General features: G+C 64.7%; 56 protein-coding genes and 2 pseudogenes (2 of these 58 only partly in view). 30 read left to right on the top strand and 28 right to left on the bottom strand.

Translation table 11 applies throughout. The annotated features are described in order from the left end of the window. Window positions 1–718 (bottom strand): annotated as a pseudogene (locus tag ALC15_RS00535) (putative bifunctional diguanylate cyclase/phosphodiesterase); it reaches 1,765 nt to the left of the window's first position. A 237-nt stretch (window positions 719–955) separates the two neighbouring features. After that, window positions 956–2,026: a hypothetical protein gene (locus tag ALC15_RS00530; RefSeq protein WP_050625822.1), complete on the bottom strand. Its 1,071-nt coding sequence runs from the start codon at window positions 2,024–2,026 to the stop codon at window positions 956–958. A gap of 256 nt (window positions 2,027–2,282) precedes the next feature. On the opposite strand from ALC15_RS00530, the gene ALC15_RS00525 reads away from it, so the two are divergent. Further along, entirely contained in the window at window positions 2,283–3,329 is a 1,047-nt protein-coding gene (locus ALC15_RS00525; protein WP_050625603.1) for a patatin-like phospholipase family protein, read from the top strand. A gap of 3 nt (window positions 3,330–3,332) precedes the next feature. On the opposite strand, the gene ALC15_RS00520 is transcribed toward ALC15_RS00525, so the two are convergent. Together ALC15_RS00520 and ALC15_RS00515 are read right to left on the bottom strand one after the other, a co-directional pair. Continuing rightward, window positions 3,333–3,761 (bottom strand): CBS domain-containing protein, encoded by a 429-nt coding sequence (locus ALC15_RS00520; RefSeq protein WP_050625602.1) that lies wholly within the window; start codon window positions 3,759–3,761, stop codon window positions 3,333–3,335. Window positions 3,762–3,951: 190 nt separating this feature from the next. Next, on the bottom strand, window positions 3,952–4,749 hold the full coding sequence (locus ALC15_RS00515; protein ID WP_050625601.1) for a rhomboid family intramembrane serine protease: 798 nt from the start codon (window positions 4,747–4,749) through the stop codon (window positions 3,952–3,954). A gap of 489 nt (window positions 4,750–5,238) precedes the next feature. Between ALC15_RS00515 and ALC15_RS00510 the strand changes: the two genes are divergently transcribed. The 7 genes from ALC15_RS00510 to ALC15_RS00480 all read left to right on the top strand — a co-directional run bounded on the left by ALC15_RS00510 (window position 5,239) and on the right by ALC15_RS00480 (window position 13,472). Further along, complete coding sequence (locus ALC15_RS00510) at window positions 5,239–5,793, top strand: PAS domain-containing protein (protein WP_050625600.1); 555 nt, start codon at window positions 5,239–5,241, stop codon at window positions 5,791–5,793. A 129-nt stretch (window positions 5,794–5,922) separates the two neighbouring features. Continuing rightward, on the top strand, window positions 5,923–7,656 hold the full coding sequence (locus ALC15_RS00505) for an adenylate/guanylate cyclase domain-containing protein (RefSeq protein ID WP_050625599.1): 1,734 nt from the start codon (window positions 5,923–5,925) through the stop codon (window positions 7,654–7,656). An 84-nt stretch (window positions 7,657–7,740) separates the two neighbouring features. Next, a complete protein-coding gene (locus tag ALC15_RS00500) occupies window positions 7,741–8,163 on the top strand; it encodes a cupin domain-containing protein (protein ID WP_050625821.1) in 423 nt (140 codons plus the stop codon). Window positions 8,164–8,489: 326 nt separating this feature from the next. Next, entirely contained in the window at window positions 8,490–9,104 is a 615-nt protein-coding gene (locus ALC15_RS00495) for a tetratricopeptide repeat protein (protein ID WP_050625598.1), read from the top strand. 179 nt (window positions 9,105–9,283) lie between these two features. Continuing rightward, entirely contained in the window at window positions 9,284–10,432 is a 1,149-nt protein-coding gene (locus ALC15_RS00490) for a DJ-1/PfpI family protein (RefSeq protein WP_050625597.1), read from the top strand. A gap of 103 nt (window positions 10,433–10,535) precedes the next feature. After that, on the top strand, window positions 10,536–12,893 hold the full coding sequence (locus ALC15_RS00485) for an Orn/Lys/Arg family decarboxylase (protein WP_050625596.1): 2,358 nt from the start codon (window positions 10,536–10,538) through the stop codon (window positions 12,891–12,893). A gap of 18 nt (window positions 12,894–12,911) precedes the next feature. Beyond that, window positions 12,912–13,472 carry a GNAT family N-acetyltransferase gene (locus tag ALC15_RS00480; protein WP_050625595.1) on the top strand — a complete coding sequence of 187 codons (561 nt, stop codon included), beginning with the start codon at window positions 12,912–12,914 and terminating at the stop codon, window positions 13,470–13,472. 354 nt (window positions 13,473–13,826) lie between these two features. Here the strand turns inward: ALC15_RS00480 and ALC15_RS00475 are convergent, their stop codons facing one another. Continuing rightward, on the bottom strand, window positions 13,827–14,048 hold the full coding sequence (locus ALC15_RS00475; protein WP_021077690.1) for a dodecin: 222 nt from the start codon (window positions 14,046–14,048) through the stop codon (window positions 13,827–13,829). A gap of 235 nt (window positions 14,049–14,283) precedes the next feature. Between ALC15_RS00475 and ALC15_RS00470 the strand changes: the two genes are divergently transcribed. After that, complete coding sequence (locus tag ALC15_RS00470) at window positions 14,284–14,865, top strand: HdeD family acid-resistance protein (RefSeq protein ID WP_050625594.1); 582 nt, start codon at window positions 14,284–14,286, stop codon at window positions 14,863–14,865. Between the two features lie 192 nt (window positions 14,866–15,057). Beyond that, the gene (locus ALC15_RS00465; RefSeq protein ID WP_244485857.1) at window positions 15,058–15,393 is read left to right on the top strand and encodes a hypothetical protein; all 336 of its coding nucleotides are present in this window, start codon (window positions 15,058–15,060) and stop codon (window positions 15,391–15,393) included. An 83-nt stretch (window positions 15,394–15,476) separates the two neighbouring features. Here ALC15_RS00465 and ALC15_RS00460 read toward each other — a convergent pair whose 3' ends face one another. Next, window positions 15,477–15,863, bottom strand: coding sequence for a COG4315 family predicted lipoprotein (locus ALC15_RS00460; RefSeq protein WP_050625593.1), 387 nt, complete (start codon window positions 15,861–15,863; stop codon window positions 15,477–15,479). 145 nt (window positions 15,864–16,008) lie between these two features. Beyond that, a complete protein-coding gene (locus tag ALC15_RS00455) occupies window positions 16,009–16,749 on the bottom strand; it encodes a bestrophin-like domain (RefSeq protein WP_050625592.1) in 741 nt (246 codons plus the stop codon). 156 nt (window positions 16,750–16,905) lie between these two features. On the opposite strand from ALC15_RS00455, the gene ALC15_RS00450 reads away from it, so the two are divergent. Next, complete coding sequence (locus ALC15_RS00450) at window positions 16,906–17,850, top strand: ornithine cyclodeaminase family protein (RefSeq protein ID WP_050625591.1); 945 nt, start codon at window positions 16,906–16,908, stop codon at window positions 17,848–17,850. Window positions 17,851–17,899: 49 nt separating this feature from the next. Here the strand turns inward: ALC15_RS00450 and coaA are convergent, their stop codons facing one another. The 4 genes from coaA to ALC15_RS00430 form a co-directional block, all read right to left on the bottom strand. Further along, the gene (gene coaA / locus ALC15_RS00445) at window positions 17,900–18,838 is read right to left on the bottom strand and encodes a type I pantothenate kinase (RefSeq protein WP_050625590.1); all 939 of its coding nucleotides are present in this window, start codon (window positions 18,836–18,838) and stop codon (window positions 17,900–17,902) included. A gap of 122 nt (window positions 18,839–18,960) precedes the next feature. Beyond that, window positions 18,961–21,219, bottom strand: coding sequence for a xanthine dehydrogenase family protein molybdopterin-binding subunit (locus ALC15_RS00440; protein ID WP_050625589.1), 2,259 nt, complete (start codon window positions 21,217–21,219; stop codon window positions 18,961–18,963). Next, window positions 21,216–21,698, bottom strand: a complete 483-nt coding sequence (locus tag ALC15_RS00435) for a (2Fe-2S)-binding protein (protein ID WP_050625588.1) — start codon at window positions 21,696–21,698, stop codon at window positions 21,216–21,218. Before ALC15_RS00435 ends, ALC15_RS00440 begins: the two co-directional genes overlap by 4 nt. Window positions 21,699–21,702: 4 nt before the next feature. Further along, window positions 21,703–22,563 carry an FAD binding domain-containing protein gene (locus ALC15_RS00430; protein WP_050625819.1) on the bottom strand — a complete coding sequence of 287 codons (861 nt, stop codon included), beginning with the start codon at window positions 22,561–22,563 and terminating at the stop codon, window positions 21,703–21,705. A gap of 356 nt (window positions 22,564–22,919) precedes the next feature. Between ALC15_RS00430 and ALC15_RS00425 the strand changes: the two genes are divergently transcribed. The 5 genes from ALC15_RS00425 to ALC15_RS45355 all read left to right on the top strand — a co-directional run bounded on the left by ALC15_RS00425 (window position 22,920) and on the right by ALC15_RS45355 (window position 28,476). Beyond that, entirely contained in the window at window positions 22,920–24,530 is a 1,611-nt protein-coding gene (locus ALC15_RS00425) for an ABC transporter substrate-binding protein (protein ID WP_050625587.1), read from the top strand. Window positions 24,531–24,937: 407 nt separating this feature from the next. Then, a complete protein-coding gene (locus ALC15_RS00420; protein ID WP_094193579.1) occupies window positions 24,938–25,408 on the top strand; it encodes a lysozyme inhibitor LprI family protein in 471 nt (156 codons plus the stop codon). Window positions 25,409–25,950: 542 nt separating this feature from the next. Next, window positions 25,951–27,081 (top strand): hypothetical protein, encoded by a 1,131-nt coding sequence (locus tag ALC15_RS00415; RefSeq protein ID WP_050625585.1) that lies wholly within the window; start codon window positions 25,951–25,953, stop codon window positions 27,079–27,081. 611 nt (window positions 27,082–27,692) lie between these two features. After that, the gene (locus tag ALC15_RS41270; protein WP_244485856.1) at window positions 27,693–27,953 is read left to right on the top strand and encodes a hypothetical protein; all 261 of its coding nucleotides are present in this window, start codon (window positions 27,693–27,695) and stop codon (window positions 27,951–27,953) included. Window positions 27,954–28,179: 226 nt separating this feature from the next. Continuing rightward, a complete protein-coding gene (locus ALC15_RS45355) occupies window positions 28,180–28,476 on the top strand; it encodes a hypothetical protein (protein WP_094193576.1) in 297 nt (98 codons plus the stop codon). 955 nt (window positions 28,477–29,431) lie between these two features. On the opposite strand, the gene ALC15_RS00410 is transcribed toward ALC15_RS45355, so the two are convergent. Beyond that, window positions 29,432–31,441, bottom strand: coding sequence for an SPFH domain-containing protein (locus ALC15_RS00410; protein WP_050625584.1), 2,010 nt, complete (start codon window positions 31,439–31,441; stop codon window positions 29,432–29,434). A gap of 233 nt (window positions 31,442–31,674) precedes the next feature. Beyond that, a complete protein-coding gene (locus ALC15_RS00405; RefSeq protein WP_244485885.1) occupies window positions 31,675–32,529 on the bottom strand; it encodes an SDR family NAD(P)-dependent oxidoreductase in 855 nt (284 codons plus the stop codon). A gap of 55 nt (window positions 32,530–32,584) precedes the next feature. On the opposite strand from ALC15_RS00405, the gene ALC15_RS45070 reads away from it, so the two are divergent. Both ALC15_RS45070 and ALC15_RS00400 read left to right on the top strand, forming a co-directional pair. Beyond that, window positions 32,585–32,794 carry a hypothetical protein gene (locus ALC15_RS45070; protein ID WP_200914627.1) on the top strand — a complete coding sequence of 70 codons (210 nt, stop codon included), beginning with the start codon at window positions 32,585–32,587 and terminating at the stop codon, window positions 32,792–32,794. A 226-nt stretch (window positions 32,795–33,020) separates the two neighbouring features. After that, complete coding sequence (locus tag ALC15_RS00400; RefSeq protein ID WP_063781751.1) at window positions 33,021–33,398, top strand: hypothetical protein; 378 nt, start codon at window positions 33,021–33,023, stop codon at window positions 33,396–33,398. An 84-nt stretch (window positions 33,399–33,482) separates the two neighbouring features. On the opposite strand, the gene ALC15_RS00395 is transcribed toward ALC15_RS00400, so the two are convergent. The 3 genes from ALC15_RS00395 to ALC15_RS00385 form a co-directional block, all read right to left on the bottom strand. Then, window positions 33,483–34,664, bottom strand: coding sequence for an amidohydrolase/deacetylase family metallohydrolase (locus tag ALC15_RS00395; protein WP_050625816.1), 1,182 nt, complete (start codon window positions 34,662–34,664; stop codon window positions 33,483–33,485). A gap of 58 nt (window positions 34,665–34,722) precedes the next feature. After that, on the bottom strand, window positions 34,723–36,666 hold the full coding sequence (locus ALC15_RS00390; RefSeq protein ID WP_050625583.1) for a patatin-like phospholipase family protein: 1,944 nt from the start codon (window positions 36,664–36,666) through the stop codon (window positions 34,723–34,725). Window positions 36,667–36,786: 120 nt separating this feature from the next. Further along, the gene (locus tag ALC15_RS00385) at window positions 36,787–37,938 is read right to left on the bottom strand and encodes a zinc-binding dehydrogenase (RefSeq protein ID WP_050625582.1); all 1,152 of its coding nucleotides are present in this window, start codon (window positions 37,936–37,938) and stop codon (window positions 36,787–36,789) included. Between ALC15_RS00385 and ALC15_RS00380 the strand changes: the two genes are divergently transcribed. Beyond that, entirely contained in the window at window positions 37,912–38,688 is a 777-nt protein-coding gene (locus tag ALC15_RS00380) for a hypothetical protein (protein ID WP_128089385.1), read from the top strand. The two genes, ALC15_RS00385 and ALC15_RS00380, sit on opposite strands and share 27 nt — an antisense overlap. Window positions 38,689–38,705: 17 nt before the next feature. Here ALC15_RS00380 and ALC15_RS00375 read toward each other — a convergent pair whose 3' ends face one another. Continuing rightward, window positions 38,706–39,668 (bottom strand): MBL fold metallo-hydrolase, encoded by a 963-nt coding sequence (locus ALC15_RS00375; protein ID WP_050625580.1) that lies wholly within the window; start codon window positions 39,666–39,668, stop codon window positions 38,706–38,708. A 155-nt stretch (window positions 39,669–39,823) separates the two neighbouring features. Here ALC15_RS00375 and ALC15_RS00370 point away from each other — a divergent pair, with 155 nt between their 5' ends. From ALC15_RS00370 to ALC15_RS00355, 4 genes and pseudogenes are all read left to right on the top strand, one after another. After that, complete coding sequence (locus ALC15_RS00370; protein WP_050625579.1) at window positions 39,824–40,759, top strand: acyl-CoA desaturase; 936 nt, start codon at window positions 39,824–39,826, stop codon at window positions 40,757–40,759. A 271-nt stretch (window positions 40,760–41,030) separates the two neighbouring features. Further along, complete coding sequence (locus tag ALC15_RS00365; protein ID WP_050625815.1) at window positions 41,031–42,593, top strand: FAD-dependent monooxygenase; 1,563 nt, start codon at window positions 41,031–41,033, stop codon at window positions 42,591–42,593. A gap of 143 nt (window positions 42,594–42,736) precedes the next feature. Further along, a pseudogene (locus ALC15_RS00360) lies at window positions 42,737–43,354 on the top strand (PilZ domain-containing protein). Window positions 43,355–43,687: 333 nt separating this feature from the next. Next, window positions 43,688–44,302, top strand: coding sequence for a transglutaminase-like cysteine peptidase (locus tag ALC15_RS00355; RefSeq protein WP_050625578.1), 615 nt, complete (start codon window positions 43,688–43,690; stop codon window positions 44,300–44,302). Window positions 44,303–44,432: 130 nt separating this feature from the next. Here ALC15_RS00355 and ALC15_RS00350 read toward each other — a convergent pair whose 3' ends face one another. Next, window positions 44,433–44,843 (bottom strand): hypothetical protein, encoded by a 411-nt coding sequence (locus ALC15_RS00350; protein WP_050625814.1) that lies wholly within the window; start codon window positions 44,841–44,843, stop codon window positions 44,433–44,435. 103 nt (window positions 44,844–44,946) lie between these two features. On the opposite strand from ALC15_RS00350, the gene ALC15_RS41255 reads away from it, so the two are divergent. The 4 genes from ALC15_RS41255 (at window position 44,947) to ALC15_RS00330 (ending at window position 46,775) form a co-directional block, all read left to right on the top strand. After that, the gene (locus ALC15_RS41255) at window positions 44,947–45,258 is read left to right on the top strand and encodes a TetR/AcrR family transcriptional regulator (protein WP_050625577.1); all 312 of its coding nucleotides are present in this window, start codon (window positions 44,947–44,949) and stop codon (window positions 45,256–45,258) included. After that, complete coding sequence (locus tag ALC15_RS41250) at window positions 45,255–45,575, top strand: hypothetical protein (RefSeq protein WP_050625576.1); 321 nt, start codon at window positions 45,255–45,257, stop codon at window positions 45,573–45,575. Before ALC15_RS41255 ends, ALC15_RS41250 begins: the two co-directional genes overlap by 4 nt. A gap of 33 nt (window positions 45,576–45,608) precedes the next feature. Continuing rightward, window positions 45,609–46,139 (top strand): bifunctional 3-hydroxydecanoyl-ACP dehydratase/trans-2-decenoyl-ACP isomerase, encoded by a 531-nt coding sequence (gene fabA / locus ALC15_RS00335; protein ID WP_050625813.1) that lies wholly within the window; start codon window positions 45,609–45,611, stop codon window positions 46,137–46,139. A gap of 144 nt (window positions 46,140–46,283) precedes the next feature. Continuing rightward, a complete protein-coding gene (locus ALC15_RS00330; RefSeq protein ID WP_050625575.1) occupies window positions 46,284–46,775 on the top strand; it encodes a hypothetical protein in 492 nt (163 codons plus the stop codon). 427 nt (window positions 46,776–47,202) lie between these two features. On the opposite strand, the gene ALC15_RS44680 is transcribed toward ALC15_RS00330, so the two are convergent. From ALC15_RS44680 to ALC15_RS00320, 3 genes are all read right to left on the bottom strand, one after another. Then, window positions 47,203–47,352, bottom strand: coding sequence for a hypothetical protein (locus ALC15_RS44680; RefSeq protein ID WP_167350123.1), 150 nt, complete (start codon window positions 47,350–47,352; stop codon window positions 47,203–47,205). Window positions 47,353–47,552: 200 nt separating this feature from the next. Next, entirely contained in the window at window positions 47,553–48,023 is a 471-nt protein-coding gene (locus ALC15_RS00325; protein WP_050625574.1) for a hypothetical protein, read from the bottom strand. A 145-nt stretch (window positions 48,024–48,168) separates the two neighbouring features. Further along, window positions 48,169–48,480: a hypothetical protein gene (locus tag ALC15_RS00320; RefSeq protein ID WP_050625573.1), complete on the bottom strand. Its 312-nt coding sequence runs from the start codon at window positions 48,478–48,480 to the stop codon at window positions 48,169–48,171. Window positions 48,481–48,567: 87 nt separating this feature from the next. Here ALC15_RS00320 and ALC15_RS00315 point away from each other — a divergent pair, with 87 nt between their 5' ends. Continuing rightward, complete coding sequence (locus tag ALC15_RS00315; protein ID WP_050625572.1) at window positions 48,568–48,804, top strand: hypothetical protein; 237 nt, start codon at window positions 48,568–48,570, stop codon at window positions 48,802–48,804. 4 nt (window positions 48,805–48,808) lie between these two features. On the opposite strand, the gene ALC15_RS00310 is transcribed toward ALC15_RS00315, so the two are convergent. Together ALC15_RS00310 and ALC15_RS00305 are read right to left on the bottom strand one after the other, a co-directional pair. Further along, on the bottom strand, window positions 48,809–49,339 hold the full coding sequence (locus ALC15_RS00310) for a gamma carbonic anhydrase family protein (protein WP_050625571.1): 531 nt from the start codon (window positions 49,337–49,339) through the stop codon (window positions 48,809–48,811). A gap of 92 nt (window positions 49,340–49,431) precedes the next feature. Beyond that, window positions 49,432–49,761, bottom strand: a complete 330-nt coding sequence (locus ALC15_RS00305) for a DUF6949 family protein (protein WP_050625570.1) — start codon at window positions 49,759–49,761, stop codon at window positions 49,432–49,434. A gap of 221 nt (window positions 49,762–49,982) precedes the next feature. On the opposite strand from ALC15_RS00305, the gene ALC15_RS00300 reads away from it, so the two are divergent. Continuing rightward, a complete protein-coding gene (locus tag ALC15_RS00300; protein ID WP_050625812.1) occupies window positions 49,983–50,693 on the top strand; it encodes a hypothetical protein in 711 nt (236 codons plus the stop codon). A gap of 57 nt (window positions 50,694–50,750) precedes the next feature. Here the strand turns inward: ALC15_RS00300 and ALC15_RS00295 are convergent, their stop codons facing one another. Beyond that, a complete protein-coding gene (locus ALC15_RS00295) occupies window positions 50,751–50,963 on the bottom strand; it encodes a DUF3126 family protein (RefSeq protein ID WP_021077729.1) in 213 nt (70 codons plus the stop codon). A 138-nt stretch (window positions 50,964–51,101) separates the two neighbouring features. After that, window positions 51,102–51,929 (bottom strand): serine O-acetyltransferase, encoded by an 828-nt coding sequence (gene cysE / locus ALC15_RS00290; protein WP_021077730.1) that lies wholly within the window; start codon window positions 51,927–51,929, stop codon window positions 51,102–51,104. Window positions 51,930–52,110: 181 nt separating this feature from the next. Between cysE and ALC15_RS00285 the strand changes: the two genes are divergently transcribed. Further along, window positions 52,111–53,628, top strand: a complete 1,518-nt coding sequence (locus ALC15_RS00285) for a hypothetical protein (protein ID WP_050625569.1) — start codon at window positions 52,111–52,113, stop codon at window positions 53,626–53,628. An 11-nt stretch (window positions 53,629–53,639) separates the two neighbouring features. On the opposite strand, the gene ALC15_RS00280 is transcribed toward ALC15_RS00285, so the two are convergent. From ALC15_RS00280 to ALC15_RS00270, 3 genes are all read right to left on the bottom strand, one after another. After that, complete coding sequence (locus ALC15_RS00280) at window positions 53,640–54,650, bottom strand: phosphotransferase enzyme family protein (RefSeq protein WP_050625568.1); 1,011 nt, start codon at window positions 54,648–54,650, stop codon at window positions 53,640–53,642. A gap of 200 nt (window positions 54,651–54,850) precedes the next feature. Beyond that, window positions 54,851–55,603, bottom strand: a complete 753-nt coding sequence (locus tag ALC15_RS00275; protein WP_050625811.1) for an alpha/beta fold hydrolase — start codon at window positions 55,601–55,603, stop codon at window positions 54,851–54,853. 78 nt (window positions 55,604–55,681) lie between these two features. Next, a protein-coding gene (locus ALC15_RS00270) for a hypothetical protein (protein WP_050625567.1) crosses the window boundary here: on the bottom strand, window positions 55,682–55,780 show its end. The gene runs 1,035 nt beyond the window's last position; the window shows 99 of its 1,134 coding nt (coding positions 1,036–1,134); its start codon lies off the right edge, out of view; it ends in the stop codon at window positions 55,682–55,684.

The following is a 55,780-nucleotide window of genomic DNA, read 5'->3' as shown; positions in this document are numbered from 1 at the left end:
ACTGGCCGACGGGACCGCTGCCGACGAACCCGCGCAGGCGGTTCATCACCGTTTCAGCCGCAAGCGGATTGCCGCCGGCGCTGAGTCGGCGCCACAGCAACTCGGTCGCGGGCTGCATCAGGAGCTTGGCTGCGCCCTGGTTGAGATGCACGATCTGGAAATCAGCCGCCTCGCCCCGCGCATCGCGGATCGCAGCAAGCGACAGCACGCCCTCGTCGGTGGCCGAGAAGATCGTGTCGAGCAGATTGTACTGCGCGTTGCGCTCGTTGACGTAGACGCCGACCAGGATACCGCCCCAGCGCGACCGCGTCGGCAGCGCCAGCACGTCGAAGGTCCGCACCAGACCATCGCGCACGCAATGCGCCGACGCCAGATAGGGCCGGCAGTTCTCGCGTGCGTTCGCGGCGGCTTCGGTCAACGCCGTCGCGCAGTCCGGCGGCAGCGCGCTGAGCGGAATGTCCCAGCGCTCGTCGTTCAGCCAGGTCTGCACATAGCGGCCGGTATGCGAGACACACAGCACGCCATCGACGTCGCGCAGCAGCACGATATGGTCCGCAAGCCGGCCCAGGCTGCCGAGCATCACGTCTTCATAGTGCGGCAGCCTTTCGCCGGGACGGACCGCCGCCTGCCATTTGCGTTGCAGAACCGGAACGTCGGCGAACATCTCGGAATTGAACTTGGCCGATGTCTTTGCTGATTTCTTGTTGGCCATGACCATGGCACGCCCCGTTGACGCAAGCGCCAGGCATGATCCGGAAAAGTGTGAAGCGAATTTCCGAAAGGATCATGCCCAGGCAAAAATCCCCGTGGCATCCAAGTCATGCCGCGGCTTAACGTCATGTAAAAATGGCGACGCCGTGCGTCATCGCCAGCGATTATGACAGCACAAATTCGCGCGATGGTTAGTTCGCGTTAGAGACCATGACAGTTGCATGAAATGCAGTTCGATCGGGCGTCAGCGCGCCACGACCTCGACTTCGCCGTCGACCCCGTTGACGACGTTGAACGGACGCTCGAACACCTTGCCCTCGTTCTTGGCGATCGCGCGATACTCGCCTTCGGAGAGCACGACGCGCGGGAACGCGCCGATCGATTCCTTGATCACGTCGCCGCCCGGCGTGATCACCGACCATGCGGTGTTGGCGAGCGCCTCGCCGCCCTTCTCGCTGACCAGCTTGAGGGTAATGACGGCCGCGCGATGGGTCACGGTGACGTCGGTCAGCTTGCCCGCCGCGACACGAATGTCGGAACGCACCACCGAGTTGGCGTCGCCATAGTTGGAGACGATGTAGTAGGTGCCCTCCGGCAGCAGCGCGACGTCGCCGGCGGCGACGTTCGGCACCAACGGACCACGGTCCGAGCCGTCGAACTGGCTGCCCTTGTAGATCGCAAACGCGATCTGGTTGGCCGGGATCTTGCTCGATCCGACCTTGCCCTCGATCCGCAGGCCACCGGCCGGCAGCACGAAGGATTCGCGGTCGGTCTCCGACTTCAGGCTGACGGCGCGCACCGCGCTGACGAGGCCAAGCGCGACATGGACGACGTAGTTGCCGGGCGGCAGCACCACGTTGGGCGTCGCCCCCCGCTCCTCGCGGATCAGCTTGTAGGTGCCGTTGTCATCCGGCTTGTCGGCGAACACCCGCCACACCAGCCCGGCATTGATGACCGGCAGATCCTTGCCGTACCGCGCCGTCAGCGACAGCACCGCCTGCCCCGCGGTCGGCGAGCCGGCCGGCGGCGTCACCGGAGGCACGGTCGCAATCGATGGCTGGACGATGGTCGGCTGGTTCAGCGGGCCGGGCAGCACGGGCCCCGATCCGGCACCGGATGGCGGCGCCAGATTGAGCGCCGGGCCGGTCTGCACGTCCGGCACCGATGCCGGCGGGATCGGCGGCGGCCGGTCGCTGAAGAACTGCGCGGAGGCGGAACCGGGGATCAGGGCGAGCAAAAATGCCGCAAGCGTCAATAGCGGAAGGAGCCGCATGCCCCGTCCGCATCCGCCGATGCCGTTGCCCCTCGTAGTCATGTTCATGCTTTTCAACGAAAACGCGGCAAATTCAAGCCTTCGTCGAAGCTTCGTCACAGTCCTGGCGGGCTCTCTCCCCATTTGGAACCGCTCGATCAAGCCGATGTTAGCCCTACCGTCGCGGTCCAGTCACATTCCCTGCCTACCGCGGTCGACCCGAGGCATGAATCGTGCCTGTAGGGAATAACCATGAACACGGACGACGCTGGCGCAGTCATGTCGCGCGGCCTAGTCTCGCGCTGGCAGGAGATTTGTCGTGTTGGATAGCTGGATGGGCCGCGGCCACAAGAGCTCCGACGGCCCCGACAAGGTCGGACTGGGAACGGTTCGCCGGCCGGTGATCGGGCTTGCGCTCGGCGGCGGCGCCGCGCGCGGCTTCGCCCATATCGGCATCATCAAGACCCTGCTTGCCCATGGCATCGTCCCCAACGTCGTGGTCGGCACCTCGATCGGATCCGTGGTCGGCGGCGCCTATGCGGCCGGCCATATCGACACGCTGGAGCAATGGGCCCGCAGCCTGCAGCCGCGCAGCGTGCTGGGCTACCTCGACATCCGCCTCAACGGCTCGGGCCTGATCGGCGGCTCCAAGCTTGCCGCCGAGATCGAAGGCGCGCTCGGCCAGGTCATGATCGAGGACCTCGCGGTCAAGTTCGCCAGCGTCGCGACCGAAGTCCGCACCGGGCACGAGATTTGGCTGACCCAGGGCCGGGTCGTCGACGCCATGCGGGCCTCCTACGCCCTGCCCGGCATCTTCGCGCCGGTGCTGATCGGCGACCGCTGGCTGGTTGACGGCGCGCTGGTCAACCCGGTGCCGGTCTCCGCCGCCCGCGCGCTCGGCGCCGAGATCGTGATTGCGGCCAACCTCTCCAGCGACGTGTTCGCGCACTCGACCACGATCTACAATCACGGGCCGTCGGCCGCGCCCGAGGTGACGGTCGCGGTGACCGCCGACGCCGAAATCGAGCCGGATCCCCCGAAGCGCAGGTTTGGCCGCTTCTTCTCCGCCGAACGCACCGTGAAGCGGGAGTTTTTCGGCAGCGCCAGCCGGCCCGGCATCTCGAGCGTCATGGTCGACGCCTTCAACATCATGCAGGACCGCATCACCCGTGCGCGGCTTGCCGGCGACCCGCCGGACATGCTGATCTCGCCGCGGGTCGGCCAGATCGGCTGGTTCGACTTCCACCGCGCCGACGACCTGATCGCACACGGCATCCGCGCGGCCGAACGCGCCATCGGGGCGATCGAGGAAGCCATCGAGATCCTGGTGCCGCCGTCGACCGGCGGGGGCACCACCGGAAAATAGCGCTCAGGCGGTCTTGATGTAGTCGCGCAGCGCTTCCTGCTCGCGCTCATATTCCTGCACGCGGCTCTTGACGATGTCGCCGATCGAGATCAGCCCGACCACCTTGCCGTCCTCGACGACGGGCAGATGGCGGAATTTTCCGGTCGTCATCATTTCCATCAGCGCGCTGACCGTATCGGACTGCCGGCAGCTCACGACCTTTTTGGTCATGACCGCGCTCACCGGCTCGTCCAGCGCGCCCGCGCCGCGCTCCGAGAGCACGCGGACGATGTCGCGCTCCGACAGGATGCCTTCCATCCGGCCCTGCTCCATCACCAGCACCGCGCCGATCTTGCGCTCGCCGAGCAGCTTCACCGCAGCCGAGAGCTTCGCGCCGGGCGCGACGCTCATGACCTGATGGCCCTTTGCATCGAGAATGGAACGTACCGTCATTGTCGCCTCCCTGAATCCGTCCGCGCCTCGCTTGAGCGGGGCCGCGCCTGTTCGCCAGAGTCTTCAATCAACAGTTCCGCGCCGATTTCGGTTCCGGGGCGCGGTCAGTAGCTGGGCTCGATTTGCCGGCCCGCTTTGTTTCTGCGTCGCAAAGATGATGGAGGAATTCGAACCGAGCCGCAAGCGGGGATCAGATGCGGCTCGACTGATCCGCCGATGACGCATCTGCAGCATCGTCTCGCGCGCGCGGGATCGGATCGAACAGCGAGAACAGCAACAGTCCGGCGAGGAAGCCGCCGATGTGAGCCTGCCAGGCGACACTCGCCTCCTCGCCGCCGAGCGACAGCGAGGTGGCGCCGAACAGGATATTGACGCCGAACCAGATCGCCAGGAAGGCGAGCACCCGTCCGTTGCGCAGCGCCCGCCACAGCGACAGCGCGGGCACCTTGGCGGCCGCATCGGCATCGCCGCGGCTGAACGACAGGAAGCTGCCCTTGACGAAAGCGAAGCGGATCGCCGCCGCCATCGTTCCCGACACCGAGGCCGATGCGCCGATCATCGGCGCGATCGCGTGCTCATGGGTCAACAGATGCGCGAGCGCACCGGCGGCCGCCGTCACCGCCATGAAGACGAAGAAGCGCACCGCGCCGAAGCGCCGCGCCAGCGCGCTGCCGAACGGCAACAGCCACAGCACGTTGAAGCCGATATGGGTGAGGTTGGCGTGCAGCAGCGAATAGGTGACGAAGGTCCAGACCTTGGCGCCCTCTCCGCCCGGGAAGGTGATGTCGAGCAGCGTCGAATCGTAGCGCTTCGGGATGAAGCCGAAGACGTCGACGGTCCAGTTCTCCATCTCCGGCGGCAGCAGCACCCGCAGATGGATCACCGCGATCAGGAGGATGTAGGCGGTGAGCGCCGGCGGCAAGGTCAGGATCGGCTCGCGCGGCGCCTCCGGCGGCGGGGCGAGCGGGGATTCGGGATGGGAGTCCAAGGGGTCGGCGACCTCAAAAGCGGCTGTGAATCAGAGATAGGCGGCTTTCACACCCCTGTGCAAGTGCACAATCCCGTAATCGGACACCGGGTGTCGCGCGGCGCCGCAATCGAGGCAAAAGAAAAGGGAGGGCGCTGAGAACACCCTCCCTGATCGGCTGGTCTTCTCGTGCCCCAGAGGGATCGGGAGAACATCCCCACCCCTCCCCGCACGGTGACCAAACTGTTTGACGCCGCCTGTGTACCAACCACGCCGGCGCTTGGGGCAGCCGGCGAACGGGAACGCACGGACCCTACGTGCAGGTTCCGCCGGCGCCAAGGACATAGTTAAATTTACGTTAACAACACAAAGCTGCCGATAAGCCGCCCAAACCGCGGCCGCGGCATGGACGCTGCACAGGCTTCCCTGCACAACAGAGAAGGGAAGGCTCCTGAGCAAAACCGGGACAGATGTGTCCCGCCGAGACAGGCGCCGGGCAAGGTTCTTTAGATGAAACACAGCTCCAGCCGCGAATTCTTCGCCTATTGGAACGCGAAGCGCGGCACCGCACGTGCCCCCGACCGGAGTGAGTTCGAACCGTCCGCGGTGCGTGAGCTGCTGTCCGACATCTTCGTGCTGGCCTACGACGGCGAGACCCGTTTCCCCTTCCGCGTCGCCGGCACCCGCACCTCCGCCCTGCTCGGCTGCGACCTCAAGAACCAGAGTTTTTCGGCCCTGTTCACCGACGAGAGCCGCGGCGAGATCGAGGACATCATCACCTGCGTCGTCGAAGAGACCCTGCCGGCCATCGCCGGCATCACCGCGACGACCGAGACCGGGTCCAAGGCGCATCTGGAATTGCTGCTGCTGCCCTTCACCGCCCGCGTCCACATGCCGGCGAGCCTGACCGGCCTGCTCGCCCCGTTCGAGGACGACGTCACCCGGCTGCACGGTCTGGTGCTGACCTCGTGGCGTTACCTGCATCCCCAGGAGCGCTTCGTGCCGCGGACCCTGCGCAAGCTCGCGATCGCGCGCGGCCTGATGGTTTATGAGGGGCTGCGCTAGCCCCTGACGCCTGTCTGGCGACGGGATAGCGGGCACCGGTCGCTTGCACCGCGGGCCCTGGAACTCTATTAGCTGGTTCGCCGCCACGGCGGGGGCAACCCGCTTATTGCAGCTGCGGCCGGGCTGGGCATGTTTCGAAATTCGATCAGGCAGAAGATCGTCGGCATTGCCGCGGGACTGATCGTCCTCGCGGTGATCACCTCGCTGCTGTCCATGGTGATGGCGGGCCAGGTCGGCCATCTCCTGGACGAGCTCACCAACCGCTACATCCCCGCCTACGGCCATCTCGCCCGCGTCAACATCCGCGCGCTGGAGCGCTCGCTCGCGATGCGCCGGATGATGATGGCGAAGATGCAGGCGCCCGGCGAAGACGCCGGCTACGAAAACGCGCGCAAGGCCTTCAACGAGATCGAGCCCCTGATCAAGCGCGAGGCCGATGCGGCGCGCGCGCTGATCGATGCGATCATCGCCGATCCCTCGACGCCGTCGGACAATGCCGCGCTCGGGCGTCTCGATGACCGCATCGACAATGCCGTCAATGACCTCCTGATGCGCCTGAACGCGGAGAACAAGGCGCTGCTCGAGCAGATCGACGCCAAGGATTTTGCCGCCGCGCGCCAGACCACGCTCCGCGCCGACGCCCTGCGCGACGACTTCAACACCAGGGTCGAAAGCATCCGCGCCGATATGCTGGCTCAAGTCTCTTCGGCCGCCGCGAAGGTCATGAGTGCCCAGCAGCGGGCGATCATCATCTCCGGCGTCGTGACCGCGATTGCCGCGATCCTCGGCTTCGTGTTCGCGATGCTGGTTGGCAGCGGCATCACGCGGCCCGTGATGCGCCTCCTCGAGGGCACCCGCGAGGTCGAGGCGGGCCGCCTCGACGGCGCCATCGCCATCACGACCCAGGACGAGATCGGCCAGCTCTCAGCCGCCTTCAACCGCATGATCGAGACGCTGCGCCACAACCAGCGGATCCGCGAGACCTTTGGCCGCTACATCAACCCGCGGATCGCCGAGGGCCTGCTCGAGCAACCGGCAATCGCCGCCACGGAAGGACAGCGCCGTGTCATGACGGTGATGTTCTGCGACATGAAGGGTTTTACGCGCCTGAGCGAAGGCGTGACGCCGAGCGGCCTCGTCAAGATCATGAACCTCTATCTGTCGACGATGTCGGCACCGGTCCATGCCCATCGCGGCATCATCGACAAATATATCGGCGACGCCATCATGGCCTATTGGGGCGCCCCCTTCGTCGAGGAGGCCGAGCAGACCCACCTCGCCGCACTTGCCGCCATCGACATGGTCGGCCAGGTCGACAAGCTGCGCAAGGATCTGCCCGAGCTGCTCGGCGTGCGCACGATCCCGGCCGACTGCGATATCAGGATCGGGATCGCCACCGGCGAAGCGCTGGTCGGCAGCATCGGCTCCGAGTTTATGATGAGCTACACCGTGCTCGGCGACACCGTGAACCTCGCCTCGCGGCTGGAAGGCGCCAACAAGTTCTACGGCAGCCGCAGCCTGATCTCGGAGGCGACCGCCGCGGCCTGTGCCGCCACCATCGAGCTGCGCGAGATCGACCGGCTCGTCGCGGTTGGCCAGACCCAGCCGGTCGCCGTGTTCGAGATCATCGGCAAGAAGGACGAGCTGACGCCGGCGCAGACCGAGCTGCGGCAGCACTATGCGGATGGTCTCGCCGCCTATCGCGAGCGCCGCTGGGACGATGCCGAGCAGGCTTTCGCTGCGGCGCTGGCTGCCGCGCCGGGCGACGGACCGTCGATCGCGATGAAGGCGCGCGTCGCGACGTTCAGGCAAAATCCACCGGCGGCGGATTGGGACGGCGCCTGGCACCTGGAGTCCAAGTAGCGGCCCACTCCACCGGGGAGCGCCGGCCGTTGGCGTCACATCGCGCCGTCGCCTATCCTGCACACAACCATGCACGAGACCATCATGCCCGAACTGATCAATCTCGGCGCCTTGCAACTGAAATTCCTGCAGAGCAAGGAGACCACCGGCGGGAGCGTCGACCTGTTCGAGATGACGCTGCAGCCGAACGCGCGGATGCCGATCCCGCATTATCACGAGAGCTGGGACGAGACCATCTACGGGCTATCGGGCGTTTCGACCTGGCGGGTCGACGGCAAGGACATCGACCTCGGCGCCGGCGACACGGTGTTCATCAAGCGCGGCATCGTGCACGGCTTCATCAACCGCTCGAACGATCCCGCGAGCTGTCTCTGCATGCTGAGCCCCGGCGTACTCGGCCCGCTATACTTCAAGGAGATGGCAGCGCTGCTGACTGGCGGCGCGCCTGATCCGGCGAAGATGAAGGAAACCATGCTGCGCTACGGCTTGGTGCCCGTGGCGCCTTGAGGCGATCCCGACGGGTTCAGGACTGGCACGCGCATTCACAACTGAGCCTCGATCGTTCTCGGTGAAGCCTGCCGTTGATGTCGAGATCGAGAAATCTTCTCTTCGGCGAACAGTCGAACGCCAGCCGGCTCGTCACTGCGCGTCAGATTCTAACACCGATGTTAGTTTCGGCTCCGCCGTCCGATCGCACGCGCAAGCGCTACGTCCGGAAGCGACAGTGCGATTGCCGCATCGACAGATATTTTTCAGAACGGACGGAATGTCTCCTGCGATTGGGAGTTGATGCTTCAGACCAATGACGGTCCACATCGAATCGGGAGGTGCGCATGATCAAGTCACAGACGAAGCTCGCAATGCTTGCGGCAGTTCTGACGGCGCCGATCATTCTGTTCCCGCAGCAGACCGCCCGCGCTGCCGGCGGCGGCGGTGGCGGCGGAGGAGGAGCCGGCAGCGGCGAGCTCTACGGGTCGAGCTACAGCACGCCCGCGCCGGCCTATCCCCAGGAGAAGGACAGAAAGACCACGCACAGGGTCAAGAAGCCGGCCAAGCAATCCAGCTTCGACGATCCGGCATTCCGCGACGGTTACCGCGCGGCCTATGCAACAATCTACGAGCGTAACGACTACACCGCCGCCATCGAGCAGTTGCACGCGCTCGGCCGTGACGATCAGCCCAACGTCGCCAATCTGATCGGCTACTCATACCGCAAGCTCGGCGACTACAAGCAGTCGCAGGTCTGGTACGAGCGTGCGCTGAAGGCCGATCCGAACCACGTGCTGACGTGGAACTACTACGGCTTGTGGCAGATCGAACAGGGCAACCGCGATGCCGCCCAGTATCATCTGAGCCGGATCGCCGAAATCTGCGGCACGTCTTGCGACGAATATCGCTCGCTGGCGGCCGCGCTCGAGAAGCCACCAGGGACAAGCCTCGTCTATTGAACGAGCTGGTCGCCCGCATGCGCGACAGCGATGTGCGGGAAAGCGCGGCCCCCGAGTCGCTCGCACTCATCCGGGGCTGCGCGCGTGTCCGTTTTTGCGGGAATTTCGCCATTCCGATCCGAGTGCGCACCAACTAGTTTCCGCGCCGTGCGACGGAAGCGGATACGAGATCGATCATCATGACCTGGCGGCTTCTCGCGTGGAGCGGCATTGCCGTCGCCGTGCTGGTTCTAATTGTTGGCGGGGTCTGGCTCTTCACTCTGCCCGCCGCATCGGTCTTCAAACTTCAGCCGCCGATCACGCAACAGGAACAAGACGCCACGCTCGCGGCGCTCAAGCCGAAGCGCACCCGCCCGTTGATCGCGATCATCGGCATCAACGACATGACCGAGACCACCGACTATCTGATGCCATACGGCATCCTCAAGCGTGCCGATATCGCCGATGTCGTCACGCTGGCGACGGGCCCCGGTCCGGTCACACTGTTTCCGGTGCTGAAGGTCGAGCCTGATGCCACGATTGCCGCGTTCGATGCTGCGCACCCCGACGGAGCCGACTACGTCATCGTGCCCGCGATGAGCCGCGACGACGACCCTGTCGTCATGCAATGGATCAGGCGCCAGGCCGAGCGAGGCGCCGTGATCGTCGGCATATGCGCCGGCGGCAAGGTCGTGGCCTCGACCGGCCTGCTCGACGGCAAGCGCGCAACCACGCATTGGTTCTACCTGAAGCACTGGCGCGACAATCATCCCGATATCCGATACGTCGCCGACCGCCGTATCGTGGTCGACCGTGGCGTGGCGACCACGACGGGGATTTCGGCGTCGATGCCGATGTCGCTCACCCTGATCGAGGCGATCGCCGGCCGCGCCAGGGCCGAGGCCGTCGCCCACGAGATCGGCCTGCCCGGCTGGGACGCGCGCCATGACAGCGACGCCTTCAGGTTCACTCGCCCCTTCGCGCTGACCGCGATCCGGAACACGCTGGCGTTCTGGAACCACGAGCAGCTTGGTCTGGCGCTCATGCCCGGTGTCGACGAGGTCTCGCTGGCGCTGGTCGCGGACGCCTGGTCGCGAACCTTGCGCTCGAATGCTGCGACTTTCGCCGCGAATGGCGACGCCGTGACGACCCGAAACGGTCTGCGCATCTATCCGCAAGCGGTGGCAACCGGCTGGCCCGCGGACCGCCTGCTCCCCGCGCTCGGAGCGGTATCGCCCGCGCAGGCGCTCGACCAGGCTCTCGCCGGGATCGAGACGCGCTACGGCCGAGCGACGGCCGACTTCGTCGCCATGCAGCTGGAATACCCCCGGGCTCAGGCCGCGCCGTGAGGCGCGGTGCACCGGAGAACCAATTCGACATCCCGCCCCAATTGTCATCTGTTTGTCATGAATAGTGCCGACACGTCAGCGCCAGCACAGTTCGGGGACACGCATGGACTATTTCAAACGCTTCAACTTCCTGTTCGCCGCGCCGGTTTTCGAGGCCGACGACCTCGAGGGCATCCGCTTCAACCAGATCATCACCGAGATCGAGCGCTCCGGCTTCGAGGTGGTCCGCGCCCGCAAGCTGGAAGATGCCGAGATCGCGGTGCAGACCGATGCCGCGATCGGCTGCATGGTGGTCGACTGGGGCAAGAAGGGACTCGAGGGCAAGACCGCCGCGCTGATCAACCTGATGCGCCGCCGCGGCCTCGACTTCCCGATCATCCTCTTGATCCGCCGCAAGCGGTTCGAGGACCTGCCGGTCGAGGTGCTCGACTTCATCGACGGCTACGTCTTCTTGTCCGAGGAGACCCCGCCCTTCATCGCCAAGAATTTGATCTCCAGGCTCAAGCAATATGCCGAGAACCTGAAGACGCCGTTCTTCGGCGCGCTGGTCGACTACGCCGAGGAAGGCAACCAGCTCTGGACCTGCCCGGGCCACAATGGCGGCGTGTTCTACAGCCGCAGCCCGATCGGCCGGGTGTTCGTCGAGCATCTCGGCGAAGCCGTGTTCCGCGACGACCTCGACAATTCCGTGCTCGACCTCGGCGACCTCCTCACCCATGAGGGGCCGGCGCTGAAGGCGCAGAAGGAAGCCGCGCGGATCTTCGGCGCCGAGAAGACCTATTTCGTGCTCAACGGCACCTCGACCTCGAACAAGGTCGCGCTCGGCTCGCTGGTCACCGACGGCGACCTCGTGCTGTTCGACCGCAACAACCACAAGGCCGCCCATCACGGCGCGCTCTTGATCGGCGGCGGCATCCCGGTCTACGTGCCGACCGTGCGCAACGCCTGGGGCCTGATCGGCCCGATGCGCTGGGACCTGCTCGACGAAGGCACGCTGCGCGACCACATCCGCAAGCACCCGCTGGTCAAGGACGAGAACGCCTGGAAGAAGGAGCGCCCGTTCCGCGTCGCGGTGATCGAGCAGTGCACCTATGATGGCACCATCCACTCGGCCGAGATGATCCTGAAGCGGATCGGCCATCTCTGCGACTACATCCTGTTCGACGAGGCCTGGGCCGGCTTCATGAAATTCCACCCGATCTATGCCGGGCGGTTCGCGATGGGGCTCGCCAATCTCGGCCCCGAGGCGCCCGGCATCATCGCCACCCAATCGACCCACAAGCAGCTCGCGAGCTTCTCGCAGGCCTCGCAGATCCACATCCGCGACCGCCACATCAAGGGCCAGAAGCGCCGGGTCGAGCACCGCCGCTTCAACGAAAGCTTCATGCAACACGCCTCGACCTCGCCGTTCTATCCGATCTTCGCCTCGCTCGACGTCGGCGCGCAGATGATGAAGGGCCGCTCCGGCGAGGTGCTGTGGGACGACACGATCCGGCTCGGCATCGAGCTGCGCAAGAAGATCCGCGCGGTGAAGCGCGAGTTCGAGGAGAAGGAGACGCGCGCCGAGCGGCGCTGGTTCTTCGAGCCGTTCGTGCCGGATCGCGTGATGATCCCGGACGTCGCGCGCGAGAACGGCGTGCACAATGTCGCCTGGGAGACCATCTCGACCGACCAGCTTGCGACCACGCCGTCCTACTGGCAGCTCAGTCCGGGCGAGGCCTGGCACGGCTTCCCCGAGCTGACCGCGGGCTTTGCCATGACCGACCCGAACAAGCTCACCTTGCTGACGCCGGGCTTCGACCACGCCACCGGCGCCTATACCGATCATGGCATCCCCGCTCCGGTCGTGGCGCAATATCTGCGCGAGAACCAGATCGTCGCCGAGAAGAACGACCTCAACTCCCTGCTCTTCCTGCTGACGCCGGGCGTCGAGGCCAGCAAGGCCGGTACGCTGGTCTCCGGGCTCGTCGCCTTCAAGAAACTGCACGACGACAACGCGCTGATCGAGGACGTCATCCCCGAATTCTTCCGCCGCCGCCCGCAACGCTACAGCGGGGTGCGGCTGCGCGACCTCTGCGGCGACATGCACCGCTTCTTCCGCGACGGCGGCGTCAGCACGCTGCAGGCCAGGCAGTTCCTGCCCGAACATCTGCCGGAGATCGCGATGTCGCCGCGCCAGGCCGCGCAATACCTGATCCGCAACGACGTCGACTATCTGCCGATCGACCAGATCTTCGGCCGCGTCGCCGCGACACCGTTCGTGGTCTACCCGCCCGGCATCGCCACCATCGTGCCGGGCGAGCGGCTGTCGGAACGAAGCAAGCCGATGATCGATTATCTCAAGATGTTCGAGGCGAGCTTCAACGCGTTCCCGGGCTTCGAGGTCGAGGTGCAGGGCATCTACAAGGAGATCGACGAGGCCGGCCGGGTCCGCTTCTACACCTATGTCGTGTCCGAATAGGCCGGCGGACGCAGCACAATGGAGAATGATCACAAGATCACCGTCCGCGCCTCGCGCGACAGCGACGTCGACGCGATGCTGTCGATCTACCGCCATCACATCCGCCACGGCATCGAGGAGAGCGTCGACGACTCCGGCACGCCCGAGCCGGACGATCTGCGCGACCGCCGCAAGAACCTGCGCAGCACCCGCCTGCCGCACCTCGTCGCGGTGTGCGACGGCGAGGTGGTGGGCTATGCCTATGTGGTCCAGTTCCGCAAGCGCCCGGCCTATCGCTACACGGTGAAGCACTCGATCTACATTCACCACCGTTTCACCGGCAAGGGCGTCGGCGGCAAGCTGCTGCAGGAATTGGTCGACACCTGCGCCGCGGCCGGCTTTCGCCAGATGATCGGTTACATCGACAGCGACAACGCCGCTTCGCTCGCGTTGCACGATCGCTTCGGCTTTGCCCGCGTCGGGCATTTACCGGGTGTCGCCTACCGCTACGGCCGCTGGTCCGACACCGTGATGGTGCAGCGCTCACTCGCCGCCGGCGCCACCGCCCCGCCCCCGCCCGCACCGCTGTCACGGCGGTGATGGGCCCGGCTCCTTCCATTCGTCGTCCTGGCGAAAGCCAGGACCCATAACCACCGCATTCAGTCTAGATGGGATAGCGGGCCCCAGCTTCGCGCAACAATTAAGATTTGGGGTAATGAGTCCTGGCCTTCGCCAGCGACGGTGAGGACGGATCTCGACTCAAAACGTCAAACACGCGGTGTCATCACCCGCGAAAGCGGGTGATCCAGTATTCCAGAGACGGCAGTGCTTGAGCCGAGAGGCCGCGGCGTACTGGATCGCCCGGTCAAGCCGGGCGATGACAGGTGTGGATGGGGCTCTAACCATCCGACAGGCTGACGAATAACCGGCAGCAAGTTGCCGGCAGCCTGCGCCCTACTCCAGCGTGAAGCCGACCCGCAGCGTCACCTGATAGTGCGCGACCTTGCCGCCTTCGATATGGCCCCGCGTCTGCACCACCTCGAACCATTTCATTTCCCGGATCGTCTTCGACGCGCGGCTGACGGCGTTCTCGATCGCCGCCTCGATGCTCTTGTCCGATGATCCGACCAGTTCGAGGATCTTGTAGACGTGGTCCTTGTCGTGCGTCGTGGGCATGTCGACCTCCTCTGTGGATGCGCAATCCGGACAGTTTGCAGTCTAATCCGGACAGTCCGTCGTCTGCTACCGGCCGCCGTCGATCCAATGCTGCGCGGCAACACGCCGGTTGATTTGAATCAACGTGTCGCGGCGCGTTTGGTGCCATCATGCATTTAGTGCCGCCTTACGCCTGCCCTTGTCCGTGCGCTCACCTATGGTAGCATGAAACGGTTCAGCATTCGGGAGCGATACGATGTCCACAGCGTCCAGCTCACCCGCCACACCTCCTCACAGCCTCGGATCCGGGCTTGCCAACCTTCGCGCGAAGTGGGGTTGGATCGTCGCCCTCGGCGTGATCTACCTGATCGCTGGCGTGCTTGCCTTCGGCAGCGTGTTCTTTGCCACCGTGGTCAGCGTGCTGTTCGTCGGCGCCATGATGATCGTCGCCGGCGTTGCCGAGATCATCAACGCCTTCCAGTTCAAGACGTGGGGCAAGTTCCTGTTCTGGCTGCTGCTCGGCGCACTCTATGTCGTCGCAGGCTTCATCACCTTCGAGAACCCGCTGCTCGCCGCGGCGACGCTGACGCTGTTCCTCGGCATCGCGCTGGTGGTCTCCGGCATCGTCCGCATCTTCCTGGCGTTCGGCATGAACTCGGCCGCGCCGTGGGGAATGGTCGCGATCTCCGGGCTGATCACGCTCGTGCTCGGTGCCATGATCCTGGCACGCTGGCCGGTGTCGAGCCTTTACGTGCTCGGCATCTTCCTCAGCGTCGACTTGATCTGCGCCGGCGTCAGCTGGATCAGCATGGGCATGGCTCTGAAGCAGCGCACCTGAGCGCGCCGGGCGCAGGCAAACCGGCCGGCGAAGCCTAAGTCGTCCACGGAAGGCGCGCCTTTTGGCGCCTTCACGTTGTCGTGTCCACATCGCCAAATCGCGGCTTCCCGCTCGAACCCACTTCCATCAGGCCCCGTCCAATATGGCGACCGGGCCATTCCGGTTTTGCCGAACCGAAGGATGGAATTTCCTATGTCGATGCGATCGAGATTATCGTCTGCGACGTTGTTTACCGTCGCGAGCACCACCGCGTTGGCGGCAGCCGCCGTGCTGGCCACCACCGTCGCCACGACGGCGCTGACGACCACGGCAGCCCATGCATTTCAGCCGCGTGTCGTTCCGCCCTGCAGTTTCTTCCTCTTCACGGAGGGATGCGGGCAGTCTGGTCCACAAGGCGATCCAGGTCGCGCGCGCAACCGCGACATCTCCCCGGCCTACATGAAACAGTCCGATCCGCGCTACAATCAAAGCCTGCTGAGCGCAGGCGGAGGTGGTGGCGGAGGAGGCGGTGGTGGCGGCGGCCGCTAGCATGATCCGCCGAAAACCTCGCGCGCGGAGAGATGGCGGGTTAGGCTTGCGCCAACCCGCCCTGCTCTGCTCCTTGCAACGCCTCAGGGCTGCGCGAGGTGCCAGGCGCCGTTGAGAAAGCCGTCGCCGGTGATGTCGCCGGCCTTCTGGTCCTTGGCGAAGGTATAAAGCGGCTTGCCCTTGTAGGCCCACTGCTTCGAGCCGTCGTCACGCGAGATAATGGTGTAGCCGCCTTCGGCCTTGTCGCCGGCGTCCGCCTTCAGCACCGGCCAGTTGGTCGCACAGGGTCCGTTGCAGGCCGACTTGCCGTCGGTGTCCTTGTCGAACGTGTAGAGCGTCATGCCCTTGGTATCGGTCAGGACGGAACCCTTCGCCGTGGTGCCGGTTTTGGTCGGCGGCGCCGCCAAGGCGGCGGACGCGAGTGCGAACGAAGCGGCGGTGGCGAGCGTGAGTGCGAGCTTTGTCTTCATGATGTCTCCCTTTCGAATGCAAACGACTTGCATGCGTAAGGACGCGCGAAGGCCTGCACTATTCCGCCGGCGGTGCGGAAACAATTTCCGGCCGAGCGGCTGAAGTGAGGGGAATAAAGCCGAGAGCGCGTGCCGATACCGGCAGCTACCGCCTGATCTCCTCGGCCGCGCGCACCAGCGGGCGGTCGGAAAGCTGGATCGGGCCGGAGAACGGCGTGCTCATTTCGAGGATCAGATAGATCGCGGCCGCGATCAGCGCAGCCGCGGCGACATAGGTCGAGACCACGACCGCGTTGCGCGGCGCGCGAAAGCCCAGCGTCGCGAACATCAGCGTCAGCCATCCGACCAGGATGCAGATCAGCGGCGACGGAAACGAACCGTCGGACTGCTCGACAAAGGTCCAGCGCTGCTGCACTGCCTGCCGATAGACCGACCGGGCCTCGTTCCACAGCGCGATCTTCTGCTCGTCGTTGAACTTCAGCTCGCGGAGACTGTTGCCGACCTCGTCGAGCAGATGTTCGGACACCTCGTTCGCGCGCGAGATCGGGGCATCCTTGAGTGCCTGCTCGACATAGGCGAGCAGGTGCTTGCGCGGTTCGTCGGCGCTGGGGCCAAGCGGCCGCAGGCTGCGGTCGAGCAGGATGAGGTCGGTGGCGAAGACATGCAGATTGCGGTCAACCGCCACATAGGTGTTGGCGGCATTGTTCATCATCAAGCCGAGCAGCAGCGACGGCATGGTGACGAACAGCGTCGCGACCAGGCGTACCGAGGTATTGGTCTCATCGCTGCGGTGATGATCCCGGAGCCGGCCATGGATCGCCATGGTCCCAAGCGCGGCGCCGCCGAGCAGCATGAAGATCAGGATGGCGACGACGACTGCAACCACGGCTTGCGGAGACCTGCGAGAGAATCAGGTGCGCAGGATAGCAAGGGGCGCGGTGCGGCGCATGTCCGGTTGACTAGCCTTCCCCACGCGCTATCCAGTCCGGAGCGGCTTTGGCGCGCTCCGGGAGGCGCGCAAGGGCGCCCAGAGGAGAACGACGTGCATATTGTCGACGACAGCGAGGTCAACCGCGTCCTGAGCTTTCCGGTCCTGATCGAGGCGATCGAGGCGGCGCACCGGCGGCCGAAGATTGCGGTTCATGACAGCTATCTCGGCGACGACAAGGGCCAGCAGCTGGTGACCCGCAGCGCGGTCGATGCCGGCCGCTTCATGATGACCAAGCTCTACACCAGCTTCCCGGGCAACCTCGCGCACGGCAAGCTGCCGGCGGTGCAGGCGGTCTGCGTGCTGTTCGACGGCAATGACGGCCGGCCGCTCGCGGTGATGGACGCCGCCGAGATCACCCACTGGAAGACTGCCGCGGATTCCGCGCTCGGCGCCAAGCACCTGGCGCGGCCGGATGCCCAGACGCTGCTGGTGGTCGGCGCCGGCGAGATGGCGCGCTGGCTGGTGCGCGGGCACCGCACGGTGCGGCCGTCGTTGAAGCAGGTGCGGGTCTGGAACCGGACCGTAGAGCGCGCGCAGGAACTCGCCACTCTGCTCGAAGCCGACGGCATCGCCGCCACGGCCGTCACCGACCTCGACGCCGCGACCCACGAGGCCGACATCATCACCACCTGCACCCGCTCGCGCGAGCCGCTGGTCAAGGGCGCGAACCTGAAGCCCGGCGCCCATCTCGATCTGGTCGGCGGCTTCACCCCCGACACCCGCGAGTCCGACGACGAGGCGGCGCGGCGCTCACGCATCTTCGTCGACCGCCGCGAATCCGCCTTCGACGGCGTCGGCGACATCCTGCAGCCGATCGCCAGCGGCGCGATCAAGGAGAGCGACGTGCTCGGCGACCACTACGACCTCGCCGGCGGCAAGGTGAAGGGCCGCTTGTCGGAAAGCGACATCACCTTCTTCAAGAACGCCGGCGGCGGGCACCTCGACCTGATGACCTGCGAGACGGTGCTTGCGCAGCTCGGGAAGGAGCTGCGCTGACCGCCCACGGTCGTGTGGCGCGTTGGCTCATCCGGTCGACGTACTTGCGCTAAGTCTCCCGCAACCAGACCTCGCCGATCGAATGATCGGAGCGCTTGCGCAGCACGACGTCGGCGCGGGTCCGCGTCGGCAGGATGTTCTCCCTGAGATTGGCGCGGTGATGCTCGCGCCACAGCCGCTCCGCGACCTCGCGCGCATCGCTCGGCGGCAGGTCCCGGTAATGGTGGAAATAGGATGCCGGGCTTCGGAACGCGGTCGGCTGCAGCCTCAGGAAGCGCTCGACATACCAGGACTGGATGTCGGCCTCGTCGGCATCGAGATAGATCGAGAAGTCGAAGAAATCCGAGACCACCACCGGCGCCGTGCCGCGCGCCAGCAGCACGTTGAGGCCCTCGAACACCAAGATGTCCGGCTGCGCGATGACCTGCCGTTCCGACGGAACGATATCGCCGATCAAATGCGAGTACACAGGCAGCTCCAGCTCGCTCTCACCCGCCTTGGCCGCTGCGAGAAAGCGCAGCATCCGCGGCAGATCGTAGCTGTCCGGAAAGCCCTTGCGCCGCATCAGGCCGCGCTCTTCCAGAACGGCATTGGCGTGCAGGAAGCCGTCGGTCGTCACCAGCTCGACGCGTGGATGATCAGCCCAGCCGGCCAGCAGCGCGCACAGCACACGCGCAAAGGTGCTCTTGCCGACGCCGACGCTGCCTGCCAATGCGACGATGTAGGGCGAGCGGCGCGCCGGCCGGCCGAGGAACTCCGCCTTGACCTGCGCGAGATTGCGCGCCGCCGAGAAATGCAGGTTCAACAGCCGCGTGAGCGGCAGATAGACGTCGCTGACTTCGACCGATGTGATCGGCCCGTTCAGGCCGCGCAGCGCCGCGAGGTCAGCGTCCGACAGCGTCAGCGAGGTGCTCGCGCGCAACGCGGCCCAGTCACTACGCCCGAAGATCATGTAGGCGGACAGCTCGTCGGGCTGGGTCATCCTCATCCGTCACGGTAAGCTGATGTATCCGATCAAATCTTGCCGAGGCGGAGCCAGGAACGTCAATGGTCATTACCCAGACAGGAATCGCAGGGCGGGTTAGCGCAGCCTAACCCGCCCGACGCTCCCTACTCCGCGGCCTGCTGTGTCGGCGCATCGAGCGCCGCCGACACCTTCGGCGGCGACATCGGCAGGCTGTAGAAGCGCTTGCCGAGCGCGTTGTGCACGGCGTTGGCGACCGCGGCCATGACAGGCACCAGCGGCACCTCGCCGACGCCCTTGACGCCCTGCGGGTGCTTTGGGTTCGGCACCTCGACCAGCGCGCAGTCGAGCATCGGAAGGTCGGAGCAGACCGGCATGCGATAATCGAGGAAGCCCGGATTATCGACCTTGCCGTCCTTGTTGTAGATGTACTCCTCGTTCAGCGCCCAGCCGATGCCCTGCGCGACGCCGCCCTGCAGCTGGCCCTCGACATAGCTCGGATGCACGGCGCGGCCGACATCCTGCACGGCGGTGTAGCGGATCACCCTGACGATGCCGAGATCGACATCGACCTCGACGTCGCAGATATGCGTGCCGAAGCCGCCCTCTGCTCCTTGCGTGTTGAGCTGCACGCTGGCGCCGATCGGGCCGCCCTGCGACGGCGCCTTCTCGGCGAGGTCGGCAAGCGTTAACGGCTCGAACTGGCCGGCGTTTGGACTGACCGGATGCGCGGCGCCGTTCTCCCACTTCACGGCCTCAGGGTCGATCTCCCAGAGCTTCGCCGCGCGCTCGCGCAAGGTTGCGATCACCTTGTCGGCGGCCTGCGTCACCACCATCGAGGAGGCGAACAGCACGCGGCTGCCGCCGGTCAGGTTGGAGAAGCCGACCGTCTGGGTATCGCCGATGATGACGGAGACGCGCTTGTAGTCGATGCCGAGCAGCTCGGCGCAGATGTTGGCGATGCCGGCGCGCGAGCCGCCGATATCGGGATGCCCCGTCGTGACGACGACATTGCCGTCCTCGGTGATGTTGACCTGCGCGGAGGATTCACCGCCGGCGTTGAACCAGAAGCCCGAGGCGACGCCCCTGCCCTGAAGCTTGCCGAGCGGCGCCGCATAATGCGGATGGTTCTTGGCGGCTTCCAGCGTCTCGATGTAACCGATGCGCGGGAATACCGGGCCGTGCGCGGCCTTGGTGCCCTCCTTGGCGGCGTTCTTCAGCCGCAGCGCCAGCGGATCCATCTTCAGTGCCTCGGCGAGCTCGTCGAGCACGCATTCCACCGCATAGGCGCCGATCGGCGCACCGGGCGCGCGATAGGCCGCGACCTTGGAGCGGTTGGAGCAGACGTCGAAGCCTTCCGACAGCACATGCGGAATGTCATAGGGCGCGAAGCTGCACCCGACCGCACCGCGGATCGGCGAGCCCGGGAAGGCTCCGGCCTGCAGATAGAAGCTGCCATGCGCGGCGACGATGGTGCCGTCCTTCTTCGCGCCGATCTTCACCGTGCTCTTCGAGCCCGAGGTCGGCCCTGTCGCGCGCATCACCTCCTCGCGCGTCATCACCATCTTCACCGGACGGCCGGATTTCTTGGCGAGCAAGGTCGCAAGCGGTTCGAGATAGACGATGGTCTTGCCGCCGAAGCCGCCGCCGATCTCGGCGGGGATGGCGCGGATGTCGCTCTGCGGGATTCCCGTCAGCATCGACGTCATCGCGCGCACCATGAACTGGCCCTGGCTCGACGACCAGATCGTGGTCTTGCCGTCGGCCGCGACCGAGATCAGGCAGGCATGCGGCTCGATATAGCCCTGGTGCACCGGGCGCGTGGTGAAGGAGCGCTCGATCACGATCTCGGCGTCCTTGAATCCCTGCGCGATGTCGCCCTTCTTCGATTCGATGCGGCCCATGATGTTCGAGGGCTTGCCGTCGAATTTGTTGAACTCGTGCAGGATCGGCGCGCCGTCCTTGAGCGCGTCGTCGATCTCGATCGCCCAGGGCAGCACCTCGTAGTCGACCTCGATCAGCTTGCAGGCTTCAGCCGCGATCTCCTCTGATGTCGCGGCGACGGCGGCGACAGGGTGGCCGGGGAACAGCGCCTTGTCGCGCGCCATCACGTTGCGGCACATCCAGCGCATGTCCTGGATGCCGAGCATCACGGCGCCCTTCTCGATCGTGAAGTCGACGATGTCACGCGAGGTGACCACTGCCTTGACGCCGGGCAGCGCCTCGGCCTTGGCGGTATTGATCGCCTTGATGCGGGCATGTGGATGCGGGCTGCGCAGCACCTTGCCCCAGATCATGCCGGGCATCGTGGTGTCGGCGGCAAACGCCGCGCGGCCGGTGACCTTGTCGACGCCATCGGGCCGGATGGTACGCTGGCCGATCCATTTGTTATTGACGACGTTCATCGCGCAGTCTCCCGCATTTCAGCCGCGGTCTCCATCACCGCGCGGACGATCTTGTCGTAACCGGTGCACCGGCAGAGATTGCCGGCGAGCCAGAAGCGGACTTCCTCTTCGGTCGGATTGGAATTCTTGGCGAGCAGCGCCTCGGACGCGACCAGCATGCCCGAGGTGCAGATGCCGCACTGGAGCGCGGCGTGCTCGAGGAACTTCTGCTGCAACGGATGCAGTTCGCCGCCCCTGGCCATGCCCTCGATGGTCCGGATCTCGTGGCCTTCGGCCTCGGCCGCGAGCATCAGGCAGGAGCAGACGAGACGGCCATCGAGCGTGATCGAGCAGGCGCCGCAATCGCCGGACGAGCAGCCTTCCTTGGAGCCGGTGAGCCCCAATTGCCCGCGCAGCGCATCGAGCATGGTCTCATACGGCTCGCACAGGAATTCGACCGGCTCGCCGTTGACCGAGGTGGTGACGTGCAGTTTCGCCATGATGCTAATGTCCTCCCGCGCGCTGGGCGGCGATCGCGGCGGTGCGCTTGAGCAGCACGCCGGCAGTCTTGGTGCGATATGCGATGGTGCCGCGCTTGTCGTCGATCGGACGGCAGGCGGCGCGGCAGGCGGCGGCGGCTGCTTCCAGCGCGGCATCGTCGAGCTTCGAGCCGACAAGTGCTTGCGCGGCGGGTGCGACCAACAGCGCGGTCGGCGCCACCGCGCCGAGGCCGACACGGGCCGCGGTGCAGACGCCGTCCTTTAACGTCAGGCTGACGCCGATGCCGACCACCGCGATGTCCATCTCGGTGCGCGGGATCATCCGCAGATACGCATCGCTCGAGCCTTTGGGCCGCGGCGGCAACGCGAAGCCGACCAGGATCTCGCCCGGCTTGAGGTTGGTCCGTCCCGGTCCGGCCGGCACGTCCTCGACCTTGATCTCGCGGCGGCCGTTCGGGCCCTGCACGGTGACCACGGCACCCGCCGCGATCATCGCCGGCACGCTGTCGCCGGCCGGCGAGCCGTTGCAGAGATTGCCGCCGGCAGAGGCACGGCCCTGCACCTGCTTGGAGCCGATCAGGTTCACGGCCTCGAGCACGCCCGGCCACACCTTGCCGAAGCGCGGGTGCTCGGCGAGCTCCATGCCGGAGACGGCGGCACCGACGCGGAAACCGCCGTCGGCGGTCTCGGTGATTTCGGTCATCTCGCCGATCTTCTTGATGTCGACGATCAATCCCGGCCGCACCAGGCCGGAGCGCATTTGCACCAATAAGTCGGTGCCCCCAGCCATAATGCGGGCGGCACTCCCGGCGGCAGCAAATGCGCCAATCGCTTCATCAAGCGTGCGCGGTGCTACGTATCGGATATCGGTCATGACGGTTCTTCCGGTCTCCCTCAGCTGCTTGTTCGCGCTGCTTGTTCCCTTTGCGGGATATGGCCTTATTGCTGGCCGGCAGGACCCCAAGCCTACACGGCGGATCAGGGTCCGAACAGCCTGCGAGGTGCGGCAGGAAGCGCAGGCTCCTATGCAGGATGCGGACTTGTGCGGTGACGGCACAACGCGCGGTGCGGCCGCGGTCACCGAATGTTCACCCGACCGATCCAGGAAACCCGGCGCCCGGCTGGCGGCCCGGCTCTTGCTTGCCTTCAACAACGGATTGGTGAAGCATGCCGGTCGCTGTGGCATCCGTGCCCGCGCAACGACAAATCGGGAGATGGTGAATGGCGGATGTTTCGCGCAGAACACTCCTCAAGCTCGCGGCCAGCGTGCCGCCCGCGATCGCGGCCCCGGCGATCCTGTCATCGCGCGCCGTCGCCGCGGCCAAGGGCAAGACCATCACCGCAGTGATGCATTCGGACCTGCGCATCATCGATCCCGGTTTCACCACCGCCTACATCACCCGCGACCATGGCTACATGGTCTACGACACGCTGCTCGGCATCGATTCAAGCTTCAAGGTCCGGCCGCAGATGGCGGAGTGGACGATCTCGGACGACAAGCTGACCTACACCTTCACGCTGCGCGACGGCCTGAAATGGCATGACGGCGCGCCCGTCACCGCCGAGGACTGCATCGCCTCGCTGAAACGCTGGACCGCCGTCGACGGCATGGCGCAGAAGCTTGCCGAATTCACGGCTTCCCTCGAGGCGAGCGGGCCGAAGACCATCGTGCTCAAGCTCAAGGAGCCCTATGGCCTGGTGCTGGAGTCGCTCGCAAAGCCGTCGTCCTACGTCGCGTTCATGATGCCGAAGCGGCTCGCCGAGACGCCGCCCGGCAAGCAGATCGCCGAACAGATCGGCTGCGGGCCGTTCAAATTCGTGGCCGGAGAATTCCAGCCGGGTGTGAAGGCGGTCTATGAGCGCAACGCCGACTACGTGCCCCGCAAGGAAAAGCCGGATTGGCTGGCGGGCGGCAAGGTCGCGAAGGTCGATCGCATCGAATGGGTGACGATGCCGGACGCCCAGACCGCGATCAACGCGCTGCAATCCGGCGAGATCGATTTCCTGGAACAGCCGTCGGTCGACCTGCTGCAGGTGCTCGAGGCCAATTCCGACCTCACCGTAGCCGTGCTGAACAAGTTCGGCTTCCAGATCGAGGGCCGGATGAACTTCCTGCACCCGCCATTCGACAATCCCAAGATCCGCCGTGCGGCGTTCCTGGCGATGAACCAGAAGGACGTGCTCGACGCCACCGTCGGCAATACGAAATTCTACGAGATATGCGGCTCCTATTTCGCCTGCGGCACGCCGCTCGCCAGCGACGTCGGCGCGGAGACGCTGATCAAGGGCAACGGCATGGCCGAGGCCAAGAAGGCGCTCGCCGCCTCGGGCTATGACGGCACGCCGGTGGTGATCATGATCCCCGGCGACGTGCAGACGCTGAAGGGGCCGCCGACAGTCGCGGCGCAGCTGTTGCGCGCGGCCGGCTTCACCGTCGACGCGCAGGTGACGGACTGGCAGACCGTGGTGAGCCGCCGCGCCAGCCAGAAGCCGCCAAAGGAAGGCGGCTGGAACCTGTTCTTCACCTTCACCGGCGCCACCGAGGTGATGAACCCGATCGTCAACAACCAGATCGCCGCAAACGGCAAGAAAGCCTGGTTCGGCTGGCCCGAAGACGCCAAGCTCGAGCAGATGCGCGACGCCTACGCGCGCGCCACCTCGCCCGAAGAGCAGAAGAAGTTCGCCGTCGAGATCCAGAAGGAAGCCTACGAGCAGGTGATCTACATTCCGCTCGGCCAGTTCCGTTTGCCGAGTGCCTGGCGCAAATCACTCACCGGCGTGCTCGAAGGCCCGGCACCGCCGGTGTTCTGGAACGTCGACAAGACCGAATAAGATCGGCGGCGCGATCGACGCGCCACCGATCAACTTTGGGCCAGCCGAAGCACATGCAGCCGGGCGCTGCAAAAATATCGAAAACAACCCCATGCAAAGGAGCCGGCCGCTGCCGACGTTCGACAAGGCAGCTTGACACGTCGGGCAACTCAGGGATACATTTCCAATATTCCGAAATCACACTCCCGCTCACCGACGGTTGCACCAGCGCCGTCCGCGCCGCCGAGCGGACGTCGGACCTTGTGATAGCTCCCCTTGCCTCCTGATACCCAGAACGGACCTTCTGGCGGCATCGGCCCACGTCGCCTTTTGACCCTGAGCGGACATCGGGTCACGTCATTAGCACCTCACTCACTTGAACGTTCGAGTAAGCTGCTGCATGTTCTTGCACACCGTCGGAATTGGCAATGCGTGCTTTAATCGTTGCATTTACCCTTAGTCTAGCACCGCTCACCGCTCAGGCGGATGACGCTCTAAATCCACCGCATCCAGCGCTCGCACCAATTCAAGCTGAGCTCAATCGGTGCAAGGAGGCAAAGCCCGGGAATATACCTGAGATGCTTTGCGCGATTGATGCCGACAAAGCCGTCGATGCAGTATTGAATGCCCTGTACGGCCAGATTGTTGCGAAACTCAAAGATGCGAGCGGGCCGGACTACGACGTCGAAGATCGAAAAGAACTGCTCAAGCGACTGATTGCTTCAGAGCGTGCGTGGATTGCCTATCGCGAGGCGGAATGCTCCCACGCGTCGGCCGAGATGTTAGGCGGCAGCGGAGAGAAAACGCTACTGGCGGAGTGCAATTTGTCGATGAGGCTGGATCGTGTGAACTCGCTCTTTGGGTTCTACCAGCATAGATTTCCAGAGATCGCCAAGTGAGAAACAGGAGCCTTGGCTAGGCAGACCGTGCCTTACCGTGAGTGTCTGTTTATGGCCCATAGCCGACATTCATGCGCCAGGCGGCCAATCCGAACAACGTGAAGCTCGATCTGCTGCTGCCGCGCTTTCCATCAACACCAGCCGCAGCGACTAGCGCGTGGTCGAGCGGTTCCGGATGATGCGCGTCACCGATGAGCGCTGGGAGCCATTCGGACCGATGGTCGCGGACTGCCCCTGCGGCGCCCCCAGCGCCTTACCCGATCCAAGCCTCAAATGACATGTGGACGTCACAGACGGGTCGGCACAGTGAGGAAGGACGACAAGGCCGAACAGGATCGATGACGCGATTTTGCGCGCCGCGTCGTCATCGCGTCCTATCGCTCAGGAGCCGAGCCGGGTAGCATCTCAACCTAGCTCGCCCCACCTTCCTGCAACGCGCGTGAACTTGCACGTCTCGAGCGCGTGAAGCTGCAAGGCTGGCAGCATGAAGCAAAATTCGACGGTTCGAGGCTGATCCAGCGGGAAATCGTGATGCGCGACCGATGAAGAGCTTCAGCAGCGGATTTGTTGTCCTCACATCCATGCTCTGCGCCCTTCTCGGCCTCCAATCGCTCTCCGCCCGGACGGCCGATGCGATAGTCGGCGTGAACGCGTCGGTGGGGTCACTGAGCATCGACCAACAGAATGCAATCCTCGCGCAATTGCACGCAGCCAACGTTCATTATATCCGATCGGGCATTACGCCCGATGCGAAGGGAGTGGATTTTGCGCGGCGCGCCCAGGCGCAGGGTATCCAGATCGAGTGGCTGGTCCAGTTGCAATACCGGCCCGGCGCGCCAAGCCGACCATGGCCCAACGCTTTCGGTGTGTGGGGCGGACCTCCGTTGTCCGCCGCCGATCCAGATCAATTCGGAAAGTACTTCGAGCCGCTGCTCGAAAAACTCGAAGCCGCCGGCGTCAAGCTCGCGGGGTTCGAATTGGGCAATGAAATCAATTCCGCCATGTTCAACGCGGATTTCAGCTTGCCGGCGGAAAATCCGGCCCAATCCAGAGAGTTCAACCTCGACGACCTTTCGCATGATCCGGAAGCGCAACAGGTCGCCAAAGGCTATCTGCAATATCTCAAGCTGCTGAAGGTCATGAAGGAGGCTCGCGCGCGGTCGAAGCTGAATCAGCACGCACCGATCATCAGTGCCGGTCTGGTGTTCAACGAAGCTCCGGAGGCTCCGCGAACTGCGCGGCTCGACTCGGTCGGTGCCGTCGCAACGCTGGAGTTCATGCGCGCGAACGGGCTCGACGCACTCGTCGATGGTTACGGTGTCCATACCTATCCTTGGACGAATGATCCGGGAAGTCCGATCGCCACCGAGGGACGCCGCGACCGGTTACAGAAGTACGTTCTCGCGGAATGTCGGCCACAGGGGAGCCAGACCGGCAAGCCCTGCTGGATCACCGAGTGGGGAATTCCCGACCGCGAGTCGTCCTGCCCGCCTCATGAAGCCAATCAGATCACCCTGGTCAACGAGACACGAGCCAACTTCCGACCTTACGTCGCCGACAAGCAGGTGCTTGGCCTGTTCTACTATGCGTGGCTCGACAGCCGCGAAGGCTTTGCGATCTACCGTTGCGATCGCTTGACGGATGCCGGGCGCCTTGCACTGACGCCGTTCTGACGGAATCACCCAATCTGTCGGTACATGGGCTCGGCTCGCTTGACGGAATTCCGAGATAGCGCAAACCGGCGATTACATCTGCATTCGCGATGCGCGGCTTGCTCCCGGCGTCACCTCAGGGACGATCACCACGTCCCCGGAATGAGATCTATCTGGCGTGATCGCTGTTCACCACCAGTATGGCCACCGCCATCCCTCATAGAGATCCCACGACGACACCAGGGGCGGCGCGTATGGATCGATCCGGTCATCTTCAGTGCGATAACGATATCGTGGGACAACATTATAATCCCACGGAGTGGGCCTTATCACGGGCCCGGGGATGATGACTCTCCTTGGTTCATGAACGACCTGTGCCTTCCGCGTCCGGGCTTCGGCACCAGACGTTGCGAGGTTACACAGCACCAAGGCAGCTCCGAGAGCGCACGCGACGGTCATTATCTTCATGCATCGTCCTCCCTGGCCGAGAGTGCAAAAGGACTCAAGGCAAGGCAAGCTAATTCACGCTCGACCGGCTTGAATGAGCGCTTGTGATCCGTAACCGCGGTATTTTGGCGCAAACGCCTTGGAGGAAATCCAGTTCCCCCCCGTAGTCTTCCGGCACTCAAGTTTTGACCGCGATCAAGTCTCGTCGATACAACCACTCCATTGTGGTTGTCATGCATTGGCACCATATCGAAAACGCGCCCTTCGACCGTGAGCTGGAACTGGCCGTCATCGACTCTGATGGCGTCCATTCCCTCATATTTCCTTGTCGCCGGGTTTTGGGCGGCTGGATCATTTCGACTTCCGGCGCCGCACTAAAAATTCGCCCTACCCATTGGCGAGAGTGGAGCACCAGCGTGTTGCCCTACGCCAAGACCTATCATTAGGCTTGTGGTTTGCGCCATGATAGGCCTGCAACGTCCGCTTTCGCGAAGTCATCTGACCCAGGCCAAGCAGGCCGTCATGGGCGGCTTGTGACCCTTGGCTGGCCCCACGCCGGGCCATGATTTCCGGTTCGCGCGGGAAAGCAGCCATTCGGCAACTTGATTTAACTCAAATTCGAGCAGCGGCTTCGGAAGATAATGGCTTTCTCAGTCTTACGGGAGAAGAGCAATGACGAAGAAAGCCAAGCTTCTTGGATTGGTCATGACTGCGGCGCTGTTTACGGGACTTCCGCTCTCGGCGCATTATTCGCCGACGAAAGTGGTGTCGATATCGTTCGACCACGCGGAAGCGCGAGTTGGGCGACCGCTTACGCCGATGAGTGTTGCGGGCGTGAACCGCAGAGTGAATCGGCGCGCGTATTACGGAGCAGCGGCAGGTGCCGCAGCGGTCGGAGCCGCGGGAGCTTATGGCGTGTATCGGCGTGGCACGGCGTGTGGATATTATCCTTACCCACCCTGTTATTGAACCTCGTCGGAGGCTCGCCATTCGTGGCAACGGAGGCGGTGGAAACCGGCCCGACGGCTGGAAACGTGGCTGACGTACTCAATGTCGGCGCGCCACCGCCCACCGCCGGGCCGTGCAAGCCGATGTATACGAAGTAGCTGCTCACCGAGGTCGGCTGGTCATTTCCGACGGCTTCAGCGGAGGTTGTCGGCCGGCCGATGTCCGCTTCTATCCGGTAAGCGCCCAACCGGAGCTTTCGTTGCGGTGGTTTGTCGGCGCTTTTGCCGAAAGCTACGCGCAGCACGAGCGTGAAAAAGCGTCCCCTTCAATCGCTCGCGCCGTTGGCTCCAATTGTCGCATTGTGGTTGCTCCTTCTTGCTGACGTAATGTTTGCCGTCTTCGCGGGGAGTGTCTTCTTCGCCGGGAGGTCTACACGACTTCATTGGGTGACCTACCGGCACGAGCCTATGCTGTTAGCCTTCGTTTTCACGACCTCTCTTGCGGGTAGCGGCCTCTGGGGTTGGCTTCTCCTCGGCCTCATTCCAAAGAGAACCTAACGATATGCTCAAACTGAATCGCATCGTCGGTTTCATAATTCTGGCAGCGCTTGTCTACGGTGTGCTCCAGGCTTACGGGCTACTCCCTGAGGGCGCACCTCGGCTGTTTCCTCAACGCAGCGGCTCGCCAGCGGCTTAGGATTGATGCTCCGCATCCGAACGCCCGCTCCTCGCCTGTTGCTGACCTTCCGGAGCCATCGCCGAGATGTTTAGGTGCTAGAGTACGGCGGACACCCGGTGCCGAAGGTCGGATGTCGCACTTCGAGATCAGGCGAGCCGCAGACCCGGTTCACCTCTCCCCGACGGGGAGAGGTCGATTTGCACGGCAGATCGGGAGAGGGCCGCAGCTCCAATGAAGGGCTGCAATCCCTCACCCGGTGGTTCGCGCCGACCTCTCCCAGAGGGAGAGATGCCTCGCGTCACTGACCATTGGTCCGGCGTGCGGCCTTCGGCGCCTCGTCCTTCAGCTTCTCCAATGCGCCGGGCATCATCTGCCCGAACATCGAGCTCAGCATCGCGGTCGGGATCAGGCCGGCGCTGCTGCCCTCCTGCCCCTGCCCGCCCGACATCAGGAATTGCGGCACCAAGGGCTGATTGATCCGCGTCAGCGCATCGGCGAACTTCGCGAAGTTCTGCTCGGCAAGCCGGTATTCCGGCCCGCCATAGGCATCGACCGCGAGCTTGGTCGCCTGCGCATTGGCGGTGCCGACGGCCAGCACCCGGTCGGCCTCGCCCTGGCCTTCGAGCCGCGACTGCTCGCCGACCGCGGCTGCGGTGACCTTCCGCGTCTCGGCATCCTTCTGCGCGCGGGCGAGCGCCGCCGCACCCTCGTTCTCATTGACCCTGACCTGGATCAGCGATTGCGTCAGCGCGGTCTGCGCCGCCGCCGTCGCCTTGGCTTCGTTGAGCGCGCGCTCCTGCACGGCGGCCTTCTCCTGCTCCTGATAGGTCTCGATCTGCTCGCGCGCGATCTGGCGCGAGCGGAGCTGGATCAGGATGTTCTCGATGGTGTGGTCACCGGCGGCGGCACGCGGCGTACCGATCAGGACCTCCTGAAGGTCCAGCGAATAGCTCTCGAACTTCGCCTTCATGTCGTGGGCGGCTTCCGCCTGGATCGCGGCACGGTTCTGCAACAGCTCGATCAAGGTCATCTTCTGCGCGATGTTCTTGAAGAACGCAGAGACCATCGGGTCGAGCGTCTGCTCGACCAGCTTCTTCACGTCGCCGAAGCGCTGGATGATCATCGGCGCCTTCTTGTAGTCGATATGCATCACCACCGAGAGCGGCAGCGTCGGCTCGAACGCGTCCTTGGTGATCAGCGAGATCTCCGACAGGTTCTCGTCGAGCTTCATCGCCCCGACCTCGCCGCGCACCCATTTCAGGATGAAGTTGACGGTCGGGATCACCTCGATCTTGCCGGCATAGGTGTTGAAGGCGTATTTGCCCGGCAACAGCGGGTCCTTCCAGACGCCGCGGCTGCCGTTGAGCACCAGCTCGCCGTGGCGATACTGCTCGCCCGAGACGTCGTCGGTGCGCGGGCCGGTGTAGAAGATCACGACGCCGACATTGCCGACCGGGATCACCGTCTTCGGCACCGCCTCGACGGTCGCGAACAGGCGGTTGATGTACCAGGTGCCCTCGACGATGACCTGGAGCTGACGGCCGCGATAGCCGCCGGCGCTCAGGAATTTCTCCGGCTCCTGGAAATTGTTGTGAAAGGTCGCAGCATCGCGCAGCTCGATGCCGACTTCCGGCGCGATGATCTCGCCCGGGGGCAGCGACGGGCCGTCATGCACGGTGACGATGCCGACCAGATCGTGATCGGCCGCCAGCACGACCGGGGCAAAGCCCCAGCGCTCGGTGATCGTGAGCTGCATGCTCTCGAGCACGCCGCGCTCGCGCTCGCTCAGGGCATGACCGTAGACGCGCTCGTCGGTGATGACGGCGAACTGCGTGGTGTTGATCGCATAGGTACCCTCGCGCAGGATCTTGCGCTGCGGGCCCTTCTGGCCGCCGCCGAGCAGGAAGCGGCGGGCGTCCTGGAAGTCCGACTTGTCCTCGGTGTCGTTGGCGCCGAGCACCTGCGACGGCTCCAGCGCCGCGCCATCGCGCGCGAATACATAGGCGATCTTGCCCTGGCCGACGGTCACGAGGTCCGAGCGATGGATCCGGTACATGAAGGGAAACATCACGTGCAGGCCGCCGCGCAGCACCTCCGGCTCATAACCGGCCTCACCGTTCAGCGCGATGAAGCCGCCGCCGATCGAGCCTTTCATCGCCCACAGCTTCTCGACGATGCCGACCTGATTGTTCGGAATGTAGCGAAATACGTTCGATATGCGCAGCAAGATCACAAGCGCGATCACGACTGCGGTCCAAATGGCCGGCTGGGTTAAACCCAGGCCATTAAGAAAACCGACGAAGTCCATAGTCCGTCTCCACAATTCGCAACTGGGCGGTTTGGGGACCCAAACCTGACCCAAGAATTGCGGTGCGGACATGTGGTGCGGCCATGGCGGCGCAAGGCGTGAACATTATTCGCGCTGCCAATCTTTTTTTGACGACAGGATGAACCGCGGCACGGCGGGCGCGACATCGATCGGCGCGACAAGCATTGCTGCGATTGCGCATCATTCGCAGCAGCCGGCGGAAGGCCGCGTGCTCAACGTTTCGGGTTGCGCCCGCGGATGTGGTCAAAGCCTTGCTTGATCGCGGCGAAGCGCGCTTCGACCACCGGCTCGAATTCGAGATCGGTGAAGATATAGGGCCAGTCGTTCTCGACGCCTTCGCGGACGAGTTCACCGACATACATGGGATCGATGCCCTCGGAGACGCGTTGGCGGACCTGATTGATCCGCTCGGCAAGCGGGCCGGATGTCGGCAAGGCACGGACCGCCCCCTCGAAGCGCTTGGGCAGGTTGCGCCCTGAGTTCACGATTTGCGTGCGGATGAAGCCGGGACACAGCACCGATACACCGATCCCGCGGGGCGCGAGTTCGGGCCGCAGTCCCTCGGACAGCGCGACGACGCCATACTTCGATACGTTGTAAGCCGTGCTTCCCCCTGAAATGAGGCCGGCGAGCGAGGCAGTGTTGACGATGTGTCCGCCCTCGCCGTGCTGCTCGATCAACGGCCCGAAAATCTCGATCCCCCAGATGGTCGCCATCAGGTTGACGCCCAGGGTCCAATTCCACGACGCGTCGGTCCAGGTGCCATAGGGCCCGCCGCCGCCGACGCCTGCGTTGTTGACGAGGATATGCACCTTGCCGTAGCGCGCGGTCGTGGCTTCGGCGGCGGCTTGTAGTTCGGCTTTCAGTGAAACGTCCGCCTTCACGCCGTCGACATCGACGTTGGTGCGCCTCAGTTGCTCGAGCGCTGCGGACAGAGCCGCCTCTTCAATATCGCAAAGCATGACCTTGACGCCCGCCTGGGCGAGAGCGGTCGCGATCCCCAATCCAATGCCCGAGGCGGCACCGGTCACGAACGCCGTCTTTCCAGCGAGTTCCTTCACGCGCATTCTCCCGTGCAAGCGGACACCTTCATTCCAAAGCGTCAGTGTCACGAGGCGTCATATGACCGCACTTTCAAGCGATTGGGAAGTGTGCGGGATGTCCGCTCCCGGCCTAGCCGGCATGCATTCAGACCGGCTGCCATGTCTCGCCTTTGTGAAGGCAAAGCGATCTGGTCCTGATGTCGGCGCGCATGCGCGGACCGCCATCGGCGTCACCCACCTGCCGCTCAATTTCCCGGTCGTCATCGCAGCAGAACTTGCCGTTCGCTGACGTGGCGGGGCGCGGCACGCCGCGACGCTCCCGCCAATCGGGGTAATCCGGAAGTGATGTCAGCGCGATTGCGTTGGCCGGTGGTGGAAATGGCGTGTCGCGCGCATGATCCGAAGCGGTACCACCGACAACAAATCGCGATGCAGCTTTTCGAAGCATCGAAGCGTTGCGCGGCGGGTGCCGACGTCCGTGAACAATTCAACCATCGCCAATGAGGAGTTGCGACATGAGTCGAGACAGCACCTTCGCGCTGGGCGCATTCGCGGCACTGTGTCTGATGTCATCCGTAGCGATCGCCCAAAACGCGCCGCCGACGTTTCAAGGGGACCCAGACGTCTATAAGCTGATCTTCGAGGATCAAAACTTTCGCGTCATCGAAACGGTGCGAAAGAAGGGAGTCCATGACAAGGTGCATGGCCATCCCTTTCCTTCGGTCGTCTACCACGTGACCGATTGCGATACGAGGCTCTACGCACCTGACGGAAAGACCACGGATGGCCACACCAAGGCCGGAAGCGCGAGTGCAGTCCCCGTCATCGCCTCACATTCGGCCGAGAATATCGGCCAAGCGGACTGCCGGCAGATCTTCATCGAGCGCAAATAGGACGATGCTTCCGGCCCCTCGTCGCGAGGCCGCCTCGATGTGGCGGCCTCGTGGTCTTCGGGTTGTCAGTTGACTGTATGCCGCCTACACGGCCTGGCTCTGGCTGCGCGCCAATGAAGCCACGTCCGGCTTCGGATGCCACCAGCGTCCGCCGATCACGACGCCTTCCGACACGATCTTGCGATCGCCGGTCAAATGTTCGCCGACCACGTCGACATAGTCGAACTGCCCTTGCCTGACCGACATCAGCGTGGCATCGCCGACGCAGCCCGGCTTGAGGCTGCCGAGCTCGGGTCGCCGCAACGCCATCGCGGCATTGACGGTGGACGCCGCGATCACGTCCGGCAGCGACATCCCCATGCAGAGAAATTTCGACATCGTCGTCACCTGGTCGAACGCCGGGCCGTCGATGCAGAGTTGATGGATATCGGAGGAGATGGTGTCGGGATAGAAGCCGTTGGCGAGCATCGCGCGCGCGGTCTTGAATGCGAACGAGCCCTTGCCATGGCCGATGTCGAACAGCACGCCGCGCTCGCGCGCCTCCAGCACCACCTTCTTCACGGTGCCTTGCGCGGTGGCCGGCGTGTTGGGGAACGGCCGGAACGCATGGGTCAGCACATCGCCCGGGCGCAGCCGCGCCAGCACCTCCTCGTAGCTCGGCGGCGGATGGTCGATATGCGCCATCAGGGGCATGCCGACCTGCTCGGCCACCTCGAGCGCGATCTCGAGCGGCACCAGCCCGGAAGTGCCCGAGGCGAACAGGCCGACCCGAACCTTGATCCCGACGATGAGGTCGCGGTTCTCGTCGGCGACGCGCGCGGCATCGACCGGGTTCATCAGCCGCAACTCCTCGCTCTCACCGACCATCACCCGGTCGGAGAAGCCGAAGATGCCGGCATGCGAGACGTGCAGATAGGCCAGGATGCGGACCTGGCTCGGCTCGATGACATGCTTGCGGAAGCCGGCGAAATTGCCCGGGCCGGCGCTGCCGGTATCGACCGAGGTGGTGACGCCGGACGCGCGGCAGAATTCCTCCGCGTCGATGCCGAGCGAGGTGCCGCCCCAATAGACGTGGGTGTGCAGGTCGATGATCCCCGGCGAGACGATCAGCCCGGACACATCGCGCATGTCGGTCGCGGGCCCGGCGGCCAGTCCCTGCCCGATCGCGGCGACCTTGCCGCCGGCAAAGGCGACGTCGGTCACCGCATCGAGCTTTTGCGACGGGTCGATCACCCGTCCGCCGCGCAGAATCAAATCGAAAGCCATCGTCATCTCCGGATTGCAGCCGGCACGATGGTCGAGTTCGGCGGCGCCTGCAAGCGGCTCAACCGGCGCGGGCCTGATGGGAAACCGGCGCGGCCGGCGTCACCGGTGCCGCGCTCTTGTCTGCATCCATGTTCGTATCGTTGCCAGCGCCGTTGGCGGACGCGACGATCGCCGCAATGGCCGGGTTATTCGCGGCCTCGGAGGCGGCAATGGTTTCCTGGGCCCAGCGGTACGAGGATTCGAAGATCTCCTGATGACGGTCGAAATCGGTCACGTCGATGCCATCGGGCGTCGGCGGACGCATCACCAGGTCGAGCGGCGTGGTCGGCAGCGTGTCGTAGCGCTGATGCGCGACGAGGCTCCGCCACAACACGTTGACGGCGCTCGGCGCGGCCGGCAGCGACTTCCGCCGGAACGGCATCAGCAAGGTCGCAAGCAGCTCGAACCTTCCAGGCAGCGCGGCATAGTCCACATCGAACATCTCGGTCGCCGGCTCGCCGAAGTGCACCACGAGATTTGGGCCACTCTTCATCTGGTGCATCTGCGCCAGTGGAACGTTGTCGACGAGGCATCCGTCGACCAGCATCGAGCCGTCGCGGGTGTAGAACGGCGGCAGCAGGCCGGGGATGGCGCTGGATGCGCGCACCGCCTGCCAGAGCAGGCCGGTCCGGATCAATTCGAGGCTGTGCGTCGACAGATTGGTCGCGACCGCCGCGAACGGCCGCCAGCAATCCTCGATCCGGCAATTGTGGCCATACTGATCGGCCAGCGCCCGATCGAAGGCCTTGTGATCCAGCAGCGCGTAGCGCGGCCAGGTCGGACGGCGAAAGCTGCGGCTGGAGACGAAGATCTCGTGCGTGCCGCGCTCGAGATGCTCGGGGTCGTAGTTCTTGGCAAAGCCGGCCGCCATCGCCGAACCGACGCTGGTGCCGACGAAGATGTCGAACATCGCGCCGCGCTCGCGAAAGGCCTTGTAGATCCCGACATGCGCGGTACCGAGGCTGCCGCCGCCGCCGGCGACGAACCCGACGGCGCGGCCGCACAGGAAGCGCACCAGGCTGTCGATATCGATCTGGTCCTCGAGTGCGACATGGTGGTGCATGAAGCAGGGCAGCCGCGCGAGCCAGGCCGCGGTGCCGCTGACCTCATGCTGCCTGATGTCATGAACGCGAACCAGCCGACGCGCCGACGCGGGATGCACGGTGCAGGCGAAGCTCTCGAGCTCGGTCAGATCAGGCGCCGGCGCCTGGCCGCGACAGGCCAGCACGACGAGGTCGGCCTGGCGGATGGTCTTGCGCGCCCATTCAGATGCCTCGTGGCCGCCGAAATAGGCCACCAGCGGCGCGTCATACTCTATCCGGTTGAGCCAGTCGGCAACTTCGGAATCGTCCAGCGCGCGGCCGGGAAACATCGCCTGAACGCGCGCGAGGTCGACGATCTCGGCGCCGGCGGCGGCGAGGCCCTTGCGCAGCCTTTGCTCGAAGGCGGCAGGCACCGGCTCCCGTCCGCCCGAAATCAGCGCGACCGTGCGCGCTTTCGGTGACGCCCGCACCGGCAGCAGGCGCGCGGTCTGGATCGCAAACCGCTGCGCGAGCGCGGCCAGCAGCGCATCGACGATCCCCGGCGCTTCCTCGACAAGCCGCGCATAGGCCGCCCGCGTCAACACCAGCACGCTGCTGTCGCGGATCGCGATCACATTGGCCGTGCGCGGGATGTTGGCGAAGAAGCCGATCTCGCCGACCAGCTCGCCGGCGCGTAGCTCCGCGATCGGCTCGGGATGATCGGTCCGGTACACCGCGAGCGCGCCATGAAGCACCAGGAATAGTGCATCCGAGGCGCCGCCCTGCTCGACCAGCAACTCGCCGCGCACCAGATCACGCCGGGTCATCGCACCAAAAGCGATCAGGCGCTGCTCGGCGCTGAGCGTCCTGAACAGCGCGAAGTCCTCGGACAGGCTTCCCCACGCAAACGTTGAACTCGGCGGCACACGGTTCGATTGCATGCACGGATGTTAGCGCCGGGCCGCGGCCCCTGCGAGCGATATCGGAGCATGATCGGCGGCACCGGGCCGCCATTCCTTGGAAGCACTGCAACAGGATTTGCAGCGCCCCTCTTGCCTGCCTCAGCCCACCAGCTCCGGCCACGGCACGATGGTCGACTTCACCGTCTTCATCGCCATCGCGTCCGCCACCGCCTGCGCGACGCCGTCCTCGGTGAACGGATAGATCGTCTGCATGTCGAGCCAGGGATATTTGTGGCGGGTGCGGTAGAGCATGTCGACGCCGAGCGGCAAATCGTTGCCGGTGAAGCCCCAGGAGCCGAGCACGTTGAGGTCCTTGGTGCAGATGCGGTGCCACGACGTGTTGATCGAGCCGGCATCGGTGAACTGGCCCATCTCGACGTAAGTACCGCCGTCGCGCAGCATCTCGATGCCTTCGGGTCCCGCGGTCGGATGGCCGGAGCAGTCCATCACGAGATCAGCACCGAAGCCGCCGACGATGTCGCGCACCGCCTTGATGCGCTCCTCGGGCGTCCTGAGCTGCTCGATGTCGACGGTCGCCTCGGCGCCGAACTTGCGCGCCAGCGCGAGCCGCGGATTTTCCGGCGCGCCGACGCAGATCACGCGCCCTGCCCCCATTTCCTGCGCGGCCGCCACCGCGAGGATGCCGATCGGCCCGGAGCCCTGGATCACCACCGTGTCGCCCCAGGAAAAGCCGCCGGCGCGCGTGGCGCGGTTGAAGGCGCGGATGCAGGAGGTCAAGGGCTCGGAGAGCGCGCCGAGCCGCAGCGACATGTCGTCGGGCAATTTGTAGATCTTGGTGCCGGGCAGCATATCGAGATCGACATAGACATATTCGGCCCAGCCGCCCCACATGTGCGGCGCCTTCTCGAAGCCGAGATAGCGGCCGTAATACACCGGCGTCAGGCACTTGTTGGCGCTCTCGGGATAATGGATGCAGTAGTAGCAGCGGCCGCACGGCATCAAGGGCGGGATCATCACCTTCGATCCCACCTTGAGCGGCTTGCTCATGAAGTCCTCCGTGAACTCCGGGCCGCATTCGACGATGACGCCGCCGAGCTCATGGCCGAGCGTGAATGGCCAGGGCAGCGGCTTCGGCCAGTGTCCTTTCAGGATGTGCAGGTCGGTTCCACAAACGCCGCAGGCGCCGACCTTGATCAAGGCCGCCTTTTTGCCGACATCCGGCCATGGCACGGTCCGGATTACGGGCTTGGCTCCAGGTCCGTCATGCGTGCAGACGCGGATCTGCTCCATCGGTTCGTCCTCCCTGTCCGTATCGTTGGGCCGGCTGCGGCCGCACCGAGCTTAGGTCAGGACGATCGGGATGTCATGAAGGCCTGTCATGAAGACTTTCATGACAGGCTTTGGCGGGACGGGGCGCTTCAGATCTTGACGGACGTATTTTTTCGCAAGGAAGCGTCAATTGTGAACGCGGCCGAGGGCGAATGGGCTTGTAGCATTGCGGGGAACGACACCATGAATCCTGGTATCGAAGGCATCGTCGGCATGTACGTCAAGCTGGGCGAGCTCGACACGCTGCAACGCATGAAAGAGCACCGGCAGAGCCTACTCGACCAATGCGTCGACACTGCGAATTTCAACTTCGACGTGACGCGATCGATCTACCGGAGCGACCTCGAGGTGATCGAGGCCGGCATCGAGAAGCTCTCGGGCGAGATCACCGGCCATGTCGACGTGTTCAACGAGAACAGGATCAGCGGCTGGGCGTTGTACGACCAGCACCCCGACAAACGGGTGACGATCGATATCTATTTCAACGGCGAGCTCGTTGCCGAAGTCGTTGCCGATCAGTTCCGCAAGGACCTGCTCAAGCTCAACAAGGGCGACGGGCACCACGCCTTCTTGTTCGAGCCGCCGAGCGGGTCCTATCAGCCGCCCTTGCAGCTCGAGATCCGCGCGGCGAAGCGCAAGGTGCTGAAAGCAGTGACCGTTGAACCACCGGCGGTGACGGTCGAGCCGGCCGAGGACGCCGGAGCCCGATAGCCTCACCGCGGAAATCGTCACTTCATCGCAGTGCCGTCGGGCGCAAAGCTCTCGACCTTGTCCGTGATCACGAACGACATCAGGTCGTGCCCGATCACCAGAGGTCCCTGATAGGTCGTGCGCGTCCGCTTCAGCAGCGCATCCTCCGGCACGTCCTGGGTCGGCGGCTGGCTCGCGAACACGATGTGCGAGTAGACCGCGAGCTTCGGCTTCACCTCTGCGAAGATCTTGCCGGCCTCTTCCGGCGAGGTGTGATGGTTCTCGATCGCTCGATAGTTCGGATAGGCCTTGAACAGGTCGGGGTCGATGACCGCGACCTCGTGGATCAGGAGGTCGGCGCCCTCGGCCGCCTTCGCCACCCGCTCGTCCGGCTTGGTGTCGCCCGACAGCACCACCTTCTTGCCGTCATATTCGACGACGTATCCGAACGACGGCTTGATCTTCTCGCCGTGATTGACCTCGATCGCGGTGACCTTGACGCCGTTTTTCTCGTAGACCGGACCCGGCTCGATGTCCTTGGCCGCGAACGCGACACCCGAAAGCGGATACCCCTCGTCGTCGACGCGGATCCGGATGTCCTCGGAGAACGCCTTGGTGAGATTTTCGGTCATCGCCACCGTGCCCTTCGGCCCGAAGATCACCATCGGCGTCTTGCGCGAGCCGAACGGCGTGCCGATCCAGCCCGTCAGCCACATGTCGGGAAGACCCACGACATGATCGGAATGCAGATGGGTGATGAAGTGCGCCGTGATCGCGCCGATCGGGATCTTCTTCTGGAACAGGCGGATCGTCGAGCCGCGTCCGAGATCGAAGATCAACTTCTCGGACCCCGCCTCCACCAGCGTCGAAGCGCTGAAGCTGGAGAGCCGCGGCGTCGGCGTGCCGGTGCCGAGCAAGGTGACTCGCATCTCGGCGGCGCGTGCCGTGCCGGCGCCAGTGAGGATCGCCGCCGCAAGCGCAAGCCACAGTTTCAGTCGCATGATTGAACGTCTCCACCCCTGAAGCCTACTCATTGCCTGGAGCTAGGTGAACTCGCCGGGGCTGCCAATGCCTGCTGCGACATGACGGGCCGGCGCGGCGGATTGACAGTAATGGCAGCTCCATCCCAAGCTGCGACGCAACTTCAGGTTATGGAATGACGCTACAGCCCGGCTCCGAACGAATCTTCGCGGACGAGCGCACCGACCCGCTGGATGGACGTGTGCAATGGGCACCGGCGAAGTCGTTGTGGCTCGGCAGCATGACCGCAGTGGCGATCATCTTCGGGCCGCTACTGTTCTCGTGGAGCGCATTCACGCTGTTCATCGCGACCAGCGCAATCACCCTGTGCTTCGGGCATTCGGTCGGCATGCATCGCCGCCTGATCCATGCAAGCTTCGACTGTCCGCTGTGGCTCGAGCGGCTCTGTGTCTATCTCGGTACCCTGGTCGGAATGGCCGGCCCCTACGGCATGGTACGGCTGCACGATCATCGCGACTGGGCGCAGCGCCAGGCGGCGTGTCACGCCTATTCCCGTCACGCGGCCGGCTTCTGGCGCGATGCGTGGTGGCAAATGCACTGCACACTCGTGCTGAAACACCCGCCGCTGTTCCGGCTCGAACCCCGGCTTGCCGATGACCGCTTCTATGCCTTCGTCGAGCGAAGCTGGATGTGGCAGCAATTGCCCTGGGCGCTGCTGTTCCTTGCGATCGGCTCGTGGAGCTGGCTGGTCTGGGGCATCTGCGTCCGGGTCGCCGTCTGCGTCACCGGTCACTGGTTGATCGGTCATTACTCGCATCGCAGGGGCGGACAGACCTGGATCATCGAAGGCGTTGCAGCCCAGGGCTACAATGTCGGCATCGCCGGGCTGATCAGCATGGGCGAAAGCTGGCACAACAATCACCATGCCTATCCCAACTCCGCGAAGCTCGGGCTGCTGCCGGGCCAGATCGATCTCGGCTGGTGGCTGATCAAGGCATTCGAGGCGGGCGGGCTCGCGCGCAACATCAAGACGCCGGACAACCTGGCACCGCGCCCCGGTGCGCGCCGCGTCGACCGTCCCGATAACGCCGGTGCAGTCGCCGGCACCTAGCGCGCCGCGTTGGTTCCATATCCGCCGCGCAAGTTGCGGATCTGTTGCGATGCCGCTATATCGTCGCCTGTCGGAAAAGGCAGACTTGGTTTGGTAAGCCCAAGTCCTTTCGAAGTCGAAATCCTTTCGCAATCGAGAGCTCTGGTCTCCTGCTCAATGCGTGAGATCCCCACGACGAACACCGGATGCCGTCAAGGCGTCCATTGTGTTCGTCCGTGCGGTTCTCAACCCGACGAACTGCTCCGGTCGAACAGCGACACAGGAGCAGTTCATGCACAATAACCGCACCCTCCCCCATGACGTCGTGATCGCAGGTGCCGGCCCGGTCGGCCTGTTGCTGGCCTGCGAGTTGCGGCTCGCAAACCTCTCGGTGCTGGTGCTGGAGCAGGCCGCCGACCCGCGCTCGCCGCTGAAGCGGCTGCCGTTCGGCATGCGCGGCCTTTCGGCGCCCACCATCGACGCCCTGTACCGGCGCGGGATGTTGGACAACATCGCAGCGCCGCAGCGCGCGAAAGATGATCCGGGCCGCGCCGCGTCGAACGGCGCGCATCGGATGCAACAGCCCCGCCGCCCGGCGGGCCATTTCGCCGGCATCCAGTTCTATCACGACGACATCGACACGTCGCAATGGCCGTATCGCCTGCCGAGCCCTGCCGGCACCAGCATGGCGGTCGAGATGGAGGCGCTCGAATCCACGCTGGCCACGCGCGCGAGCGCGATGGGAGTCGAGATCAGACGCGGCACGGGCGTCGAGACATTCGAGCAATCGGATGACGCCCTCGCTATTCACGCCGGCGGCGAGACTTTCCACGGACGCTGGCTGGTCGGCTGCGACGGCGGCCGCAGCACTGTGCGCAAGGCGGCCGGATTCGAATTCGCCGGCACCGAACCCGAGTTCACGGGTTATTCGATCGCGGTCGAGATCGCCGATCCGGACAAGCTCGCCCCGGGGCGCCACTACACGCCAACGGGCATCTACACATACGCGCATCCCGGCACCATCGCGATGGTCGAGTTCGACGGCGCCGCATTCCACCGCACCCAGCCGATCACATGCGAGCATGTGCAGGCGGTGCTTCGCCGCGTCTCCGGCACCGACGTCACGTTGACGGCGCTCCAGCTTGCCACCACCTGGACGGACCGCGCCTGCCAGGCGACGACATACCGGAACGGACGCGTGCTGCTCGCTGGCGACGCCGCGCATATCCATTCTCCGTTGGGCGGACAGGGGCTCAACCTCGGGCTCGGCGATGCGATGAACCTCGGCTGGAAGCTCGCGGCCACGATCCGCGGCGACGCACCAGCCGGCCTGCTCGACAGCTATCGGACGGAGCGGCATCCCTTGGGCGCGCAGATTCTCAACTGGTCGCGCGCCCAGGTCGCGCTGATGCGGCCGAGCCGGAGTTCGCGCGCGCTCGAAGCCATCATCCGCGATCTGATCGCAACGCCCGACGGCGCGACATATTTTGCCGAGCGCGCGTGGGGCGTTTCGCTGCGCTATGATCTTGGCGGCGGCCATCCGCTGGTGGGTCGCAGCGCACCAGACTTCGAACTCGCTTGCGGAATGCGGCTCGGCGAACTGCTCAGGGATGGGCGCGGCCTGCTGCTGGACTTTGACCCGCGCGCGCCGTTGCGAGCGCTTGCCGATCGCTGGCGCGGCCGGATCAACTACGTCGCAAGCGACGCCAGGGATCGGCTCGGCTTGACCGCGGTGCTGGTGCGTCCCGACGGGTTTGTGGCCTGGGCCACAGACATCGAGCCGGATCTGAAGGAGACTGCTCAAGCCGCGGCGCGATGGTTCGGAGAACCTGACGCGGCATACCAGAAGGCCTGACGTGTTCGGGTACGGCGCATGTGAACTTCGCTGATCACTCTCGCGCCGTGTCCGGGTTCCCTCTCACAACCGTAACGCCCCGTTAACCCTATCAGCTTTAGGGTCATCGGGGCTCCGAATGGACGGTGGCCGGGTTTGTCGTGATGTCGTTTGCACAGAAGAAAACTAACGTCGTCCCCGTAGCCGAGGAGCGGCGTCGCTTCCAGCGCGTCAAGGTGCACCTGCTCGGCCGCTACATGCTGCCCGACCGGCGCGAGTTTCCCTGCCAGATTATCAACATGTCCCCGGGCGGCCTCGCCCTGCTGGCGCCCGGCATCGGCAATGTCGGCGACCGCGTGATCGCCTATCTCGACCATATCGGCCGGGTCGAGGGCCGTATCACCCGCATCATCGACAACGGCTTTGCGATGACGATCGGCGCCACCGCGCGCAAGCGCGACAAGCTCGCCGCCCAGCTCACCTGGCTCGCCAACCGCGACATCCTCAATCTGCCCGAGGATCGCCGTCACGACCGTATCGTGCCGCGCAACCCGATCGCCCTGCTCACCCAGGAAGACGGCACGCGGATGACCTGCCGCATCATCGACCTCTCCTTGTCCGGCGCGGCCATTGCCGCCGAGAACCGCCCGCCGCTGAAATCGCTCGTGATGCTCGGCCGCGTGCAGGCCCGCGTGGTGCGAAATCTCGAGTAAGGCTTCGCGCTCGAATTCGTCCACGAGCAGTCCGCGGAAACGCTCGAAGAGAGCGTTACCGCGAGGTAAAGCGAAAAACCGCTCAACACCCCCGTTTTCAGCCCGCGAAGGCGGCCTCCGGTGCACCGGTGGCCGCCTTCGCCGCATTTGGCGCGGTGAAATCGGCGGTTAACGGCCGCACCGTTTGGCGTAACAAACCGCGCTGGCGCAACGTTTGCCGTGTTAATGCATAAAATTTGAATCAATTGCAGTTGTTTCAAATTTTACGCGAATTCGATTCAAGTACAGATCGAATTCGCCGCAGCTTTTACGAGTATTCGCGTCAAATCTACTTTGCGCACTTAGCGGCGGCGAAAAAACTTTGTGCGAAACGTGGTCCCAACAAGAAGAACGGGGGCCACAATGTTTGGGTTCAGGGGACAGGGGAAAGGTTTGGCGGTTGCCGCCATCCTGTTTGCGACGTGCGTGTCGGCCAAGGCCGGCGACGTGGTCTACGCCAGCCTGGGTGACGTCGCGCGTTCGCCGATCGGCTGGGTCGAGTTCTGTGCCGACAGTCCCGCCGAATGCCGCGGCGGCAAGACGCAACCGCGCGACATCGTGATGTCGCAGACCGCTTGGCGCGACCTCGTGCGGGTCAACAAGTGGGTGAACGAATCCATCAAGCCGATGACCGACATGGATCATTGGGGCGTGATCGAGAAATGGTCGTTGCCGACTGACGGTTACGGCGACTGCGAGGACTACGTGCTCCTGAAGCGCAAGATGCTGATGGACGCCGGCTGGCCGCGCGAGGCGCTGTTGATCACGGTGGTCCGCGACAAGAAGGGCGAAGGCCACGCAGTGCTGACGGTGAAGACCGACAAGGGCGAGTTCGTTCTCGACAATCAGAACGAGAGCATCGTCGCCTGGACGGAGACCGGCTACCGCTTCGTCAAGCGGCAATCGCAGAGCGATCCCAATGTGTGGGTCTCGCTCGGTGACAACCGCCCCGCAGTTTCAACCGCCAGCTCGCGCTGAGCGGCAACAAGGAATCGAGTTCGCGACCCGGTCACATCCCCACCCCTCCCCGTCCCAGACCGGTTCGCGCGCGGCCAGGCTTCCCCCAAAGCCTGGCCGCAACCATTTTGGGAGACGCTGCGGCCGCTGATCAGAAGAAGCGCTCGAGGAACGCTGCCGTCTCGTCGGTGATGCCGACGATCTTGTTGGTGGCCTGGCGATAGAATTTGAAGTTGAGCTCGGTCTCGGGCCGGCCGTCATCCCAATCCTTGAAGCGCTTGAGCTGGTCGCGTCCGAGCGGCTGCCGCGCCAACGCGACGCGCGTGACCGCGATGCCGACGCGCGGCGTTTGCCTGGCGATGCCGGCCTTGCGCGGCACCGCCTCGGCCGCGGTGACGATCCCACGCGCGATCAGGCCCTTGCCGCCCTCGTTCTCGCTCGCGAACAGGAACACGACGTCTCCCGTGACGATCAGCTTGCCGCCATACATGGTCTTCTGCGCCACGAAGGTGAACGCCTTCGCCCGCGGCTCTCGGATCTCGGTCTTGATCGCAAACGCCATCGCGTTCCCTTCGCGCCGGTTCGCCCGGCCGTCCGGCGGACCGAGGCTTGACATCCTAGCACCGGCCTTGTTGAATTGAATTCAATTCAGTTGTGGACACACGATGGGCGCGACGAGCCTCGGGACACGCGACCGGCTGCTCGCGGCGGCCCAACAGGAACTGATCGAAGGCCATGGCCACCTCGAGATGCAGGCGGTCGCGAAACGGGCGCGGGTCTCGGTCGGGCTCGCCTATCACCACTTCGGATCGAAGGCCGGCCTGATCGCCGCCGTGGTCGAGGATTTCTACCAGCGCCTCGATGAGGCGCGTTCGGCGGCGCCAAGCTGTCCGCCACCAGTTGGGCGGACCGGGAGAAGGCGCGGATCGGCGTCTATGTCGCCTTCCACTATGAGCACCCATTCGCGCCGCTCGTGATCGGCCCGCTGAGCCGCGCGGTCGAGGTGCTCGACGTCGAGACCGCCTTCACCAGACGCCAGCTTGCGGCCGGTGCACGCATGCTCGAAGCCGCGCAGCGCGACGGGATCGTGCCCGCAGACCTCGACCCTCATCTCACCATCGCACTGATGATCGGCGGCATCCGTCAGGCGCTGATCGGCGCGTTCACGGGCGAACGGAGGCCGGATCCGGCCAGGCTCACCTCGGACATCTGGGCCTTCATGGCCGCCGCGCTGCGCTTGCCGGCCGGCCTCCCGCCCAGCAAGTCAAAGGCGACGCGGCGCAGCCGCTCCTAACGTTCAACTTTAACCCCAAGGTCGGTGGCCATCTTGTTCAACCCGCACGATTTTCACACGCCGCAATCGTCCTACGCCAAGCCGGATCTGCTGCGCTCGAGCGCGGGCGGCTATTTCGGCCCCGGCAACGCGCAGCTGCCGGCACCGCCGATGCTGATGATGGATCGCATCACCGATATCGGCATCGACGGCGGCGCCTACGGCAAGGGCCGCGTCGCCGCCGAACTCGACGTTGCGCCGGATCACTGGTTCTTCGCCTGTCACTTTGCCGGCGACCCGGTGATGCCCGGCTGCCTCGGCCTCGACGCGATGTGGCAGATCATCGGCTTCTGGCTCGGCTGGTCGGGCTCGCCGGGCAAAGGCCGCGCGCTCGGGGTCGGCGAGGTCAAGTTCAGGGGGCACATCACGCCGGACGTCAGGCTCGTGCGCTACGAGGTCGACATGCGTCAGGTCCGGCGCGGCCGGCTGGTGCTGGGGGTCGCCGACGGCCGCGTGCTCGCCGACGGCGCCTGCGTCTATCTGGCAAAGGACATGAGGGTCGGCCTGATCGCGCCCGCGGGCTGAGCCACAGTCCCGTTTTGGGGCAGAAGCCCCGGAACTTGCGGCGACTTTTGCCACCCCCCATGCCATCGGCTTGACGCCCCGGGTTTTGCCCGCGGCGAGGTTGTGCTATTTCGAACCTTTCAATTGATGTCCGGTTCTGGTCGCATGGTCGAACTTGCCCCCCGGAATTCGCAAGCCGGCAGCCTCATTGGCGTGCAGCCGATCGCGATCGGCGCCGTGGCGCTGGTGCTCGTGCTGTTCGGATTCGGCTCGATCGCGCTATGGCGCAGCTTCGGCGGCAACGTGCCCGAGACCGATCGGATGGTCGCCGCCCGCCAGCTACAGGCGCGGACCGCCCAGGTCTCCGAGGCCTTGGTGGAAAAGACCAAGGGGATGGAGCTGACCCAGCAGGAATCGATCGACCAGTTGCAGGAGGTGCAGGACCAGCTTCTGACCATGCGCAAACAGTTCGCCGCGCAGCAGGCCGACGCCAAGAAGCTGTCCGATCAGGTTGCCGCACTGACCGAGCAGGTCGAAGGGTTGCGCCAGTCGCTGGCGAGCGCGCAGGCCAACGAGCCGAGCGCAGAGCCCGAGCCGCGCAAGCGCTCCAAGGCCACCCGCAGCGCCAACCGGAAGCGCCACAGATCGCGCAGTTGACGGCCGTCCCGGCCGCCCCTCACCCGGCGACGGGCGCGGCCATCAAAATGGACCAATCCCCCAATAAGATCAGCAGCTAACGTGGAACTTTCGGAACTCGGGCGGGCCGTCGGCGGCCTCCTACTAGTGCCCGTTACCGTGAATTAATCCGCACTTTGTGAACTGCTTCACATATCCGACCTCGAATCCGAGTCATCCTTAATCACCGGATGGCGTGAGCCGATTTCAATATCCGGGGCTGGCAAAGGTCGTTGACGGTATACTACGTCGACGGCCTTGTTTTTTGGGCGCAGCAATCCCGGTCTCGCAACCATCCCATCAAGCCCCCGCTCCCGGCACGCGGCTGAAGCAACGCGGCGTGCCCGGCTGACGGGCTCTGCATCTGCGGCATCGCCAAGGTTGACACCGCGACGGACGGCGCTACCGCCTACTTGAGGCGATCGCGCATGACACGGCCGCCCTTCTGCCGCAGGCGCGCAAGCTGCGGCTCGAGCTCGTGCAGCATGTAGACCAGCGCAACGGCAAGGCTCGAAACAATCACCATGAACAGCAATGTCAGATCGGGAATGGTCAGCATCTCGGATGTCCTCTGAGGCCCGGCTCCAACCGCAGTCGGACCATGTTTTCGCGACGCGCTCACGCGCACACTGCCGTCACGCAAAGCAAGCTGCATACCAATGCGCGACGGCCCCGGCACCAACACGCCGAGGCCGCGCCAATCATTCCAAGACCATCAGCATGGCGATCGCATGGACCGGCCATGCGTCAGCGGATGGCTCAGTTGCAAACCTGCACGGGCCGGACTTGCCAGCCATACGGCGTCAGCATGCGACGACGCACGACGTAACAGCCGCCGTCACCGTAGCCATAACCATAGCCGTAGCCATCGTCGTAGCCGTAACCGGCGTAGTACGGGTTGTTGTAGTAGCCGTAGTAATCGTAGGCGCCATAGCCGAGCCCGAAGCCGATCGCCGCCGCAGCGAACGGATAGCCCCAGCCACGCCGATAGTAGCCACCGTGCCAGCCGCCGCCACGCCAGCCACCACCGTGCCAACCGCCACCGCCGGCCCAACCGCCACCGCCCATGGCGTGGAAGGCGCCGCCATGGAAGCCGCCGCCACCGTGGAAGCCACCGCCACCATGAAAGCCACCACCACCGTGGAAGCCGCCGGCAGCCGACGCGGTGTCGACCGTGAACAGGCCGACCGAGGCCGTCGCCAGCAAGGCGATCATCGTTTTACGCAACATCACCCGTTACTCCTCTTTTCCAGGCTTTTCTTTCAAGCCTCCTCTGCCGCGTCCCGCGCATGCTAACCCAATCTAGGATCGCCACTGCCGACGCGCGCCTATGTCGCGCTCACTTCTGCGCGACCGTATTGATCGAGAACAAAAGCTAACAGCCGCGGCAGATGCCTTTCAGCCGGTGCTCGACGGCCTTGTTCTCGTCGGCAATTGCCTTGTCGAAGCTTTCGCTCGACGCCGCGCCGGTCGTGACGCCCTCACCGGTGTTCAGACGGCCGGAGGATTGAGCCGTGCCGGCGCTGTTGGTGCCTGGCGGCGGTGACGTGACTTGCGGCGACGTCGGGCTGACCGTCGGAGGACTGGCGGTCCCGCTGCCGCTCCCCGTGCCTTGGGCGACGGTCGCTGCGGGCGCCAGCAGAATCGCAATTGTCGCGAGCGCGGCGGTGGCGGATAATTTGCGCATGGCACTTCTCCCTTGCTGGCATCAACGGGTCCGCAAGACGCTGGTTCCGACGGGCGTTGAAGCAACAAGATTTGGGAGCAATGCAATTTGCGCAAGCTGATCGAATTTGACGACGATACCGCCGACAAGCTGAAGCAGCTTGGGCGCGACCGGATGGCGACCTTGCAGGAGCTCGCCGACGAGGCCTTCGCCGACCTGCTCAAGAAGCACGGTATTCCGATCGACCTGAAGGATGCGCTGCGCAAGAGCGCAAGACTTCAGGAGGCAGCAAAGCCTACCCCCGCAGCAGCGAAGGCTGCACGCAAGCAGGGCCGGAAGCGTTGAGGTCTCAGCCGATCTTCTTCAGCCCGGCTTTGTACTGCGGTCCCCTGATCGCATAGGACTTCGCCGGCCGCGACAACGCCTCCGCCTGCGCGGCGTCGAGCGTGCGCACCACGCGCGCGGGCGCACCGATGATCAGGGAGTTTTCCGGAAACTCCTTGCCCTCGGTGATGACGGAGCCGGCGCCGACCACGCTGCCGCGCCGGATGCGCGCACCGTTCATCACGGTCGATCCCATGCCGATCAGCACGCCGTCTTCCAGCGTGCAGCCGTGCACGATCGCGTTGTGGCCGATGGTGACGTTGTTGCCGATGGTCAGCGGAAAGCCGGGATCGACATGCAGGGTCGAATTGTCCTGGACGTTGGAGCCTTCGCCGATCTCGATCCACTCATTGTCGCCGCGCAGCACCGCGCCGAACCAGACGCTCGCTCCCGGCTTGAGGCGCACCTTGCCGATCACGACTGCATTGTCGGCGATGAAATAGCTGCCGTCAGCGGGAAGATCGGGCCCCTGCCCGTCGAGTTCGTAGATCGCCATCGAGGTCTCCTTGGATCAGAGGAGACCTTGGCACAGCGGCCGACATGGTTTCAAGCAACCGCGACCACGATCCGGCGCGGGTCGCGATCGGATCAGCCGAGCACACCCGCAGCGCGCAGCGTCATCATGAAGAAGGTGCCCGACATCAGGCTCCAGAAGCCGGAGATGACGGTCGCCATCATCACGAACTCGAAGCGGCGGCGCTCGATGCGTGCGCCGCGCAGCGTGTTGCGCATGATGATGAAGGGTGCGGCGAAGACGAGGAACGGGACCGCGGCGAAGGTCTTCGGCGCCACGCCCTCCTGCAGCAGGCCGAAACCGGCCGGGCGCTCCGCCATCGCCTGATAGCCGCTCGCCAGTGCGCCCGCGAACGCAAAGCCGATGAAGAGCGAGAACAGGGAATTCAAGGTATCGGGCGACATCGGGAACTTCCACTACGCAACTGGCGACTGGCCCCTGCTTCGCAGAATTGGCTGCCGGCCGCCACATCATCCTTAAGGAAAGGTTAATCCGGCCCGCCTGGCTTGGCGTTTGCGCATGGCCATTCGCCGAGGGATTCCGTTGGAATCGTACGGAAATTGCTCGCCTCATGGCATATTCGGCAGGTGATTCGACCACCCCCGACCCGGTCTTTGCCTCGTTCATGACGCTTCTGTCGACCGCCCAGCATCTCGCCCGCGACACCCGCCGCAATCCACGCGCGCATCTCGTCCCGATCATCGCCTCGGCGGTCATCGCGGCCGGCGCGATTGCGCTCGTCGCCTACCTGTTGTGGCCGACCTATACGACCATCCCGGTGAGCGATCCGTCGCGGCTGCCGGTCAGCGTCGGCGGCACGCTGTTCAACGTGCCGACGATGGCGGTGCGCATGAAGATCCAGCGCCATTCCGGGCCGCAGGAGCGCGTCGATCTGAGCTTCCTCTATCCGTCGCTGGAGGCGCCCGCCGCGCCGAAGCACTACAGCGCCGACACGGTCGAGGACAAGGTGCAGCCGATCGACCGGATCTTCGTGTCGATCGCGGCCCACCACGATTCACTCGCGCCGGACATGCGGCTGCGCACGATCTATCCGCGCTATCTCGACGATCGTGCGAATACCGATGACGGCCTGACGGCGCGCGCGTTCCGCGAGGGCACGCCCTATGGCGGCGAGGACCTGTACACCGCGGCCGAGCCGCAGCTCGTCGCGCGCTGCACGCGCGACACCTCGACACCCGGCATGTGTCTGAGCGAGCAGCGCATCGAGGGCGCCGATCTGACTTTCCGCTTCCCACGCAGCTGGCTCGCGCAATGGCGCGACATCGCCACCGCGATGATCCGCCTCTCCGCGCAGATGCACAGCGCGAAGGGGTAACCTGTTCGTCACTGCGAGCATCGCAGTGACGACTTAACAAGCAGAGGCTGTTCCGCCTTACTCGGCCAGGTCTTCTTCCAGGATGGCCATCTGGAACTGGAACGAGCGATCATCGTCCTCGTCGTCGACGAACAGCACGCCGATGAACTCCTCACCGATATAGACCTCGGCCGAGTCGTCCTTCTTGGGCCGCGGCACCACGCGGATCTTGGGATTGCTGAACACGCGCTTCAGATACGCGTCGAGCTTCCTGACTTCCTGAACGTCCACGGCCGTCTCCAATCGGGTCGATGATTTTCGGGGAGGTTTTAGGACGAGACGGCAAAGATCGCCAGAGCCTTTTCAGGCTTTGGCGACGTGATGTTGAGCACACGCAAAAATGCGCTGCCGATCAGAAAGCGAATGAAATCAAAGACCGATCGCGTTGAGCATCTGGTCCATGGTGCGCGAAGGTTCGGCACAGCCGGCCTCGCCGACGATTTTGGCCGGCACGCCTGCGACCGTGACGTTGTGCGGAACAGGCTTGACCACGACGGAGCCCGCCGCGATGCGCGCGCAATGGCCGATCTCGATGTTGCCGAGGATCTTGGCGCCGGCGCCGATCAGCACGCCGTGGCGGATCTTCGGATGGCGATCCTCGTTCTCCTTGCCGGTGCCGCCGAGCGTGACGCCATGCAGGATCGAGACATCGTCGTCGATGACGGCGGTCTCGCCGCAGACGAAACCGGTGGCATGATCGAGGAAGATGCCGCGGCCGATCCTGGCCGCCGGATTGATGTCGGTCTGGAACACTGCCGAGGAGCGGCTCTGCAGATAGAAGGCAAAGTCCTTGCGGCCCTTCTGATAGAGCCAGTGCGCCAGACGATGGGTCTGCAACGCATGAAAACCCTTGAAGTAGAGCAAGGGATCGATGAAGCGCGAGGTGGCGGGATCGCGGTCATAGACGGCGACGAGATCGGCGCGGAACGCGTTGCCGATATCGGGTTCGTCGCGCAGCGCCTCGCCATAGGTCTGGCGGATCAGATCGCCCGACAGCGCGGCGTGGTCGAGCCGCTCGGCAATGCGATGGACCACCGAATCTTCCAGGCGCTCATGATGCAGCACGGTCGCATAGATGAAGGATGCGAGCTCCGGCTCGCGCCGCAAAATGTCCTCCGCCTCGCCGCGGATCCGATCCCAGATCGGATCGAGCGCCGCGAGCTTGCTCCCCTGCGGATTGACCTGATGAACTGCCATAGCTGCTCTCGCAATTCGGTTGTTCTGATGTGCGTTATAGCACGGTGGACCCAGCGCGTCCCGGGAGGGCTCGGTACGGTAAACCCACCCCTACGCCCCCGGACCGGCGTCTAAGGGAGTTGGTCGGGATTTTGCCGAAATCAAGCCGTGCTTCTGCAACTATTGGCGGATTTCGTCTGCAGTGTGGTTTTGGGCATGGTCGGCCCCAATAAAAGGGGGAAACATCATCAATACCCGGACGTTACGCGGCCGCCTGACCGATGCACGGTCGGTCTGGATCGCCACCATCGCCATTCCCCTCCTCCTGCTCGCGCCTGCCTTCTGGAACGGCTATCCGCTGCTCCAGTGGGATACCGGCGGCTATCTGGCGCGCTGGTATGAGGGCTATCTGGTACCGAGCCGGTCCACGGTGTTCGGCATCTACCTCCATGCCGGCGAGACATCCGGCTTCTGGCTCAACCTCGGCATCCAGACGCTGGCGACGCTGTGGATCCTGCAACTGACCCTGCGCGCGTTCGGCCTCGCCCGGCCGGTCCGGCTGATCGCGATCAGCCTCGCGCTGATCGCAACCACCGCCCTGCCCTGGCTCGCCAGCATGCTGCTGACCGACATCTTCGCCGGCCTTTCTGTGCTCGCGCTCTTCATCCTCATCCTGCAGGGCGACAGGATTTCGACGCTGGAGAAGGCGGTGCTGTTCGCCTTCGTCGCGTTCTCCGCCGCGACCCACAGCGCAACGCTCGGGGTGCTGTTTGGCCTGTGCTGCGTCGGCTGGATGCTGCGGCCGTGGCTCGGCCGGCGCGTCCCGATCGCAGGCCTCGTGCAGGGCAGCCTGACCATCGTCGCGGGCGCGGCGATGCTGTTGGCGGCAAATTTCGCGCTGTCCGGACAGCTGGCGTGGACGCCCGGCGGCATCGGCGTCGCGTTCGGCCGCATGCTGCAGGATGGCATCGTCACGCAATATCTGCGCGACAACTGCGCGAAGGAGACCCTGAAGCTCTGCCCCTATCGCGACGAGCTGCCGCCGACCGCCGACGACTTCCTGTGGGGCCACAGCATGTTCAACACGCTCGGCCGCTTCCAGGGACTGAATGACGAGATGGGCTATATCGTGAAGCGCTCGCTGGCCGAATATCCGGCATGGCAGGCCAAGGCGGCGCTGACCGCAACCGCCGACCAGCTCATGCATGTCGCGACCGGCGAAGGCACCAGCGGCTGGATTCCGCACACCTACGGCATCATCGAGCGCTACATTCCCGCGCAAGTCGCACCGATGCGCGCGGCGCGGCAACAGAAATGGCATCTCGACTTCACCGCAATCAACCGCATCCACGTGCCGGTCGCGCTGGCCTCGATGCTGCTGGTCGTGATCCTGTTGGGCCGCGGCTTGTGGCAGCGACGGCTCGACGATCTGACGCTGCTGGCCGGAACGGTGACGCTCGCTCTGCTCGGCAATGCCGTCATCTGCGGCGTGATCTCGGGGCCGCACGACCGCTACGGCGCGCGCATGGTGTGGGTCGCGACCTTCGTGGTTCTGATCGCGGCGGCGCGCGCCTTCGCCAAAGACGATGCCGAGAACGACGCCGACGAGCTATTTGCGCTGCGACAGGAAGTCGATGACGCCGGTCTTGTAGACCTTGTCACCGACCGCCCGCATGTGGTCGCGGTTCGGAATGTCGAGCACCCGCGCCAGCAGGGATGAGATCGAGCGGATCAAAGTAACCGCGGCGACAGCATCTCGCGTTCCCAGCGCAGCATGAAATCCAGCTGCCCGGCGATCCAATCGGCCGGCACGGCCTGCTCGCCCCATTCGTGGATACGACTGGCCCACTCGCCGAGCAGCCAGATATGGCGGATCGGAACGAAGAGATGGACCGCTTCGAGATCAACGTGCCGCAATTCGCGTGCCGCGCGGTAGCCGCCGATGAACGCGTGCCATGCGGCATGGTGCTTCCGTCCGAAGATGACGCAATTCCAGAGAAACACGGCGAGGTCGTAGGCCAGATATCCGGCGCCACTCTCATCGAAATCGAAGAACACCGCTTGTCCTGCGCGTGGCCCTTCAACTGCGATGTTCGCGTTGTATCCATGGCAGTCGCCATGGCAGCGCGTCCAGCTCAGCCCGTCACGCTGCGCCAAATCCGCCGACAGGCGCGCCGCCAGATCGGTCAGACCCGCGCGGGTAGCCTCGCTCAGACACTCGAGCGCCAGGATTGCCGAGAGCGGACGGCGCACGAGATGATCGAGGTCCAGCCGGTATCGCCCGCTGTCGCCTGATGGAAAGCCATCGGCGACATCGTGGACGCGCGCCAGCGTGATCCCGTTTGCCCTGGCATCGTCGGCCGATTGCGTTGCTTGCGACGCCCGTCCCCCGACATGGCGAAACAGGACAGTGCAACGCTGTCCTTCCGGAAACGGCGCTGACGTGAATAGCGCGCCGCCGCGCGTCGGAATGGCGGTCGCCACCGGGATGTCGCGTCGATCCAGATAGGCGAGAAACGCCGTTTCGGTGGCCACATCCGGCTCCCCGCGCGCGCGGGGTTTCGAAATGCGCAGGATGGACCGGGCGTCGCCATTCGCGCGGATTTCGAAGACGTCGTTCCAGCCGCGGACCAGTAGCTTGCATTCAAGCGGCCCGGGCAGAGCGTAATGCGCCGAAACGAACTGAGCCACCGGCTCGGCAAGCGGCGTTGAATAGAGAACTGGAAGTGTCGGTGAAGCCACCTTGACTACTCCTTGCCATGAACAAACGCATCAAGGCCCGTCCAGGGACGGGCCAGCGGTGTGTCATCGGCTCAGAAGTCGGAGAGAACCCCGATCAAGATCGGCATGAGAATACCCTGGCAAGCAGGCAAACAAGCTATCATGCAGCCGCGGGATCGTCCACGGCAGCGAATTGGATCGGCGTAGCTGCAGTCACTCGCTCAGGCGCGTCGGCTGAGGAAATCCAGCACGCCGGTCTTGTAGACCTTGTCACCGACCGCCCGCATGTGGTCGCGGTTCGGAATGTCGAGCACCCGCGAACCCGGAATGATCCGGCCGAGCGCTGACGCCGAGCCCGCAATCTCGTCCTTGCTGCCGACCGCGATCAGAACCGGCACGCCGATGCCGGCGGCCTCCTCGTGCGTCATCAGGCGGCGCGAGCCGCGCAGGCAGGCGGCGAGCGCGCGCCGATCGGAGCGGGTCTGATCGGCGAAGGCGCGGAAGGTGCGGCCGACCGGATCGGTGACATCGTCGAGCGACGGCGCCTCCAGTGCCAGCGCGACGGTCTCGCCGGGGCCGCCGCCCTCGATCAGCCCGATGCCGATGCCGCCAAGGATCGCCGAGCGCACCCGGTCGGAATTTTCCCGCGCCAGGATCGCGGTCATCCGCGAGCCCAGCGAATAGCCCATGATGTCGGCGCGCGCGATGCCGAGATGATCCATCAGCGCGACCACGTCGCTTGCCATGATCGCGATCTCGTACTGCGCGGCGTCGTAGAGCTTGGCGGATTCACCGTGGCCGCGATCGTCGAGCGCGATGACGCGACGGCCCGCCTTGACGAGCTCGGACACCCAGGTCGGATAGATCCAGTTGACGTTCTTGCTCGAGGCAAAGCCGTGCACCAGCACGATCGGTTCGCCCGCGCCTTCGTCGATATAGGCAATTTCAACATCGCCGTGATGGAAACTCGGCATCATCGATTCCGTATTGTTCTCGGGATTTTTCTTGGGATTTCTGTTGTTGCGATTGGCGATCGACCGGCGACCGCAAGCTTAGCCCTGAGCAGGAATACTCGCCAGCGCGGCCTGGGCGGTCATCTGCCGCTTCAGGCGCAGGGCCTTGCTTCGTCTCAGCCACCACGCCGTGGTTCG

Source organism: Bradyrhizobium viridifuturi (assembly GCF_001238275.1).
In the GTDB taxonomy this organism is placed as follows: Bacteria; Pseudomonadota; Alphaproteobacteria; order Rhizobiales; family Xanthobacteraceae; genus Bradyrhizobium; species Bradyrhizobium viridifuturi.
Note: the sequence above shows the minus strand (reverse complement) of the source record. Positions and strands in the feature narration are given on the sequence as shown.

Bases quoted from the DNA above. Each gene is read 5' to 3' on its own strand.
- ALC15_RS00530 (WP_050625822.1), bottom strand. From the start codon at position 2,026: ATGACTACGAGGGGCAACGGCATCGGCGGATGCGGACGGGGCATGCGG.
- ALC15_RS00520 (WP_050625602.1), bottom strand. From the start codon at position 3,761: ATGACGGTACGTTCCATTCTCGATGCAAAGGGCCATCAGGTCATGAGC.
- ALC15_RS00510 (WP_050625600.1), top strand. From the start codon at position 5,239: ATGAAACACAGCTCCAGCCGCGAATTCTTCGCCTATTGGAACGCGAAG.
- ALC15_RS00505 (WP_050625599.1), top strand. From the start codon at position 5,923: ATGTTTCGAAATTCGATCAGGCAGAAGATCGTCGGCATTGCCGCGGGA.
- ALC15_RS00500 (WP_050625821.1), top strand. From the start codon at position 7,741: ATGCCCGAACTGATCAATCTCGGCGCCTTGCAACTGAAATTCCTGCAG.
- ALC15_RS00495 (WP_050625598.1), top strand. From the start codon at position 8,490: ATGATCAAGTCACAGACGAAGCTCGCAATGCTTGCGGCAGTTCTGACG.
- ALC15_RS00490 (WP_050625597.1), top strand. From the start codon at position 9,284: ATGACCTGGCGGCTTCTCGCGTGGAGCGGCATTGCCGTCGCCGTGCTG.
- ALC15_RS00485 (WP_050625596.1), top strand. From the start codon at position 10,536: ATGGACTATTTCAAACGCTTCAACTTCCTGTTCGCCGCGCCGGTTTTC.
- ALC15_RS00480 (WP_050625595.1), top strand. From the start codon at position 12,912: ATGGAGAATGATCACAAGATCACCGTCCGCGCCTCGCGCGACAGCGAC.
- ALC15_RS00475 (WP_021077690.1), bottom strand. From the start codon at position 14,048: ATGCCCACGACGCACGACAAGGACCACGTCTACAAGATCCTCGAACTG.
- ALC15_RS00470 (WP_050625594.1), top strand. From the start codon at position 14,284: ATGTCCACAGCGTCCAGCTCACCCGCCACACCTCCTCACAGCCTCGGA.
- ALC15_RS00465 (WP_244485857.1), top strand. From the start codon at position 15,058: ATGTCGATGCGATCGAGATTATCGTCTGCGACGTTGTTTACCGTCGCG.
- ALC15_RS00460 (WP_050625593.1), bottom strand. From the start codon at position 15,863: ATGAAGACAAAGCTCGCACTCACGCTCGCCACCGCCGCTTCGTTCGCA.
- coaA (WP_050625590.1), bottom strand. From the start codon at position 18,838: ATGAGGATGACCCAGCCCGACGAGCTGTCCGCCTACATGATCTTCGGG.
- ALC15_RS00440 (WP_050625589.1), bottom strand. From the start codon at position 21,219: ATGAACGTCGTCAATAACAAATGGATCGGCCAGCGTACCATCCGGCCC.
- ALC15_RS00435 (WP_050625588.1), bottom strand. From the start codon at position 21,698: ATGGCGAAACTGCACGTCACCACCTCGGTCAACGGCGAGCCGGTCGAA.
- ALC15_RS00425 (WP_050625587.1), top strand. From the start codon at position 22,920: ATGGCGGATGTTTCGCGCAGAACACTCCTCAAGCTCGCGGCCAGCGTG.
- ALC15_RS00420 (WP_094193579.1), top strand. From the start codon at position 24,938: ATGCGTGCTTTAATCGTTGCATTTACCCTTAGTCTAGCACCGCTCACC.
- ALC15_RS00415 (WP_050625585.1), top strand. From the start codon at position 25,951: ATGAAGAGCTTCAGCAGCGGATTTGTTGTCCTCACATCCATGCTCTGC.
- ALC15_RS45355 (WP_094193576.1), top strand. From the start codon at position 28,180: ATGACGAAGAAAGCCAAGCTTCTTGGATTGGTCATGACTGCGGCGCTG.
- ALC15_RS00410 (WP_050625584.1), bottom strand. From the start codon at position 31,441: ATGGACTTCGTCGGTTTTCTTAATGGCCTGGGTTTAACCCAGCCGGCC.
- ALC15_RS00405 (WP_244485885.1), bottom strand. From the start codon at position 32,529: ATGCGCGTGAAGGAACTCGCTGGAAAGACGGCGTTCGTGACCGGTGCC.
- ALC15_RS45070 (WP_200914627.1), top strand. From the start codon at position 32,585: ATGACCGCACTTTCAAGCGATTGGGAAGTGTGCGGGATGTCCGCTCCC.
- ALC15_RS00400 (WP_063781751.1), top strand. From the start codon at position 33,021: ATGAGTCGAGACAGCACCTTCGCGCTGGGCGCATTCGCGGCACTGTGT.
- ALC15_RS00395 (WP_050625816.1), bottom strand. From the start codon at position 34,664: ATGGCTTTCGATTTGATTCTGCGCGGCGGACGGGTGATCGACCCGTCG.
- ALC15_RS00390 (WP_050625583.1), bottom strand. From the start codon at position 36,666: ATGCAATCGAACCGTGTGCCGCCGAGTTCAACGTTTGCGTGGGGAAGC.
- ALC15_RS00380 (WP_128089385.1), top strand. From the start codon at position 37,912: ATGCGTGCAGACGCGGATCTGCTCCATCGGTTCGTCCTCCCTGTCCGT.
- ALC15_RS00385 (WP_050625582.1), bottom strand. From the start codon at position 37,938: ATGGAGCAGATCCGCGTCTGCACGCATGACGGACCTGGAGCCAAGCCC.
- ALC15_RS00375 (WP_050625580.1), bottom strand. From the start codon at position 39,668: ATGCGACTGAAACTGTGGCTTGCGCTTGCGGCGGCGATCCTCACTGGC.
- ALC15_RS00370 (WP_050625579.1), top strand. From the start codon at position 39,824: ATGACGCTACAGCCCGGCTCCGAACGAATCTTCGCGGACGAGCGCACC.
- ALC15_RS00365 (WP_050625815.1), top strand. From the start codon at position 41,031: ATGCACAATAACCGCACCCTCCCCCATGACGTCGTGATCGCAGGTGCC.
- ALC15_RS00355 (WP_050625578.1), top strand. From the start codon at position 43,688: ATGTTTGGGTTCAGGGGACAGGGGAAAGGTTTGGCGGTTGCCGCCATC.
- ALC15_RS00350 (WP_050625814.1), bottom strand. From the start codon at position 44,843: ATGGCGTTTGCGATCAAGACCGAGATCCGAGAGCCGCGGGCGAAGGCG.
- ALC15_RS41255 (WP_050625577.1), top strand. From the start codon at position 44,947: ATGGGCGCGACGAGCCTCGGGACACGCGACCGGCTGCTCGCGGCGGCC.
- ALC15_RS00330 (WP_050625575.1), top strand. From the start codon at position 46,284: ATGGTCGAACTTGCCCCCCGGAATTCGCAAGCCGGCAGCCTCATTGGC.
- ALC15_RS44680 (WP_167350123.1), bottom strand. From the start codon at position 47,352: ATGCTGACCATTCCCGATCTGACATTGCTGTTCATGGTGATTGTTTCG.
- ALC15_RS00325 (WP_050625574.1), bottom strand. From the start codon at position 48,023: ATGTTGCGTAAAACGATGATCGCCTTGCTGGCGACGGCCTCGGTCGGC.
- ALC15_RS00320 (WP_050625573.1), bottom strand. From the start codon at position 48,480: ATGCGCAAATTATCCGCCACCGCCGCGCTCGCGACAATTGCGATTCTG.
- ALC15_RS00310 (WP_050625571.1), bottom strand. From the start codon at position 49,339: ATGGCGATCTACGAACTCGACGGGCAGGGGCCCGATCTTCCCGCTGAC.
- ALC15_RS00305 (WP_050625570.1), bottom strand. From the start codon at position 49,761: ATGTCGCCCGATACCTTGAATTCCCTGTTCTCGCTCTTCATCGGCTTT.
- ALC15_RS00300 (WP_050625812.1), top strand. From the start codon at position 49,983: ATGACGCTTCTGTCGACCGCCCAGCATCTCGCCCGCGACACCCGCCGC.
- cysE (WP_021077730.1), bottom strand. From the start codon at position 51,929: ATGGCAGTTCATCAGGTCAATCCGCAGGGGAGCAAGCTCGCGGCGCTC.
- ALC15_RS00275 (WP_050625811.1), bottom strand. From the start codon at position 55,603: ATGCCGAGTTTCCATCACGGCGATGTTGAAATTGCCTATATCGACGAA.